The sequence below is a fragment of the Amycolatopsis sp. NPDC057786 genome, from assembly GCF_042797905.1.
Classification (GTDB): domain Bacteria; phylum Actinomycetota; class Actinomycetes; order Mycobacteriales; family Pseudonocardiaceae; genus Amycolatopsis.
On record NZ_JBHVKW010000005.1, the window covers coordinates 53,869 to 109,143 of the forward strand.

Here is a 55,275-nt window from a genome sequence, read left to right on the forward strand (position 1 = left end):
CGGATCGCCGGGCACGATCTCGGTGCCGCGGTCGCGTTCCAGTACGCGGCGCAGTTCCCCGGCGATCTCACCAAACTCGCGTACCTCGATCTGCCGCTGCCCGGCCCCGCGCTCGACGCGACGGCCTACCGGAACCTGAGCTGGCACATCGCCTTCCACTCGCAGAAGACGGTTCCCGAAGCCGTCGTGGGTGACGACGTCCGCGAATACCTGTCCCTGTTCTATCCTCAGGTCGCCTACTCCGGCACGGCTTTCGGCGGACCAGGGGCGCCGTCTCCGTTCGACGACGCCGAGATCGACGAGTACGCCCGCACCTACACGAGGCCGGAGGTCCTGCACGGCGGTTTCGAGCTCTACCGCACGCTCGGGCAGGACGCGACCGCGAACGCTGGCGCGAGGCCCATCACGACACCCACTCTGCTGATGACCGCGGAAGGACTGCTCGAACCGCAGAAGGCCACCCTCGCGCCTCGCGTCGCCGACCTGGCTCGCGCCGTCGAGGTGCCGAGGGCGGGACATTGGCTCGCCGAGGAGAACCCGGAGTTCGTGAGCGCCGAGCTGGTCGGCTTCCTGAAGTAGTTGCCCAAGATCGAGAACCTTTGCGATGCTTCCCGCATGTCCACGCTGGAAGTGCTCAACCACCCGTTCCGCGAACAGTTCGAGGTCTTCCTCGACGAGCACCGTCGTGTGCTCGACGAGTCGCTGGAAGGGCTGACCGAGGAGGAGGCCCGCCGGTCGCTCGTCCCCTCCCGGACGACCCTGCTCGGCCTGGTGAAGCACGCGACCTTCGTGGAAAAGGTGTGGTTCGTCGAAGCCGTCACCTGCCGCCCGCGGACCGAGATCGGCCTCCCCGAGACACCCGACGAGTCGTTCATCCTCGATGAGGAGGACACGATCGACTCCGTGCGGCAGGCGTACCGCGAAGCCTGCGAGGTGTCGCGCAAGGCGGCGGCCGCCCTCGATCTGGACGACCTGCTGCACGGGAACCGTCGCGGCCCGCTTCCGCTGCGCTGGGTGTACCTGCACATGCTGCGTGAACTCGCTCAGCACGGCGGCCACGCGGACATCCTGCGCGAGCAGATCCTCGGTTCCCGGTAGACGACGATGGCCGGGGAGCGGGCGCTCCCCGGCCATCGCGCGCCGTGTGTCAGGAGCGGGTCAGCGTGACCCCGTACTTGTTCGCCGCGTCCACGACGGGCTGGTAGTAGGAGTACGAACCGGTGGCGTTGGAGCCCTGGTTCCAGCCGCAGTCGTGGCCGTCGGCGGGGCCGCCGGAGGTCATGCCCTGCGCGGTGTTGCCCGCGATGTACGCGCCGCCGCTGTCGCCGCCCTCGGTGCAGACGGTCGACTTCGCCAGCCCGGTGGTGGCGACGCTTTCGCCGCTGTAGCGGACGGTCTGGTTGTACGCGGTGATCTTGCCGCAGGTCCAGCCGGTGGTGTTGCCCGCCTTGCACAGCGTGGTGCCGACCGGCGCCTTCGAGCTGCCGGTGATCCGGACCGTGGTGCCCATGCGGGTGTCCACGTAGCCGCGGCCGGTGTCCTCGGCGTCGATGTCCATCAGGCCCATGTCGGCCGACGGGAACTGGGTGGCGACGCCGCGGCCGATGTGGACGCCGTTGCGGTTCAGGACGTCCGGGTTGCCCTCGACGCAGTGTCCGGCGGTGAGCATCACGTTGTTGCCGCTGCTGGTGGTGCCGGGGAAGCCGAGCGAGCAGTTGGTGCCGGGGACGAGGTCCATGATCTGACCGGCGATGACGTCGGCCTGCGTGGTGTTCCCGTTGGCGACACCGGTCTGGACCGACACACCGGGCAGCGCCGTGAGGCGGCGGACGAGGGCGCTGTCGGCGCCCGGCTGCACGGTGACCACGACCTGGTCGGCCGCGAGTTCCGGACCCCAGGCCTGCACCTGGCCGATGTCCTTGCCGATCACCGTGCCGACCTTGGCGGACAGGGCGTTCAGCGCGTTCTCGCCGCGGGCGCCGGTGCGCGGGGTCAGCCCGGCCGAGCGGAGTTCCTTGGCGGAGCCGGCGTCGGCGTTCACCACGAGGGCGCCGGCGTCGTCGAAGTACGCGCCGTCCGTGTGGAGGCCGCGGGTTCTGACGCTGTCCAGCGACGCGATCAGGTTCTTTTCGTGGTCCAGCTTCTTGGCGGCCTGAAGCGGGCTGACCTTGAGCTGGGCGGCGAGGGTTTCGAGCATCGTCTGGTCGTAGGCGGTGACCGGCGCGGCGGTCGCCGGCACGGCGAGCGCGCCTATTCCGGCACAGACACTCAGCAGGGTGAGCATGACGGGTCCGCGAATTCGCATGCGAATTTCCTTCGATAAGGAGGGAACGACGAACCGCCGGAATATGTTCGGAAAGCGCAGGGGACCGGGCGGTTCATCTCGACGTCACGCACAGTACGAGCGCCCGTACGGCATGCCGTAGCGCCGAAAGTAGGATCCGTGATCACGGACCTACTTTCGTATGCGGAGACCGTGAATTGCCCGCGTATTCAATTGCGCGGAAGTGCCATTGGCGCAAAAGTGTCAGTGCGCGCCGCTACGGTCGAGGTAGCTCTCCAGCGCGGCGGCACCGGAGAGCAGGGCGCGGCCCCTCGCCGAGAGGCGCGAGTGCCAGTCGCGCAGCGTCGACTCGAGCGGTACGACGCCGCCTGCCGAGCGGACCTGCTCGAGCACCGGCGCGATCCGTTCCAGGAGATAGCCGCCGCGCCTGAGCTGATGGGTCAGTTTCGCGTCGCGCACGTCGGCCGCGCTGTAGACGCGGTAGCCGGTCTTCGGGTCGCGTTCGGGCCGCAGAAGCCCCGCGCGTTCCCAATCGCGTAGCGTGGCGGGCCGGACGCCGAGTTTCCGGGACAGCGGGCCGACGAACATCTCGCCCCGCTCCTGCGCCACGGGCTCGAGATCGCGGAGCGCGGCCGCGACGGCCTGCAGGGTGCGGCGATCGTCGAGCAGCTGGGCGTGGCTTTCGTCGATGAGCCGGAGGGCCTCCTCGACCGCGTCCTGGTTGACCGCCCGCATGATCGACGTCGCCGTCGCGTGGCCGTGCCCTGGCACGAGGGCGAGGAACGCGCGCAGGGCTCGCGCGTGCAGTGGCGTGTAGGTGCGATAGCCCTGCGGACCGCGTTCGGCGGCGGGGAGGATGCCGTCCGCCTCGTAATTGCGGACGGCTTGTGTGGACAGGCCGTGCTCGCGTGCCAGGTCGACGGGCCTGAGCCGCTCACGGGGTTGAAGGTTCCGGCCCACCGCCCCACGATATTCGTTCCGTTAACCGCGAGAGGAATCCGCCCGTCGTTCGTGACGGGCCCGAGCCAGCCGGTACGCCGTTTCCAGCAGTTCGCGGACGGCCGGTTCGGTCTTCGACGCCGGGTTCACCACCGCAAGCCAACCCGCGGTCCCGTACACGGGGTGGGCGATCAGGGTGTCGGTGACGGCCGCGTCGGCCGGGGTCGTCTCCTTGGGGGTGTGGCCGAGCCGTCGGGTGAACTCCTCCTTGCCCGCGTGGACGTTCACGCGGAACGTGTCGTGGCGGTCCAGCCGCGAGCTCTCGTCGCCGGGGTAGTTCTTGGTCACGATCGTCGCGAAGGGCTGGACGTTCGTCGGCACGACACCGTCGGGGGAGTAGTAGAAGAAAGCGTCGCCCCAACTGAGTTCGGGCCATTCGTCGCCAGGGCCGGGGGTGAGGGTGAGGACGCCGTCGAGGCCCGAGACGAGGCCGATGATCTCTTCGATGTTCATGTGCTCAAGCGTGGCATTAAAGTGCTCATGGAGGGTTCGGGCGGGTTTTCGACGGAGTGCGGGTGTCAAGTCTCAAATCGATGCGTACGGCGGAGGTCGCGCGCCTGGCGGGGTACTCCGTCCAGCAGGTGCGCAACCTCGAACGCGACGGCGTGCTCCCGGCCGCGTCGCGGACGGCCTCGGGCTACCGGAGCTACGGCGAGATCCACCTGCGGTCCGCGCTGGCCTACCGCGCGTTCGCCGCCGGGGTGGGGCCGGTCGAGGCCAAGAAGATCGTCCGCGCCGTGCACCGGGATCCATTCCCCGACGTGCTCGCGCTCCTCGACGCCGCCCACGCCGGGCTCGACGCCGAACGCGCGGATCTCCGCGAGGCAAGGGAAGCGGTCCGGGTGATCTCCCGCGAACCGATCGAAGACGTGCGCGGATCGGACTCGATGAGCGTCTCCGAGCTGGCGTCGGCGCTCGGCGTGCGCCCGTCGACCCTGCGGCACTGGGACACGGAACGGCTCGTCGTCCCCGGCCGCGATGGGCGGGGGACGCGGCGGTACACACCTTCCCAGGTGCGGGACGCGCGGATCGTGCAGCAGCTGCGGCTGGCCGGTTACCGCGTCGCGCCGCTTCGGGCCTTGATGCCGGAACTGCGGCGCTCCCGGCGGCTGGAAGACGTCGCGTCCGCGCTCGCCGCCAGGGACGCCGGGATCGCGGCGCGCTCGCGGGCGCTTTTCGACGGCACCGCCGAACTTTCCCGGGTGCTGACCGGCTCCGGCACCGTCCGCTGACGGCCGCGTCCGCTTCGGTGTACAGTCGTTCACTCAAACCGGGGTGAACGGCGGGACACGGGTGCGACCAGACAACGACTCCTCTGTTCGGGGCCGAGGGCAGGGGCCGTTCGGCTCCTGGCTGCTCGGCCCGCTCGACCAGGACCCGGCCGTGTTGCGCCGTCGCGTCCAAGGGCTGCTCACCGGCACGCTGATCGCGACCAACGTCATCGGCGCGCTGGTCGTGGTCGGGCTGGCGGCGCTGCTCATGCCCGCTCCCGGGATGTCCGGCGACCTGGTCCGCGTGACCGCGATCGCGGTCCCCGTCTACGTGGTCTCCGCCGTCGTCGTGGGCGCGCTGTGGGGCACCCGCGGCGCGTTGCGGACGCTGCGCTGGGCCGCCGACGGCCGTCCGCCGAGCGACGAGGAGCGCGCGGCCAGCCTCCGCGTCCCACTGCGCCTGACGTTGGTCCAGGCCGTGCTGTGGGGCGTCGCGACCGTGGTGTTCGGTGTGCTGGCCGCGCTGGTGCAGCCGCGGGTCGTGCTCACCGAGCTGCTCGTGGTCGCGTTCGCTGGGGTGGTCGTCTGCGCGATCGCTTACCTGGCAGGGGAGTTCATCCTGCGGCCGTACGCGGCTCTCGCTCTCGCGGGCACTTCGCCGGACCGGCCGCTCAGCGGCGGGGTCAATCTGCGGATGCTGCTGTTCTGGTGTCTCGGCACCGGGGTGCCGGTGGCCGGGCTGGTGGTCACGGCGGTGCTGGCGTGGGTGCGCGGCGACGTGTCGACCACGAAACTCGCCGTCTCGGTCATCGCGCTCGGCCTCGTCGTACTGGTCTTCGGTCTGCTGGTGACGGTGTTCACCGCGCGTGCCGTGGTGAACCCGATCCGGTCGGTGCAGCAGGCGCTGGGCCGGGTCCGGGCCGGTGACTTCGCCGTGGAGATCCCGGTCTACGACGGCACCGAACTCGGTCTGCTGCAAGCGGGTTTCAACGGGATGGCCGTCGGTCTCGCCGAACGCGAACGTTTGCGCGACCTGTTCGGCAGGCACGTCGGCGAGGACGTCGCGAGCGAGGCGATGCGCACGTCGGCCGAACTCGGCGGCACGGTCCGTACGGTGTCGGTGTTGTTCGTCGACCTGATCGGTTCGACCGCGCTGGCCGCGAGCCGTCCGCCCGAGGAGGTCGTCGGCCTGCTCAACCGGTTCTTCGCGGTGGTGGTCGACGAGGTCGACCGCAATCACGGGCTGGTCAACAAGTTCGTCGGTGACGCCGCGCTGGCGATCTTCGGCGCCCCTGTCCGGCTGGAGGACCACGCGACCCTCGCGTTGTCCGCGGCCCGGGCGATTTCGCGCAGGCTCGCGGCGGAGGTACCCGAATGCCCGGCGGGAATCGGTGTGGCGACGGGTGAGGTGGTCGCCGGGAACGTCGGCGACCCGCGGCGGTTCGAGTACACGGTGATCGGTGACCCGGTCAACGAAGCCGCCAGGCTGACCGAACTGGCGAAGAACGTCGAAGCCCGATTGCTCGCCTCGTGGACGGCGATCGAGTCGGCGGCCGAGGAGGAGGCCGTGCAGTGGAAGGCGACGGAGGACGTCACCCTGCGGGGCCGCAGCCGGCCCACGACACTCGCGACACCCAAGTCCTGATCCGTCAGGCGAATTCGAGCCGCAGGCTTTCGAGGCCGCGCAACGTCACCTGCTTCACCCAGACCGGATCCGCGGTCCGGTGGAAGGCGCGGCCGGCGCCGAGCAGCGCCTCGAACACGGTGCGGCCCTCCAGTCGTGCCAGCGGGGCGCCGAGACAGAAGTGGATCCCTTGTCCCAGCGCGAGATGCCTCGGCGAGGGACGGTCGACGTCGAAGCGGTCCGGGTCCTCGTACGCGCGCGGGTCGCGGTTGGCCGCTCCCAGCAGCACGACCGTCTGGGCGCCTTCGCCGACGGACCGGCCGCCGACGGTCGCGTCCCGCAGTGCCAGCCGCATGGTCAGCTGGACGGGAGAGTCGTACCGGAGCATCTCCTCGACCGCGTTCGGGATCTTCGAGCGGTCTTCGGTCAGTTTCCGGTGCTGGTCCGGATGGTTCAGCAACGCGAGGACCCCGTTGCCGATCAGGTTGGTCGTCGTCTCGTGCCCGGCGACCAGCAGGAGCATCGCGGTGATCACCAACTCGCCTTCACTGAGCCGGTCGCCCTCGTCGGACACCGACACCAGATCCGAGAACAGGTCGCCGGTCGGCCGCTTCCGCCGTTCCTTCGCCAGATCGCGGAAGTAGGCGACGAATTCGCGCCGGGCGGCGACGGCCGCGGCGACGGTTTCCTTCGCGATCAGGAAGGCCGGGTCGAGTGCGCGCCCCATGGCGTGCGACCAGCCTTCGAAGCGGTCGCGGTCGGCAAGCGGTACTCCGAGCAACTCGCTGATGACGACGACCGGCAGCGGTTTCGCGATCTCGGTCATCAGGTCGAATTCGCCCATTTCGAGCGTTTTCGACACGAGTTCCTTCGCCAGTTCTTCGATTCTCGGGGCGAGTTGCTCGACCATCCTCGGCGTGAACGCCTTCGAGACCAGCCGCCGCAGCCGCGTGTGATCGGGTGGATCGAGGGCGAGGAACGAGCGGATCACCCGGCCCTGCTCGTCGACCGGCTCGTTCTCGTGCGGATCCGGCAGCACCTCCGGCTCGGTGTGGCCGAACGCGGGGTTCTTCAGCAGCGCCGACGCCTCTTCGAACCCGCTGACCACAAAGAACCGGTCGGCGGCCTCGAACACCGGACCGCGGTCGAAGACCTGACGGTAGAACGGGTACGGATCGGCTCTGGTCTCCGGCGTGAGCAGGTTCTCAAGCATGACCTCGATCCTATGGGGCTGCGGGAAGGTATCGGCATGACTGTCGACGCGATGATCGAAGACCTCCGGACCCTCGTCGAGATCGAGTCGCCTTCGGGGGACATCGAGGCTTTGACGGCGTCGGCCAAAGCGGTCGCCGCCCTCGTCGAGGCTCGACTCGGTGGCACGGCGAGCCTGGTGGAGAGCGCGGCGGGACCGCACGTCCGGTGGTCCGGCGGCGGCGAACCGCGCGTGCTGATCCTCGGGCACCACGACACCGTGTTCCCGGTCGGCACACTGGCCCGCCGACCGTTCGCGGTGACCGACGGCCGGGTGACCGGGCCCGGGGTGTTCGACATGCTCGGTGGGCTGGTGCAGGCGATCCACGGCCTGGCCGCGCTCGGCGACACGACCGGGGTCGAGATCCTGGTGACGGCCGACGAAGAGACGGGCTCACACGAATCCCGCGCGCTCATCGAGGAACGAGCCCGCGCGTGCGGCGCGGTGCTCGTGTTCGAAGGAGCGGCCGACGGCGGCGGCCTCAAGATCGGACGCAAGGGCTGCGGCACGTTCGAGGTCGTCGTCACCGGCCGGGCGTCGCACGCCGGCCTCGAACCCGCGGCCGGGGTCAACGCGCTGACCGAAGCCGCGCATCAGGTGCTGGCGATCGCCGCGCTCGACCGGCCCGAGGCCGGGACCAGCGTCACCCCGACGGTCGCCTCGGCGGGAACGGCGAGCAACGTCGTGCCCGCGTCCGCGACCGTCGTGGTCGACGTGCGGGTCGAGTCCGCAGAGGAGAAGGAACGCGTCGAAGCCGGTTTCGCCGCGCTCACCCCGCGCCTACGAGGGGCGGAACTCCTGGTGCGGGGCGGGATCCACCGGCCGCCGATGCCCGAGTGGGCCGCCGCGGACCTGTTCGCCGTCGCGCGACGGCTGCTGCCAGGAGTCGCCGGGGTGGCCGTCGGCGGCGGGAGCGACGGCAACCTCACGGCCGCGATCGGCGTCCCGACCCTCGACGGGCTCGGCGCCGTCGGCGGCGGCGCGCACGCCGATCACGAGTACCTGCTGGTCGAGTCGATGGCGGAACGGGCGGAGCTGGCCGCTGGGCTGGTGAAGGCGATCCGGGGCCACTGACTGCCAGTTCTTGCCCGATTTCGGGCAAGAACTGGCGTTTCGATAGCCTGATGTGCATGATGGGCTCCGTGGAGGACGCGGACATCGTCGAGCAGGTGGCCTTGTCGACGGGTCTGTCGACGGCCATCGCCGCCCGCGTCGTCGAGGACGTCCTGGCGTTCTACCGGCAGCCGGTCGAGCAGTACGTCCGGGAGCGGCATGCCCGGTTGCAGGCCGAGGGCAGGAAGAACCCGGAGATCTTCCCTCGTATCGCCGGTGAGCTGAGCCGCCGTCTCGTCGCGCCTCCCGATCTGTCCGAGCGGCAACTGCGCCGCATCGTCTACGGCTGACGGACCACGCCCGTCCGTTTTCTTTTGTGAGGTTGACTCGTCATGTGCGGAATCGTCGGCTACATCGGCGGCCAGAACGCCGCCCCCATCCTGATCGAGGGGCTGACGCGGCTGGAGTACCGCGGCTACGACTCCGCCGGGATCTCCGTCCTGGGCGGTAAAGGCGCCCAGGTGCACCGGATCGTGGGGCGGGTGCGGAATCTGACGGCCGCCCTGCCCAAGCGGCTCGCGGGCAAGGTCGGTATCGGGCACACGAGGTGGGCGACGCACGGCCCGGCGACCGAGGCGAACGCCCATCCGCACGTCTCCGAGGACGGCCGGATCTCCGTGGTGCACAACGGGATCATCGACAACGCCGACGCCCTGCGCGAGCAGCTCACCCAGGCGGGGGTGACCCTTTCGTCCGAGACCGACACCGAGGTGCTCGCCCACCTGGTCGCGCGGTCGAGCGCCAAGACACTGGAAGACGCGGTCGTCGAGGCAGTCTCCCGCGTCACCGGCACCTACGCCATCGCCGTCACCGACACCGGGCACCCTGACCGGGTCGTGGTCGCGCGGAACGGTTCGCCGCTGATCATCGGCGTCGGCGACCGGGAGATGTTCGTGGCCAGCGACCTGTCCGCGCTGGTTCGGCACACCTCGCAGGTGGTGCATCTCGACGACGGCGAGTTCGCCAGCGTCTCGGCCACCGGCTACCGCACCTTCACCGTCGACGAGAGCGACACCGGCAAGGCCGCGACGGCGATCGACATCCAGGCCGACGACCTCGACCTCGGCGGCCACAAGCACTACATGTACAAGGAGATCCAGGAGCAGCCGGAATGCCTGGAGCGGATGATCCGGGGGCGGCTGGACGACCGGTTCGGAGTGTCCCGTTTGGACGGTCTGAACCTGACTCCCCGTGACCTGCGCGGCTTCGCGAGGGTGAAGATCCTCGGCTGCGGTTCGGCGTACTACGCGGGCCAGATCGGCGCCACCATGATCGAGGACCTGGCTCGGGTCCCGGCCGACGCGGAGGCCGCGTCGGAGTTCCGCTACCGCAACCCCATCATCGAAGCGGACACCCTCTACATCGCGGTCAGCCAGTCCGGCGAGACGGCGGACACCGCGTTCGCCGTCGAAGAGGTCAAACGCAAGGGCGGCCGGGTGGTCGGCCTCGTGAACGTCGTCGGATCGACGATCGCGCGGGCCTGCGACGGTGGCCTGTACCTGCACGCCGGCCCGGAGATCGCCGTCGCTTCGACCAAGGCGCTCACCAACATGGCCGTCGGGTTCGCGATGATCGCGCTGGCGCTGGGCCGCGTCCGCGATCTGTCCAACGCGGACGGACAGCGCATCGTCGCGGCACTGCGCGCGTTGCCGAAGCAGGTCGCGGCCATCGTCGAGGCCGAGGACCGGATCGCCGAGCACGCCAAGATCTGCGCGGACGCGCGGAGCCTGTTCTTCATCGGCCGGGTCCGCGGTTTCCCGGTGGCGCGGGAGGGCGCGCAGAAGTTCAAGGAGATCTCGTACCGGCACGCGGAGGCCTATCAGACCTCGGAACTCAAGCACGGCCCGCTCGCGCTGATCGACGAGGAACTGCCGACCGTCGCGATCGTGCCGTCCGACGATCTCGCCGACCGCAACCTGGCCGCGATGCAGCAGATCAAGGCGCGCAAAGGGCAGGTGCTGGCGATCACCCACGACGACGTGGACTTCGGCGATCTCGACGTGCCGCGGTTCGTGGTCCCGCGTTCGGAGCCGGAACTCGACCCGATCCTGCTGACCATTCCGTTGCAGCTGCTGGCCTACCACGCGGCGCTGATCCTCGGTCACGACATCGACAAACCGCGTAACCTCGCGAAGTCCGTCACCGTGGAATGATCTCCTGAGCCGTCGAAGGGGTCCGTCATGAGGCAGTACCTGCTCGCCGTCCAGTTCGACGAGAGCGAACGGGACGCGCCCGAGGAAGAGGTCCGGGCGATGCTCGCCAGGACCGGCAAGGTCACCGACGAGATGAAGGCCGCCGGGTCCTGGGTCTTCGTGGGCGGGCTGGAGCACTCGGACGTCTCCACGGTCGTCCGTCCCGAAGGCGGCAAGGTCACGATCACCGACGGGCCGTTCGCCGAGACGAAGGAACAGCTCGGCGGCTTCTGGGTGATCCAGGTCGACGACCTCGACCAGGCGCTGGCCTGGGCGGAGAAATGCGCGCTCGCCTGCGGACAGCCGATCGAAGTGCGGCCGTTCGGCGACCCGTCGGTTTGACGCCGATGGATCTCGACGGCATCTACCGGGCGGAGTACGGCCGGTGCGTGGCCACCTTGACCCGCCTCCTCGGCGACATCACGCTCGCCGAGGAGGCGGTTCAGGACGCCTTCGCGACGGCGGTGGAGAAGTGGGCGGAAACGCCGCCCAATCCGGGCGCGTGGATCGTGACCACCGCCCGCAACCGCGCGATCGACCGCCTTCGCCGGGAATCCACCCGCGAGGCCCGGCACGCCCAGGCGCTGCTCCTGCACTTCCAGGACGAGCCGCAGGAGGCTGGGCCCGTGCGCGACGACCAGCTCCGCATGATCTTCACCTGCTGCCATCCGGCGCTTTCGCCGCTCGCGCGGACCGCGCTCACCTTGCGCCTGATCGGCGGGCTGGAGGTGGGGGAGATCGCGCGGGCGTACCTCGTCCCGGAATCGACGGTGGCCCAGCGGATCGTCCGCGCGAAGAAGAAGATCCGCGACGCGGGTATTCCGTATCGGGTGCCGGGCAGCGGTGAACTGCCGGATCGGCTGGACTCCGTGCTCACCGTGCTCTACCTGGTCTTCAACGAGGGGTACACGTCCACGTCGGGCGACCTGTTGCGGACGGACCTGTGCGTGGAGGCGGTGCGCCTGACGAGGGCGCTCGCCGATCTGATGCCCGACGAACCGGAGGTGATCGGGCTGCTGGCGCTGCTTCTGCTCACCGAGGCCCGGCGCCCCGCGCGAGTGGGGCCTTCCGGTGAGCTGGTGGTGCTCGCGGAGCAGGACCGGTCGCTGTGGAACCGGGAACTGATCGCCGAGGGGCACGAACTGGTGCGGCGATGCCTGCGCCTCGCCCGTCCGGGCCCGTACCAGGTGCAGGCCGCGATCAACGCCGTGCACACGGACGGCGAGTCGACCGACTGGACCCAGGTGCTGGCGCTCTACGACCAGCTGTGGCGGTTCACCCCGACGCCGGTCGTCGCGCTCAACCGCGCGGTCGCCGTCGCCGAGGTGCACGGCCCGGCGGCGGCACTGGCCGGGATCGAGGGACTGGACCTGCCCGGGTATCACCATCTGCCCGCCACGCGGGCGAACCTGCTGTCGCGTCTCGGCCGGACCTCGGACGCCGTCGCGGCCTACGACGAGGCGATCGCCTTGGCCACCAACGACACGGAACGGGCCTTCCTACGGGCCAAACGGGTAGTCCTGTCGTAGTTTCGGGCAACCGCCGACGAAAACGCCGCGCCCGTTGTGTCCTCAATGGACAGAGCGTCGCGTTCCGGGTGAGGGGTTCCGTTGTCGGACCGGGGAGAAACCAACTATTGTCGCGATGACCGCTCATCCGCCAGGGCAGGAGGTGACCGTTGTACGCCGAAGAGCGGCAACGCGCCATCCTCAAGCAGGCCCGGAAGAACGGCCGGGTCGACGTGGCGACGCTGGCGGCGGCTTTCGAGATCACCAGCGAGACTGTCCGGCGTGACCTGACGGCGCTGGAGCGCAGCGGTGTGGTGCGGCGGGTGCACGGCGGCGCGATCCCCGTCGAGCGGCTGGGCATAGAGCCGGGGCTTGACGCCCGCGACGCGGTGATGAGCGCGGAAAAGGACCGCATCGCCGCCGCGGCGCTGGAGCAGATCCCCGACGGGGGCGCGATCCTGCTGGACTCGGGCACCACGGTGGCCCGGCTGGCGAACCTCGTCCCCGCCGATCGCGGGCTGACCGTGGTGACGCCTTCACTGCCGAACGCGTTCACGCTCGCCAACCGGCCCGGCGTCACGCTGATGCTGGTCGGCGGACGACTGCGTGGCCACACCATGGCGTCGGTCGACGGCTGGGCGCTCGACGCTCTCAAAGACACTTACGTGGACGTCGCTTTCCTCGGCACCAACGGTCTTTCCGTCGAGCGGGGGCTCACCACCCCGGACACCGCCGAGGCGATGGTGAAGCGCGCGGCCATCGCGTCCGCCCGGCGGACGGTGCTGCTGGCCGATCACACGAAGATCGGTGACGACCATTTCGCCCGGTTCGGGGGCCTTTGCGACGTCGACACCCTGATCACCGACAGCGGGGCCGAACCCCGGGAGATCGACGACATCGGCCGGGCAGGCGTCAAGGTGATCATCGTTTGAAGCGTAGGGGCGAGCGGCTCGCCGGATATCTGATGACAGCGCCGTTCTACGTCCTCTTCGGCGTGTTCGGTCTTTTCCCGTTGCTCTACACCGCCTGGGTGGCGCTGCACCACTGGCATCTGGTCAACGGTGACACCGGGTTCGCCGGGCTCGGCAACTTCGCCGTCCTGCTCCAGGATCCGTATTTCTACAACGCGCTCTTCAACACGGTCAGCATCTTCGTCCTTTCGACCGTCCCGCAACTGCTGGCCGCGCTCGGGCTCGCCGCGCTGCTCGACCGTCCCCTGCGGGCGCGGACCCTGTGGCGGGCGAGTGTGCTGTTGCCCAACGTCGTCTCGGTGGTCGCGGTGGCGCTGGTGTTCAGCCAGCTGTTCGCCGAGGACTACGGCGTCGTCAACTGGGCGCTGGGCCTGGTGGGGCTCGATCCGGTGGACTGGCGTTCGGACCGGTTCGCCTCGCACGTCGCGGTGAGCACGATGGTGATGTGGCGCTGGACCGGCTACAACGCGCTGCTCTATCTCGCGGCCATGCAATCCGTGCCGCAGGAACGCTATGACGCCGCGATGCTCGACGGGGCCTCGCGCTGGCGGACCTTCTGGTCCATCACCGTGCCCGCGATCCGCCCGACCATCGCCTTCACCGTCGTCATCTCGACGATCGGCGGGTTGCAGCTGTTCGCCGAGCCACAGTTGTTCGACGACACCGGGATCAACGGGACGGGTGGCGCCGACCGGCAGTTCCAGACCCTCGCCATGTACCTGTACGAAAAGGGATTCGGCGAGTTCGACGCCGGATACGCGGCGGCCATCGCGTGGTTGCTGTTCCTGTGCTCGGCCGTGTTCGCGCTGGTCAACTTCTCGCTCGTGCGCCGGATGCGGGGCGGTGAGTGACCGTGGCGGCCAGGGAACGGACCGGCTTCGTCGTCTACGGACTGCTGCTCGCCGTTGCCGTCGCGTCGATCTTCCCGTTGTACTGGTCGTTCGTGGTGTCCTCGAAGGACAATTCCGCGCTCGGCGAGACCACGCCGCCGCTGCTGCCCGGCGGCAACCTGATCGAGAACGTGGGCAGGGTCTTCGAGACCGTCGACTTCTGGCTGGCGATGCAGAACTCGCTGATCGTCGCCGGCACGGTGACCGTGTCGAACGTGCTGCTCTCCAGCATGGCCGGATTCGCTTTCGCGCGGCTGCGCTTCCCGGGCCGAGACTCGCTCTTCCTGGTCGTCATCGGTACCGCCATGGTGCCTGCCCAGCTCGGCGTCATCCCGCTCTACCTCGTGGTCGGGGAACTCGGCTGGTACGGACGACTGGAGGCGGTGATCGTGCCGGGGTTGATCGGCGCGTTCAGCGTGTTCTGGATGCGGCAGGCGTGCGAAGAGGCGATCCCCGGTGAACTGCTCGACGCCGGACGTGTCGACGGCTGTTCGACGGCCCGGCTGTTCTGGCACGTCGCCATGCCCGCCATCCGCCCCCAGGCCGCCGTGCTCGCGATGCTGACGTTCATGACCGCGTGGAACGACTTCTTCTGGCCGCTGATCGTGCTCGACCCCAACGCGCATCCGACCGTCCAGGTGGCGCTGTCGCGGCTGGCGAGCGGCTACTTCACCGACTACTCGCTGATGCTCACCGCGGCCACGATCGGTGTGCTTCCCGTGATCGTGCTGTTCATCCTGCTGGCCAGGAAGGTGGTCGACGGCGTGATGCGGGGCGCGCCACGGGCCTGACGCTCGCGGCGGCGTTGTCATTGGGTGGCGAGGGGTTCCGTGGCTACTGGCGGGCCGGTGTGTGGTGTGGTCGCGGGTGGGCTGTGGTCTAGGGCGGGCTGTTGCCGTATTTCGGCGACGAACGGTTCCTGTGTAGCCGCATGGTGCGACTGTGGTCGCGTTTGGGCTTCCGGGTTCTGGGTTTGTGGCAGGTGATTGCCGTATTTCGGCGACGACAGCTTGCTGTGTGGCTTCTGGTCCAGATCTCACAGCTGGGTCAGCCCAGTTCGGGTCATTGCCGTATTTCGGCAACGCGCCCCGGGCGCCGTGGTCGGTTTTCGGCGACGGTCTCAGAACGGTGGTTGGTCGGTGCGGGGTTCGTGTAGTGGTGGTGGGGTGCTGTCGTAGCTCTGTGCGGTGGGTGTGGTGATGGTGAGGGTGCCATCGGCGGCTAGCCGGTAGGTCCAGCCGGGTTCGTCTTTCAAACGGTGGTCGCGGCGGCAGAGATCCACCAGTTCGGTGTCGGTGGTGTGGCCGCCGTGCTGCCAGGGCACCGCATGGTCGAGGTCGCAGGCCTGGGCGACGCGGTGGCAGCCGGGTCTTCGGCATTCCCGGTCCCGCACCCGCACGAACTCGCCCAGCCCGGCGGTGGGCCGATACCGGCCCCGCCCCAAATCCAGGACTTGCCCGGAGAGTGGGTCGGTGATGATCCGCCGCAACACCGTGTCCGGTCCCGACGCGATCTCCCGGGCCAGCGACCCTGGGATATGCCCGTGACCGGCCAGCTCGGCCGGGTCCTCGTTCACGCCCAGGTAGGTGTTCAAATCCATGTAGAGGAACACCTCACACCGTTCAGTCGTGCCGCCTTGGCCGCCCAGCAGGAGGTCGAGGGCGACATCGGCGCGCAGCTGATCCAACGTGCGGGTCTCACCGCCGGTTTTGAGGGCGCGTGCTTCGCGGTCGATCCGGGTGTAGGCGGCGGCGACCTTCTCCACCGGACCGTCCTCGACCTCGATCGAGGCGACCCCGGCCTCGCCGTGCCGGAGCGACAACCGGCGCCCCGCCCGGTGCCGCTCCGCACGCCGGGCGGCGCCGTCCCGGTCGGCCATGATCGCCGCGTGGCTCGCCGCCTTCCGGATCTGGTCGGCGTTTCGGCCCGGCAGGCGGTCCTCCAGGACCGCGTCCACCGCGCGGGCGTCCTCGTCGGACAACCACGCCGTGGCGGTCGCGACTTTCATCGCCCCATAGCCGCCCACCTCCCCCCGGTCCAGCAGTCCCAGCGTCCGGGGCAGCCGGGTCGTCAACGCCGCCGCCGTCGACACCAGACCAGCAGCGTGACCGCCTACAACGGACAAAGCGAACGCGACCTCCTGCACCACACTCGCCGCGCCGCCACGATGCCGGTTCAGCTGCGCCAACGCGCGGAACCGGACAGCTTCCAATCGTGCGATTCCTTCCGACGCCGCCACGGCAGCGTCGACAGCATCCTTGTCCTCCAACGAATCCAGCGCGGCATTGACCTCCTTCAACACGTCAGAAGCAATGATTTCCTTGAGTAGCGCCACAGTGGCGTTGCGTGTATCCACACCCAGAAGCTACAACCGACCACCGACAATTTCCGAACCCACGAGAATTCCCTTACGACACAACGAATCCAGGCGTGGCCGCTTTCCGGCAGCGCCCGAAGTGCGTTTGTCCGGATGGGAAGATTGGTGACCTGGCTCCACGCAGAACATGCGTTGCCGTTTTCCGGCAACGGCCCAAGCCGTCAAAAACCGTTGCGTGCCACCACGTCCGCGTAGAACCGCGCGCTGTCCTTGAGTACTCGTTCCTGGGTTGCGAAGTCGACGTGCACGAGACCGAACCGCTGCGTGTACCCCATCGCCCACTCGAAGTTGTCCAGCAGCGACCAGGCCATGTAGCCGCGGACGTCGGCGCCGCGTTCGATCGCGTCGTGGACGGCGGCGAGGTGTTCGGCGAAGTAGCGGACGCGTTTCTCGTCGTGCACCCGCCCGCCGACGACCTCGTCCTCGAACGCGGCACCGTTTTCGGCGATCACGAGCGGCAGGCCGGGGCAGTGTTCGTGCAGCCACAGCAAAAGTTCGGTGAACGACGATGGCCGCTGCTCCCAGCCGAGCGAGGTCAGGTCACCACGGGGCGGTTGGACGTCCATCCCGCGCAGGCCGGGCAGCGGGCAGTTGCTGTCGGCTTCGGGGTCTTCGAGCGGGACCGCGCGGGCGGGCGCGTAGTAGTTGACGCCGAGGATGTCCAGCGGCTGCGCGATGATCTCCAGATCGCCGTCGGCGATCGCCGGTTCCAGTGTGCCGAGATGAGCGAGATCCGCCAGCAGCTCGGGCGGATAGCCGCGGCCCAACAGAGGATCGAGGAAGAACCTGTTGTGCAGGAAGTCGAACTTCCGCGCGGCCTCGCGGTGCGCGGCGTCGTCCACATCGGTCAGCACCGGGGCGAAGTTGAGCACGATGGACACTTCCTGCCCAGTGCTGTTCGCACGCAACGCCTGCGTGGCCTTGCCGTGCGCGAGCAGGAGGTTGTGCCCGGCGACCAGTGCCGCGCCCTCGTCGCGGATGCCCGGCGCGTGATCGCCGTTCCCATAGCCGATGAAGGCGGCGCAGAACGGTTCGTTGATCGTGGTCCACTGCCGCACCCGATCGCCCAGTATATTGTGGACGGTCAGCGCGTAGTCGGCGAAAAGGTTCGCTAGGTCACGGTTCGGCCAGCCGCCTTCCGCCTGCAGTGCTTCCGGAAGATCCCAGTGGTAGAGCGTCACCATCGGGGTGATGCCGTGTTCCAGCACCGTGTCGACAAGGCGATCGTAGAAGGCGAGTCCGCGCGGTTCGACCGTGCGGCCGTCCGGCATGACCCGCGACCACGCGACGGAGAATCGGTAGTAGGGCACGCCGAGGTCGCTCAGCAGGTCGATGTCCTCGCGGTAACGCCGGTAGTGGTCGCAAGCCGGGTCACCGGTGGCCAGACCGAGCCGCTCGGTGAAGGTGTCCCAAATGGACGGTCCGCGGCCGTCCGCGGTCGTCGACCCCTCGATCTGGTACGCCGCGGTGGCCGTGCCCCAGCGGAACCCGGCCGGAAAGCTGCGTGTCACGCCGTCCCCGCTCAGTTGGCGGCCGCGGCGCGGCCTTCGGTCGCGGCCTGGCTCCACGCCTGGTCGAGCGATTGCTTCCCCTCTTCGACGCGGCCGAGCGCGTGCCCGTACACCGGTCGCACCTCGCCGTCGCGCAGCCCGCGGTAGTTCGGCCGCAAGGCCTCGGCGGAGGCCGCGAAGATCTTCCCGATCGGCGCGCCGCTGAAGTACTGGCTGGTGTGGGAAAGCACGGCGGTGTCCTGGTACGCGCCCAGCGCGCTCGGCAGCAGCCCGCTTTCGAGGAAGATCCGCTTCTGCTGTTCGGGCGCGGTGAGCCAGACGGCGAGGTCGTACGCTTCCTTGCGGTGCGCGCCCTGCTTCGGGACGGTCAGGAACGAGCCGCCCCAGTTGCCCGCCTTGCCAGGAACCGAGGTGACGTCCCATTTGCCCGCGAGCTCCGGCCCGCCCGCTTCTTCGATCTGCGTGAGCATCCAAGCGGGACAGGTGATGGCGGCGAACCGGCTCTGCTTGATCGCCACCGTCCACGGCTGGGTGAAGGTGGTGACGGCGGCCGTCTCCTTCTTCAGCGCCATCCCGCCCGCCAGCTCGAAGGCTTTGCGCACGTTGGGGTTCGTGTCGGCGATGAACCGCTCGTCCTTGGAGAAGTAGTTCTCCTGCGCCTGGTTGAGCATCGCCGTGTAGACGGTGCCCGCCGAATCGGCGAATTTGACGTCGTCCGGCGCCTTGGCGCTGAACCGTTCGCCGGTTTCGGCGAACTTCTCCCAGGTCGGCCACAGGGCGGCCACCTGGTCGCGGTCGGACGGCAGGCCCGCGTTCGCGAACAGGTCGCGCCGATAGCAGAGCGCGAGGCTGCCCATGTCGGTACCGAGGCCCATCACGAACTTCCCGTTCTCGGCGGTGCCCTGGTCCCATTTCCAGGCGGGCCACCGCTCGCGAAGACCCTGCGCGCCGAACTCGGAGAGATCGGTGAACTTGTCCGTGGACTGGCGGAACTTGGGGAGATACTGCTCCTCGATCGCCACCACGTCCGCGCTGCCGCGTCCGGCGCCGAGCCCGGTGGCGAGCTGACGGTGATGCGTCTCGAAGTCGGCGACCCGGCCCTCGACGGTGATCCCCGGATGGGCCTTTTCGTAGTCGTCGAAGAGCTTTTCGTACCCGAACTCGCCGAAAGTGGCGACGGTGAGCTTGATCGGGCCGCCGGCTTCCGGCGCGCTCGAACAGCCGCTGAGCAGCAACACGAGCGCCGTCAAACCGGCCAGTACGCGGGTCATGGTTCTCCTCGGTCGTGCGGTCACGCGAGTCGTCTCGGCAGCTGGTCGCCGACGGTGAGCCGGGAGTCGGCGTGCAGTTTGGTCAGGACCCTGGACACCAGCGACTGCACTGTCCGCCGCGGCAGGCTCAGCTCGGCGGCGATCTCCGGGTTCGACAGCTTCGCCGCCACCAGCCGCGCGACCCGCAGTTCCAGCGGCGACAGTGCCCCGCTGTGCCGGGGACTTCGCTCGGCGCGGCTCAGCACGCCGTGGCGGCGCAGCCTGCTTTCCGCCCGGCGGATGCTCCAGGTGGCGCCGACCTCGCCGAGCACTTCGCACGCTTCGGTGAGCGAACGGGCCGCCGCTTCGAGGTAACCGGCGCGGCCGAGCAGTTCGGCGGCGTCCTCCAGCGCGGCCGCGAGTTCGATCGGCCGGTGGACCTCGCGGTAGTGATCGGCCGCGGCCAGCATGCCTTCGGGATCGCCGTCGATCAGCGACCGGCACCGGAGAGCGGCCGCGGTGGCCCTGGCGGGAACGGTCTCCTGGCTCGCCTCCTCGGCGCAGACGGCGAGCGCTTCCTGCGCGACGGCGTCGTTCCCGGCGGCGAGCGCGACCCGGACGACGTCGGGAAGCCATTGGTGGCGCAGCATCATCCGGGCGTAGTCGGGGCGCAGCACCGGCGCGAACAGCCGCAGCGCGTCGTCGAGTCCGCCGCGCTGCTCGGCGGCCATCGCCTGCGCGGCCAGGTAGAAGTCGCAGCTCTCGCGCTCGGACGAGTTCGACGGCGAGTGCGCCTCGGCCGCTTCCAGGTGGGCGCGGACGGCGACGCGTTCGTCGCGATGGCCCGCGATGAGGGCGGCGACCCCGTGCAGCAGCAGGGCGGCGGCACCCGGCTCGCGGACACCGTAGAAGGTGATCGCCGGGCCGTCCTCGGTGACCGAGTCCAGTTCGGCCAGCGCCTCGTCCCAGCGGCCGGTCCAGTAGTAGTGCACGGCCGCCGAGACCTGCGGACCGGTCGGCAGGCCGTGCCGCGCGGCCGTTTCGTACCCGGCGTGCAGCGTGGCGTCGGCTTCGGTGAGCCGGTCGAGGTTCTGCAGGGTGAACAGGCGGTTGTCGAGGAGGTCGAACCGCAGGGTCGCCAGGTCGGCCTCGTCGCCGGTGGTCTCCAGCGCGGCGTCGATCGCGGTCAGCGCCAGGTCGTGCTCGCGGCGGATCGAGTGCACGAGCCACAAGGTCTGCTGCGCGTGCGCGGCCGGGTAGCGCTCACTCGCCTCGGCGTACAGGGCCCGCGCGATCCGTTCGGTCTCGTCGAGGTCGGCGAGGGTGCCGCGCCGGAAGTTGGCGAGCAGCGTCCGGGTGCTGGTGCGCCACAGCTCCGGCATCGACGGGTCGTCGGCGGTGTCGCCGAGCGCCTCGATCGCGCCCGGCGTGTCGCCCCGCCGGTACCGCAGCGCGGCGAGGAAATGCCGCATCTGCGCCAGATCCGCCTTGTCGGTGACGATCTTCACCGCCTGCTCGGCCTCCGCCTCCGGAGCCAGTTCGAGCCGGAACAGCACGCGCACCAGCGCCGCGATCAGCGTCTCCCGCTGCTCGGGGGTGGGCACCGTGCTGTCGAGCGCGCCGCGGAGCAGGTCGGCCGCGATATGCGGGGCGCGGTTGGACACCGCGACGTGGTTGGCGGTGAGCCAGCCCGCCAGCCACGGGTCGAACGGCACCGGCCCGGTCGCCAGCTGCTCGGCGACCCGTTTGATCGGCGCGCCCGCCCGCGCGAGCGCTTCGGCGGCGCGCCGGTGCAACGCGGCGCGGACCGGTTCGGCGATGGCGCCGTACAGGGCCTGCCGCTGGAACGGATGGTGGAAGGCGAGTTTGTCGCCGGCGTACTCGATGACGCCCGCGGTGGTTGCGGGCTCCAGCTCCCGCAGGACCTCCAGCGGCCCTTTGTCCGCCAGCGCGGCGAGGTCCTCGACGGCGAACTCCGCGCCCAGCAGCGAGGCGGTCCGCAGGATCTCGGTCGTTCCGGGGTCGAGGCATTCCAGCGTCCTGGCCACCGCCGCCAGCAGCGACCGCGGCGCGTTCTCGGTGCCGTCCAGCGTCACCTCGGCGACGCCGTCCTTGATCCGCAGCGAGCCGGTGCGGACCAGGTCGTGTGCGATTTCCCTGGCGTAGAGCGGGTTCCCGGCCGCGCGCTGGACCAGCGGGCGCAGGCTCGTGCCGAGTTTCGCTTCGAGGACCACCTCGAACACGGCTGCGACGTCGTCGTCGGTCAGCACTTCGACCGGCATGATCTCGCCGTCCCTCGCCTCGACCCCGCGACGGAGCTGGGCGAGGTCGCGGCGGCCGTGCCCGGTGCGCGTGGCGGCGACCAGCAGGAGCGGCAGCTGGCGGGTGGCGGCGGCCAGCCGCTGCCACAGCAGCACACTCGCCTCGTCCGCCCAGTGGAGGTCGTCGATCACCAGCACCAGCGGGCCCGCGGCGCAGGTCTCGTCGACCAGTGCCAGCAGTTTGTCCACAGTGGACAGGATCGGGTCGGCGGGGCCCCAGTTCCCGTGCGCGGGTTCGGCGTGCAGCTCGCCCGCCAGCTTGGCCTTGGCCGGATCGGCCGCGCCGTGGTGCACCCCGAGGCATTCCATGATCACCTGCAGCGGGAACCGTTGCCGCAGCTCGTCGGCCGCGGTCCAGGCGAGCTGGCAGCCCCGCGCCGCGGCGCCCGCCAGCCCGGCGATCAGCAGTTCCGATTTGCCGATACCCGGTTCGCCTTCGAGCCAGACCGGGCGGCCGCGGCCGGCGAGCACGTCGGTGACGAAGCCGTCCAGCCGCTCGACCTGCCTGGCGCGGCCGGGTAGCCGGCCCTGGCCGCCGCGTTCGATCGCCTTGGCCACCGGCGGCGGCACGACGCGGACCGGAACCGGTTTCGGCCGGGTGACGGGTTTTTCGCTGCCGTCCAGGATGCGCTGGTGCAGATCGCGCAGCGGGGCACCGGGTTCGACACCGAGTTCGGCCCGCAGGATTCGCCTGGCCTCGCGATACGCGCTGAGCGCTTCGATCGGCCGCCCGCTGGCGTGCAGGGCACGCATGAGCGTCTCGTGCAACGACTCGCGCAACGGGTGCCGCTGCACGAGCGCGGTCAGTTCGGCCACCACTTCGCGGTGGTCGCCGATGCCGAGCAGCGCAGTCGCGCGCAGTTCGGTGGCGGTGAGCTGGAGTTCGGTGAGCCGGACGCGTTCCGCTTCGGCGAACGGGCCCGGCACGCCGGAATAGGCCTCGCCGCGCCAGAGATCGAGCGCGGTGGTGAGCCGCGCGGCGGCGCCCCGCTGATCGGGGTGGGCGAGCAGTCGCCGGGCGGCCGCCGCGTCCTGTTCGAACCGGTTGACGTCGAGCGCTTCCCGGTCCAGCCGCAGTACGTAGCTCGACCCGGACGAACTCAGGACCTCGTGCGCGTCACCGCCCGCCTTGCGGATCGCGCCGCGTAGACCGGAGACGTAGGTGTGGACGCTGCCGGTGGCGCTGGCGGGCGCCGACTCGCCCCAGACGTTCGAAATCAGTTCGCCGAGGGAGATCGCCTGGCCGCGGCGCGCCGCCAGCGTGGCGAAGACCGCGCGCTGCCGGGCGGGCCCGAGCTTCAGCTCGACGTCGTCGAGCCAGGCACGAGGCGGCCCGAGCAGCTCGACGCGCAGCCCGTTCGTCACGCCGGCTCCATTTCTCGTCATGCGCCGAAAGTGGCCGGATCACTACTGTGTCCCCGCAGTTTAGGACGTCCTCGGTGCGGTTCGGTTGCGCACCCGTGCGAGTGTGTGCAGCGGCGCGCACCAAGGCCGCGCGGACCAGGAGGGCGTGGCCCCCGTTTCGGGCAAAAGGAGCGCGGCGAGCTCGCCCGCCAGGCTCCGGTGCTGCTCCTCGGTCAGATTTCGTTGGTGGGAAAGCAAATGGAGTAGTTCGACCGCCGGTCCGGCGGGAAGTGAGCGGACGTTGTCGAGCAGCCATTGCGGGATCCAGCGGGCCGTCAGCTCGTCGCCGACCTGGAGCAGCTGCTCGGCGACGCGGTCGGCGGGCGCGCCGGAGCCCGCCATGGTCGCGGCGATCTCCTGGTGCAGCACGGCGCGGATGGCGGGTGGGGTGTTGGCGGCGAACACCTCCCGTTCCAGCGGGACACGGAACCGCAGCCGTTCTCCCTCGGTCTCCAGCACCCGTGCGGCGAGCGCCTCCTCGACCGCTCCGATGAGCGCCCGCGGTTCGCGGCCGGTGACGCCGGTCAGGTCGGCGACCGTGAACGACGAGCCGAGTAACGCCGCCGAGTTCAACGTTCGCTTGCACGGCACGGAAAGCGCGGCGAGATGATCTTCGACCACGGCGGCGATCCGGCTGTGCGGCGTGGTGGCGGGCTCGCGTCCGTCGGCGAACTCGGCGAACAGCTCGCACAGGTAACCGACGTTTCCGGCGCTGTACCCGGCGGCGAACCCGAGGAAATCCTCGCCCGGATCCCTGGCCAAGGTCTCCTCGGCGAGCGCGGCGACGGCCGGGCCGTCGAACGGCGGCAGCGAGACGACGTCGCCGTCGAGCTGTGTGCGGAGGACTTCGAGGGTGCGGCGCAGGGGGAGCGGGCGGGCCGAGCCGATCAGCAGCAGCGGCAGGTGTGCGGTGAACCGGTGCAGCCGCTGCCAGGCGAGCAGGCTTTCCTCGTCGGCCCAGTGCAGGTCTTCGAAGACGAGCACCCGTGGCCCGTCTTCGCACAGTTCGGTGACCGTTTTGCCGAGATCGTCGAGCGCCTCGCCGCCGAGGCAGTCGGCGATGAGGCTCAGCGGGACCGCGCTGGTCAGCTCGTCGGCTTCGACCCAGCGCGTGCGGCTCCTCGCCGCGGCGAGGGCCTCGGCCAGGAAGGCGCTCTTGCCGCTGCCCGCCTCGCCGTCCAGCCAGAGCGTCCCGCCGCGGCCTTCGTCCAGCAACGCGGCCAGCTGACGGTGCACCCGGCGGAGTTCGAACTCCCGGCCGACGAAAGCGGACGGTCGTTCGGGCAGGACGTGGGCCCGCCGATGCCGTTCCGGCCGGTCCTGGTGGTGCAGTGCCGGATCGTCGTCCAGGACCCGCTGCCGCAGGGCGAGCAGCTCCGGCCCGGGTTCGAGCCCGGACTGCTCGATGATCGTCTCGCGGGCGCGGTCGAACGCGGCGAGCGCCTCGGCCTTCCTGCCGGACCGGAACAACGCGGTGATCAGCATCCGGTGCAGGCCTTCCCGCAACGGATGGCGCTCGACCAGCACGGCGAGCTCGCCCACGAGTTCGTGGTACCCGCCGAGGTGCAGCGCGACCTCGGCCTGGCGTTCGAGCGCGCTCATCCGCAGCTCGTTCAGCCGGGCGCGCTGGGTCTCGGCGAACGGCCCGGGGATCCCGTCGAGCGCGGAACCCCGCCATTGCCCGAGCGCGGAACGAAGCGACGCCAGCTCCCGTTCGTGCGAGCCGGCGAGCCGGTGCGCGCGGGCCCGCTCCAGCTCGGCTTCGAAGACATGGACGTCGACCTGCTGCTTCGGCAGGTCGAGGCGGTAGCCGGCGCGGCTGGCGACGAGCGGTTCACCCGCGGGCTCCAGCGCGCGGCGCAGCGCGGAGACGTAGGTGTACACGATGCCGGTGGCGCTGTCCGGGGGCCGCTCGCCCCAGACGGCGTCGATGATCTCCTTGCGGGAGACGAACTGGCCGGCGCGCAGGGCAAGGGTGGCGAACACCGCTTGACGTTGGGCGGGACCCAGCGCGATCTCGCCTTCGCCGTGGCGGGCGGGGGAACCGCCCAGCAGCCGCACCGTCAGCGAGGAAACCTCGTCCATGACCTGCCGCCTGTGCGTCCGACTGCCGAAAAGAGTGTCCTGCCCGGCGGAAAGCCTAGTGGCGGCGATGTGGGTTTCGCAATCAATCGGGCACTCACCGTGTGGGTTTCGGCCCTTGGGCCCGGATCATGCCGGTTCGTGGACAGTCGGATGTCCGTTCATGTGGTTTTCGGGCCGCGTTCAGGCGAGGTGTGACCGGGCAAAGCCGGGCGTTCCCAGGGGCAGAATGCCCTCCGGCGCTGGTCGAGGCATACGCGGCTGTGCATGCTGTGACAGTGAGCCAGGATCAGGAACACTTCGCCGGCGATGTCCTGCTCAGCCTCGCCCGGAACGGCAGGCTGGTCCTCGACGCCGATGAGGCCGAAGCCCGCATCACCGAGCTTCGGCGGACGCTGGCCTTCGGCTACGCCCTCCTCGCCGACCCGGACTACGCAGGACCCGAGGGCAGGCTCCGCGAGATCCTGGATGAGCTGCCCAAGTACGTCGAGGCGTTTCAGCAGGCCACGAAGTCCTTCACGCCTCGTTGAGAACTCGTGGAGACTTCGTGAAGAGCTCCTTCGCAGACTGTGTCCCATCCGACTGGGGCCGCGGACAAGCGGAGGGACGAAGTGGACACGGAAACCCGACAGATCACCGTGGCGGTGCACGCGCCCGACCCGATCACCACCGCGGGCCTGGCCAGCCAGCTGGGCGCGCGGCAGGGGATCGACATCCGGGACTGGGAGCGGCGCGCCGAGACCGACGTACTGGTGTTCGCCGCCGAATGCCTGACGCCGGAGATCGTGCTCTGGCTGCGGCGGCTCGCCGCCGAGGACGGCAAGCCGGTGGTGCTGGTGGTGAGCCAGATCAGCGAGGCGGAGCTCGTGCCCGCCATCGAATGCCGGGTGGTGGCGGTCCTGCCGCGGTCGGCCACGACGGGCGAACGGCTGGCGCACGCCGTCCGCGCGGCGGCCACCGGCGGCGGGGTGCTCCCGCCGAGCCTGCTCGGCGAACTGCTCAAGCATGTCGAGCGGCTGCAACGCGAGGTGCTCGACCCGATGGGCGTCAACACCGCCGGGCTCACCACCCGGGAGATCGACGTCCTGCGGCTGATGGCCGAGGGCAAGGACACCGTCGAGATCGCCGGCGAGCTCAGCTACTCGGAGCGCAGCGTGAAGCACATCATCCAGGGCATCACCGGACGGCTGAAGCTGCGCAACCGGCCGCACGCCGTCGCGTACGCGGTGCGGGCCGGGGTGATCTAACCGTGCCGGGCCAGACGTTCGGTGACGACGGCCAGTTCGAGCGGCTGGCCGCGTTCGCGGGCAAGCCAGAGGCATTCCCCGGCGGGCTCCTCGCCGAGGCAGGCCCGGACCAGATGGCGATGCAGTAACACCCGGCCCGTCGGCATCGCGGTGGCGAGGTCCTCCAGCGCGCCGAGTGCCTGCTTCGCCGATGCGCGGTCGTTCCTTCGCAACGCGAGCTCGGCGAGTTCGGCCCAGGCGATGTCCGTGCCGACGGCGAGTCCGCGGGTGGCCGCGTGCAGGCGCCGGACGGCGCGGTCGGTTTCGCCCGACGCGACGTCGACTCGGGCTTCCGCGATATCGAGCAGATGGGCCAGCGTCGGCGCCGTGGCGCGGGCGGCGGTCAGCAGTTCCCGTGCCTCGGTGGCCCGCCCCTGTGACAGCAGGACCGACACGGTCGACAGCTGCGTCGCGGCCGAGCCGATGTCGTAGCCGCGCGGCGAACGGCCGGTGACGGCGCGGCGGGCGAAGTCGATCGCGCGGGCGGGTTGGCCGCGCATGGCCGCGAGCATCGAACGTTCGCCGTCACGCAGACCGGTCTCGGGGAATTCTTCGTCGGCGAGCAGCTTTTCCGCGCGTGCTCGTTCTCCCAGCACCAGCAACGCGGAGACGTACACGGTGATCTGGTCGTTCCGGTACCGCGGCACCGTCCTCAACGGCCACCGCTCGCGTTCGGTCAGGTTCGCGCCGAACCGCGCGCAACGGCCGTCCCAAAGCTCGGCCAGGCCGCCGAAGAGTTCGCCCAGCATGGCGGAAACCGGCGATTCCGTGCGCCAGGAATCGTTTTCCGCCAAGAGATCGGCCGCTTCGGTCCACCGGTCCCGCCGGCACAGCGCGATGGCGCTCGAGACCATCGAGCCGGTTTCCTGTACGGCGTCCACGCCTGCCATCGTGAGCCCGCAGGGCGTCCAGCGCGGGGTACCCGGCGAGGTCTGGCCCCTATGGACGCCGGGTCGGCCCGAACGCCGCGACGGTCAGGCCGCGAGTGGTCCGAAGACCAGGGTGCCCGGCGCCCCGGCGTCGTCACCCGCCCAGAACTCCAGCCACAGCGCGGCGAACTCGTCCCGGGACAGCATGCCGTCGCCGTCGGCGTCCAGCAGCGGGAACGTGGCGTCGGTGTCGGTGGGGCGCCCGTTCCACACTTCGATCAACTGGTGGTACTCCGCCGCGGAGATGAGGCCGTCCCGGTTCTCGTCGATCGCTTCGAACATCGCGTCGGCGGTCGCGGTCACGGCCTCCGGCGTGTCCGGCAGCTTGTCGACCACCAGCAGGACCTCGTCCAGGGTCACCTTGTCGTCGCGGTTCAGATCCGAGGCCGCCAGCAACGTCGTCCACCAGCTGAGCATGATGCCGGTCAGTCGCCGCTCGTCACCCGGCCCGCGCCGCCGCGCCCAGCGTTCGGCCAACGCCTGGAAGTCCTGCTCCTGAAGGAAACCGTCGCCGTCGGCATCCATCGCGGCGAAGACGCCCGAGATCTTGCGCCGCTGCAAGTCGCTAGCCATGCGTCGGAACGATAGAACCGGACGTGGTGGGGCACATCGGCCATTCAGGGGCCCGGTGAGCCACGATCGGGGGACGGCCGTTCACTCGTTACCGGTGGTCATTCCCGGTCAGCGCTTCGAGGACCTTGCCCAGCGCGGACTGCGCGACCGCCGAGGTGTACGGACCGACGGCCACCAAGGAGGCTATGAGTGCCGAGGCTTCACCCGGCGTCAGAGAGATCGGCGGCAGCACGGGTCGTGCGTCGATGCCGTAGCCACCGCGCGGCCCGCGGTGAATGGTGATGGGAACGCCCGCTTCGCACAGGCGGGCGATGTCGCGTTCCACGGTCCGCAGGCTCACCCCGGTGGACTTCGCGAGGCTCGCGCCCGTCACCCGGCGCGGTGCCCGCACCCGCAGGAGTTCGATGATCGCGTGCTGTCGCTCGATCAGGGGCGCGGCTTGGTGCAGTTGGACCATTCCCGCGACTCCCGCGGAACCGACCGGCCGCTGGGGCATTTTCCCGCTCTCCTCGACTTCGAATAACCGACCCGGCCTTGACGTCTATTGGATCTTAGGCTCGATTTCCCTTCCAGTGATCGGATTTCGATGCCTTCATCTTTCGCGTTCCCCGGCGACTTCCGGCGCCTGTGGATCGGCCAGACGATCAGCGCGTTCGGCGACAAGGTTTCGCGGATCGCGTTGCCGACCGCCGCCCTGCTCGGACTCGGCGGGACCGCATGGGACGTCGGACTGCTGGCCGCGCTGAGATTTCTGCCGTTCGTCCTGATCGGCACCCTGGCGGGCGTCTGGATCGACCGGCTCCCGCTCCGTGAGACGATGATCGGGGCCGACGCCGGCAGGCTGGTGGCGATGGGGTCGATCCCGGTCGCGTACCTGTTCGACGTTCTCACTCTCACCCACTTGTTCGTGGTCGCCGGCGTGGTCGGCGTACTGACGGTCTTCTTCGAGATCGCCGCCCAGTCCTATCTGCCGGTACTCGCCGGACCTGAGGGCATCGTGGCGGGGAACGAACGGCTGCAGACCTCCCGCGCGGTCGCCGAGGTCGGCGGTGCGGGCGCCGCGGGCGGGCTGATGCAGATCCTCGGCACCGCGTTGGCGATCCTGGCCGACGCCCTGTCCTTTCTCGCCTCGTTGCTGACACTGACGCTGATGCGCCACCGCGAGCCGCCCCCGGCGAGGACCGGGGAGCGGCGATCGGCGTTGCGAGAGGCCAGGGAGGGCCTGGCGGTGCTGATGTCCGACGCCCGGCTGCGCGATCTAATGTTCGCGAGCACGACGGTGAACCTCGGCGTGGCGACGGGGAACGCCCTGGTACTGGTCTTCGCCTACGGGGACGGAAAGCTGAGCCCTGGGGCCGTCGGGCTCGCGTTCGCGATCGGCACGGTCGGCCTGATCTTCGGCGCGGTGTCGTCCGGCGCGATCGCCCGCAGGATCTCCCTCGGCCGGACGCTGGCCACCTCGATCCTGCTGACCGGATCGGGCTTCCTCCTGTTGCCGATCGGTGGAAACGAAGCCGCGTTGACCACGCTGATCGTGAGCCAGTTCCTCATCGGTTTCGCAGACTCGGTCTTCAACGTCCACGTGCTCAGCCTGGTTCAGCGCATCACGCCACCGGAACTGATGGGCAGGGTCAACGGGACCGCGCTCTCCGTGGTCTTCGGTACCGGAACCCTGGGTGGTCTCGGCGCCGGCTTCGTCGGCACGGTCTTCGGCACGCTGCCCGGACTGGTGCTGTCGGCCGGGATCATCTGCTGTGGCGCGGTATTCGTCCTCGTCAATCCTTTGCGGAGGATTCGGGACGGCGAGCGCGTCGCACTCGGACCCGACACTGTACCGCCCTGCGGCGAAATGGGATGAAAGTATGTATAACGACCTACAGGGCCGGACGCCAAGGCGAACCCGGAGGTGGCGGATGACAGCCGAAGTCGAACGGGCGGCGCACGCCTACTGCCCCGTCTGCAATCCGGATCCCGGACTCGGTGAGCGGGTCACCGCCCTCTGCGGGGCGGTCCACTCCTACTGGGGTCGTCGCGAACGGCCGGTGAACCACTGCCCGGCGTGTGAAGCCCTCGTCGCGAAGACGGTGTACCCGTGCGGCCACACGGGTGGCGAGAGATGAGAGTTTCCCTGGCCCGCTGCCGGGTAACCGGAGGCAGCGGACAACGAAGGGAGGCCATGATGAACGACAAGGCCGAGAACAAGGTCGAAGAACTCAAGGGCAAGGCCAAGGAAGCCGTCGGGGACGCCACGGACAACGAGCAGTGGCAGGCCGAAGGCAAGACCGAGCAGGGCAAGGCCAACGTCAAGCAGGCAGGCGAGAAGATCAAGGACGCTGTGAAGGGCGCCCGAGACTGACTTGCGGCCGGCTCGCGCGTGAAGGCCCCCCTTCGCGCGCGAGCCCTTGCGGGTACGGTCCGGCTCATGGACTTCCGGGATTTCGACGGCGTCAAGGTGCGGCGCCCTTCCGTCGAACGCGACGGCCTCGACAGCGAACCCGCCGTGTTCCAGGGCGAGTTCGACTTCGACTCGGTCCATCTCGACGGCGGCGACCAGGGCGGGGTCCGTGGCGGCGGCGAGATCGTGCATTCCCTCGTCTCCGACGTCAGTTTGGCGAACGCCCGCCTCGACAGGTTGGCGCTCTCCGACGTGATCCTCGAAGGGGCCGACCTGTCGAACGCGGCGATCCGCGAACTGACCGCGCGCCGGGTCGAAATCCTTCGCTGCCGCGCGATCGGGCTGGGAGTGGCGATCACCTCCGCGACCGATCTGTATGTCGAGAACGGGCGCTTCGACTACGCGTCGGTGACGGTCGAGCGGGTGAAGGGTTCGACGGTGTTCTCCGGCTGTTCGTTCCGGGAGACGGTGTTCTCCGGTGACCTGTCGCGGCTGACCTTTGTGGACTGTGAGTTCACGGACGCCGAATTCGCCGCGACCGGCGCGCTGGACTGCGATCTCCGCGGTTCGCGACTTTCCGGCGTCCGCGGTCTGCTGACCCTGCGCGGGGCGAAGATCACCGGCGAACAAGCTGTTTCGGTCGCGGGAATCCTCGCTGCGGAGAGCGGATTGTCGGTTCAGCCCTCCGGGTAGAAGACGAAGAGCGTGCACCCGGTCGCCGACGCGGGCACGTGCCACGAACCGGCCGGAGCGTGCAGGAACGTCCCCGCCGGATAGTCGCGCGCGCCGTCGTTGAAGGTGCCGGAGACGACGAACACCTCTTCGGGGCCCGGTTCGTGGACGTCGCGGTGCGGCCACGAGGTGCCGGGATCCATTTCCAGGACATTGGCGTGCGCGCCGCCAGGTCCTGTCCACAGTGGACGCAGCCGGATGCCGGGGAACAGCTCGCGAACCGGGGATTCCTTGACGGGGACGGAGGTGTAGCCCTTTTGGGCGAGGATCTCGGAGTGCATGGCTTCATCGTGCCGCGACCGCTCTGCCGCCGGACAGTGTCAGGGAAGACACCATGGGGTATTTTCCTGCCATGCATCGCGTGATGGCACTGGTGCGGCCGGTGCAGTCGACCTTCGAACTCGGGATCGCCGCCGAGGTCTTCGGCACGGAGCGCGCCGGGGTGCCGCGCTACTACGAATTCGACGTCTGCACGGAGAAACCCGGTCCGGTGCCGACCACGGCCGGGTACGCGATGTCCGTGACCAGGGGCCTGTCCGCACTGGCGGGCGCCGACACCGTGCTCATCCCCGGCTGGTCTCCGGTGGAGGCACCCTTGACAGCTCCTGTGCGCAGGGCGCTCCTCCGCGCGCACGCCAGGGGAGCGCGGCTCGTCACGATCTGTTCCGGCGTTTTCGCGCTGGCCCGCACCGGGCTGCTGGACGGCAGGGCGGCGACCACGCACTGGGCACGCGCTTCCCAGCTGCGGGAAGAGTTCCCGCGGATACGCGTGGAACCGGATGTGCTCTACGTTGACCACGGCGACGTCGCCACGAGTGCCGGGGCGGGCGCGGGGATCGATCTGTGCCTGCACCTGGTCCGGCGTGACCACGGGGCCGCGCACGCCGCCCTCGTCGCCCGGCACATGGTGATGCCGCCGCACCGCGACGGCGGGCAGGCGCAGTTCGTCCCGGCCCCGCCGCCCGGCGACGAGTTGGACGGTCTCCTCGCCTGGGCGGGCGAACGCCTCGGGACACCGTTGTCGGTGGGCGATCTGGCCGCGCACCTCAACGTCTCGCCCCGCACGCTCGCCCGGCGCTTCGCCGACCAGCTGGGTACCACGCCGGGGGCATGGCTGCTGACGCGGCGCGTGACCGAGGCGCGCACCCTGCTGGAGGAGACCGCCTTGCCGGTGGAGGTGATCGCGACCCGAGTCGGGCTGACGTCGGCCGTGAACCTCCGCCGTCGTTTCCGCGATCAGGTCGGCACGACGCCGGGCGCGTACCGGCGCGCCTTCCGGGGCTCGGTTTCGCCTTGAGCGGAACGGCGCACGCGCGCCCCGGCGGAATGTCACGATGATCGTATGGCGGACATCCTCCCTTTCCAGCAGAAGCGCCCCGAACCGGAGCCGCTGTGGCGTGACGTGCTGGGCAAGAGCCTGCGCGCCGCGAGGGAGGACCAGGGCGGCCGCCTCGTCGACGTCGCGGAACGCGCCGGGATCTCGCCGCAGTACCTCTCCGAGATCGAACGCGGTCGCAAGGAACCGTCCAGCGAGATGATCGCCGCGGTCACCGGTGCGCTCGGGCTCGACCTGGCGGATCTGCTCTTCGGTATCGCGGGCACGATCAGCCGGGGCGGCAGCACGGGTCTCGCGGTCGGTCGCCGTCCGCGAGGGCCCGTGCTCATGGCCGCCTAGGCACGCTCGTCGAGAACGCGGTCCGCGAGCCCGTACGCGACCGCGCCCGCCGCGTCGAACACGCGGTCCCGATCGGTGTCGTGCCGGAGATCGGAGACGGCGCGGCCGGTGTGCGCGGAAAGGATCTCCTCCAGCTGCGTCCGGACCCGCACCACCTCGTCGGCCTGCAGGATGAGGTCCGGGATGGTGCCACGGCCCTGCGCGGCGGGCTGATGCAGCACCACCCGGGTGTGGGGCAGCACGAACCGGTGCCCCGCCTCGCCGGCGGCCAGCAGGATCGCGCCCGCCGCGACGGCCTGGCCGACGCAGGTCGTGGCCACCGGCGCCTTGATGAACCGCATGGTGTCGTACAGCGCGAGCATCGCCGACGGGTCGCCGCCCTCGGTGTTGATGTAGAGGTTGATCTCCTGCTCGGGGTTGTCCGCCTCCAGGTACAGCAGCTGCGTGATCAGCGCGTTCGCGACGCCGGAATCGATCGCGGTCCCGAGGTAGATGATCCGCTCCGACAGCAGATGCGAGTAGACGTCCATGATCCGCTCGCCGGCCGGACTGCGGGAGATGACGTTGGGGATGGTGTAGGTGCTCATGCGCCCGCACCCCTTTCCGTGCCGAGGCCGAGCCTGTGCGTGCGGACGGGGACCACCTGGTCGAGGCTCTCGACGATGTGATCGATGAAGCCGTATTCGCGCGCCTGCTCGGTGGTGAACCAGCGATCGTGGAGCGAGTCGGCGAAGATCCGGTCGATGGGCTGCCCGGTGTCGTCGGCGATGAGGCCCAGCACCGTGTCCCGCGTGTAGCGCAGGTCGTCCGCCTGCACCTCCACCTCGACGGCCGAACCGCCGATACCCGCCGAACCCTGGTGCATCAGGATCCGGGCGTGCGGCAGGGCGAAGCGTTTGCCAGGGGTGCCCGCGGAAAGCAGGAACTGCCCGGCACTGCACGCCAGCCCCAGCGCGAGGGTGGCGACGTCGCACGGCACGATCCGCATCACGTCGCGGATGGCCAGCATCGAGGGGACCGATCCGCCCGGTGAGTGGATCCACAACGCGATGTCCTTGCGGGGATCCTCGCTCGCCAAGGACAGCAGCTGGGTGGTGAGGACCGTGCCGTTGTCGTCGTCGAGCGCGCCGTCGAGGACCAGCACACGCTGGCTGAAGAACCGTTCCCGGAGCCGTTGGTCGAAGAGTGGCTGTTTCTCGTAGTCGGTCATGCCCCGACCATGCCGCCGGGGCCCGGCCGCCCGCCGGTTTCTCTGCTGTGAGCGGATCAGCCCACAGCAGGGCGCCGGGTCGGGACGAACCAGACGACGCCCGCCAGGACGACGGCGAAGACGAGGACGAGGAGATCGACGGTGAGACCCGGCTGAACCGGAAGGCCGAGGTGCTCCCGATCGCCGCCGATGAAGGTCAGCAGGCACAGCGAGAACAGCGTCAGCAGTGCGGAGACGCTGAGCATGATCTGCCCCGCCCGGACCTTGGCGAGCAGGCTCGCGCCGCCCGCGACCGCGGCCACCCCGGCGAGGACCAGGCTGATGTCTCCCAACGAGATCAACGGATCCGAGAACTCGAAGAAGTAGTACGCCTGATGCACCAGCATCGCGTTCGCGAGAAGTGCGAAACCGAGCACCATGCCCGCCACTCCGGCCAGGACCGCGAACACGGAGGGCGGGGTCAGCCCTGGCCGCTGGGGCGCCGGGGTTTCGACGCCGCTCGCCGCCTGGGCCAGTAGCGGGAAAGCGTGCTCCGGCAGCATGCGCGCCTGCGGTGCCTTCGCCAGCAGCCCGCGGAGGACGTCCGCGAGCGGCCCTGACGTCCGGGCGAAGGGCGGCTGCTCGTTGACGACGGCGTACAGCGTGGCCGCGACGTTCGCCCGCTGGAAGTAGTTCCCGCCTTCGCTCGCGCTGAGGAGGGTCACGCCGAGCGACCAGAGATCGGAGTGGGGAGTGCCTTCGTGCCCCGCGATCGTTTCGGGGGCGAGGAACGCGGGAGTGCCTGACGGATCGAGGGCCTTGGCGATCCCGAAGCCGGTCAGTTTCACCGCTCCGTCGGGAGCCACCAGGATGTTCGCCGGCCGCACGTCCCCGTGCACGACTCCGGCCGTATGCGCGGCGGCGAGCGCGCCGAGCACCTTCCCGCCGAGTTCGGCCACGAACCGTGGCGGCAGCGGACCCGAAGACGCCAGCTCCTCCAACGTCCGGGCCTCCACCAGGTCCATCACGAGGAACGCCGTCCCGTCCGCCACCACGACATCGTGGACGGGTACCACCGACGGGTGATCCACCGTGACACGGGCTTCGCGCTGGAGCCGCTCCACCAGGGCGGGATCGTGGGCGGGAAGCGGCAGCTCCTTGATCGCGACCTGGCGGCCGTCCGGCCCGTCCTCGCCACGCCACAGCACGGCCGTCCCGTCGCCACCCACCTTCTCGAGCAGGGTGTAGCGCTCGGCGATCGTGCGGGAAACTGCCGTCACAGTGGTTCTCCTCGAATCCTGAAGGGTCTTCGAGGGACGCTAACCAGCGCTCATGACAAAACGATGAAATGGCCGTTCATCCATAAAGGACGTACGCGGCTGGATATATTCACAGTCATGCTGACCTTGGCGGCCCTGGTCGACGACCCGGCGCTCGAGCTGCGGGTGGTCGTCCCCGGCCGAGACGGCGCGCTGGCCGAGCAGGTGCTGTGGGTGCACAACACCGAGCTTCCCGACCCCGGGCCGTACGTGCGTGAACACGAGGTCGTGCTGACCAACGGCCTGTGGCTGGATCGCGTCGAGCCGGCGGAGTTCGTCGCGCGGGTGGTCGGCGCGGGGGCGGCGGGGATCATCTTCGGCCTGCGTGTGGAGCAACGCGACACTCCTCCGGAGCTGGCCGACGCCTGCCGGGAGGCCGGGCTGCCCCTGCTGGAGATCTCGGTGGCGGTGCCGTTCACGGCGGTCACCCGTGCCGCGGCGGCGATCCAGGCCACGGACCGGCAGAACGCTTTGATGTCACTGGTACGCCGAGGCGACGAGCTGACCTCGGCGCTGTCGCGAGGCGCGGGCGCGTCCGGGGTGCTCGCGGTCCTCCGTCGTGAGCACGAGCTTCCGCTGGCGGTCGTGGACCGGATGGGCCGGGAACTCGCGTCCGCCGGTGCCGGATTGGATGCCGGGCAGTCGCGCGCCGCGGCGGAGGCGCTGGCCGGGCACCCGCCGCCGCTGGAGGCGGATCTGGGCGCGGGAACGCGGGCGGCGTTGTTCCCGGTGGGCGCGATCGGCGACGCGGACGCCGCGCTGCTGTGCCTGCGGCCCGCGGCCGACCTGACCCGCGAGGAGCGGGACGCGCTGGAGCAAACCGCCCGCTACCTCAGCTTGGAGGTGGCCCGGCACCAGGCTGTGCAGGCGATCGAGATGCGCTTCGCCGTCGAACTGCTGGACATGGTGCTGTCGGGCGCGCAGCGCGCCGCGGAGGTACCCGGCAGGCTGCGTGCCTTCGGTGTCGACCCGGACGGGCCGCTGGCCGTGATCGCGCTGGCCTTCGCGGGGGACGACGCGGCGACCCCGCCGGGGATGGCGGAGGCCGTGACGGACTTCCTGCTGGCCGACGGGCTGCCCGCGGTCGTGGCGGCGGGCAGCCAGGACGTCGTCGCGGTGCTGCCGTTCCGTTCGGGACGGCAGTCGCCCGCCGCCTTCGCGCCACGGCTGGCCGCGGCGGTGTCGCACCGGCTCGGCGGCGGGCGCGTGGTCGTCGGGCTCGCCGATCCCGTGCCCGGCGCGGCCGAACTGCGGGTGCCGCTGTCGCGCTGCCGCGAAGCCTGCCGTGTGCTCCGGGGCAGGCGCAGCGGCCCGGTCGCGGCGAGTTTCGCCGAGCTGGGCAGCTATCGGCTGCTGCTGGAGTCGCACGACGAGCAGTGGCGGCACACCTTCGCCGACGCCCTGCTCGGCCCGCTGCGCGAGCACGACCGCGCCCGCGACGGCGACCTGGAGAAGACCCTGCGGGCGTTCCTCGATCACGACGGCCAGTGGGCGGCCACCGCCGCGGCGCTGTACGTGCACGTCAACACCTTGCGCAATCGGCTGGCCAAGGTCACCGAGCTGACCGGCCGCGACGTCGGCCGGACCGCGGACCGGGTCGACCTGTTCCTGGCGCTGGAGGCGGCTCAGTCCGGATAGACCAGGCCGTGTCCTGTAAGGATTCCTTAGCGTGCTGATCTGTGGAAGGGGAGCGGGGGACCTTTGGTGTCGCGGGAGGGGTGTGTGGATATAGGGACGTTGAGTGGCCCTATATCCACACACCGCTCACTCGCTGTCAGGGCCATTGCTGACTGTGTGGATTTTGGTGCGTTGGATGACCCGAAATCCACACGGTCACCGGGAGGGGGAGAGCAAGGGACCTTTGCTCTCGCCCCCCGTCAGTCCCCCGGCCCGTCCACGGGCATCGCCTTCATCGGCTGGATCGCCCGTGCCGTCAAGGACCTCCTGGGCGCGAAGACCGCGAGCAGACTTACAGGACACGGCCTAGTCCGGGTAGACCGCCGGGTCGATTTCGAGGCGCCGCAAGGGTTCCGTGGGCAACGCGGGGTCGGCCAGCGCCGCGGCCGCCACGTCACGGCACCGAGCGAACCGGACGTCGCCGAGGCCGAGCCCGAACTCGATGAGCTCGCGGACCACCGCAAGACGTCCCGGCCTGCCCGATAGGAACGGGTGCAGGCACAGGTTGAACAGGCACCGGTAGCGGCGCATCGCGTCCAGCTCCGCGCGCCACATCTCCAGCACCCGCGCCGGGGACGTGATCACCGAGCCGACCTGCGGCGCGGGAAGGAACGCGTACTGTTCCCAGTCGTCGAGCGACCAGTGCACCGGCAGCTCGGCGATCCGGCCCGCCGCGGTTTCGATCAGGTACGGCCGGTCGTCGGCCATCAGCGACGAGTCGTAGCTCAACCCGTGTTCGGCCACCAGCGCCGGAGTGTCCCAAGTGGATTCCCAGCCCGCCGCGCGATGGCCGCTGATCTCGATGCCCTGTGCCGCGAAGACCGCCATGCCCCGCTCGAAATCGGCGCGCTGCTCGGCCGCGGTCATCGCGGTCGGCGGCCGGTGGCTGTAGGAGTGATGGGCCACCTCGTGCCCGCGCTCCACGATCGTGGCGGCGAGGCCGGGCCGCTGTTCGGCGACCCAGCCCGGCACGAAGAACGTCGCGGGAACGGCCAGTTCGTCTAGCAGGTCGAGGATGCGCGGCACCCCGACCCTGGGTCCGTACGCCTGATGGGACATGGTCGAGAGGTGGTCGGCGTAGCCCCGTCCTCGCGCGAGGATCGGGGATTCCGCGTCCACGTCGAAGGTCAGGGTCGCCACCGCGGCCGCGCCGCCGTGCCAGCTGGGTTCCGTCACGCTTGCCGACTCTCCCGCCAGCGGCGCGCGTTCGCCACCGTGACCGTCGGGGAGACCATCGCCCGATCGAACTCGGCCAGGGGTTCCGCCGCGGCGACGCGGGCGGGCAGATCCGGGTTGGCCAGTGCGCCGTGCCCGACTGAGAGCAGGTCCGCGTGCCCGCCGGCGAGGACCTCGTGCGCCTGCGTGAGGTCGTGCATCCCGCCGTTGGCGATCACCGGCAGCCCGGTGACCTGCCGGGCGAGCGCGGTGATGGTGCCGCCGTCGGCCAGCTTCGCCGTCTCGATCCAGTTCCGGCCTTCGCTGGCGATGTGGAGGTACTGCGCGCCCGCCTCGGCGACCGCGGCGAAGATCACCTCGGCGTCGTCCCGGCCGCCGGGCCAGCGATAGGTGAAGTCGTTGACCTTGGTCTGCGACAGCCGTACGCCGGTCACCAGTTCCGGCACCGCCTCGGCGACGGCGGTCACGACACGGGCGGTCAGCCGGATCCGGTTCGCGACCGGTCCGCCGTAGGAGTCGGTGCGGTGGTTGGTGTAGTCGGTGAGGAACTGGTCGAGGAGGTACCCGTTGGCCGCGTGCACCTCGACGCCGTCGAACCCGGCCTGACGGGCCCGCACGGCCGCGGCGGCGAAGCCCTCGACGACGTCGTCGATCTCGGCGGTGGTCAGCTCGCGGGGGACCGGCCACGGCCCGGAGCCGCCGTACGCGCGCATCATCTCCCCGCGCGGCTGGACGGCCGACGGAGCGACTGTGTTCGGGTTGCCCTGGGAGATCGCCCCGGCGTGCATGAGCTGGGCGATCATCCGGCCGCCCGCCGCGCGGACTCCGGCGGTGACCACGCGCCAGCCCGCGACGTGCTCGTCCCGCGCGAGGCCCGGCTGGTTGAGGTAACCCTGGCTGGTCGCGGTGTCGGGATAGGTGCCTTCGCTGAACACGAGCCCGAAGCCGCCGCGGGCGAATTCGGCGTAGTAGTCGGCCATCTCGCCGGTCGGGGTGCCGTCCGGGCTCGCCGAGACGCGGGACATGGGGGCGACGGCGTAGCGGTTGCGCAGGGCGAGGCCGCCGAGCGTGACCGGGGCCAGCGCGGGGTGTTCGACAGTGGTGGTCATGAGGGGTTTCCTCCATTGTGGACGGTTTCGATGGCTAGCGGGGAGAGTCCGGCGTCGCTGATCCGGACGAGGTCCTGCGGGCAGGCGGAGACCACGACGACGCAGTCCATCTCGGCGCGCAAAGTGACGGCGTCGCCGGGCCGCGAGTTCGCGGTCAGCCAGTTCAGCCGCCCGTCCTCGCCGACCGGGACGCGCATGAAGACGTTGATCGGCTGCGGTGTCGGGCCGGTGAAGGTCAGGCCTTCGTCTGCCAGCGCCTCACGCAGGTTCGCGGCGCAGGACCGGTGGCCCGGAGCGCCCAGCGCGGCGTACCGGGCCGGGTCGCAGGCCGGGATCAGCATGTCGTGCTCGCCCGGTGAGGTGTCTTCGATCAGCGTCAGGATCGGGCGGCGCCGGTCGGTCACGAAGGACTCGCCGACCGTGGGGAACAGCCTGTCGACACCGGCGCGAGTGTGCGCCGCGCTGTGGTGCTCGGTCAGTTCGGTCGCGCCTTCCGCGAACGCGAACACGTCGCCGACCTGGCCGCCTTCGACGTCGATCACCCGGACGAGGTCGCCGGCGGTCACGCGGACGGCCCTGGCGGTCCCCGGTGGGACTTGCGTTGTGCTCATGCCTTCAGCAAACAGGTGCCACCCGCCACCTCGCCATGGAGAAATCTCTACCCTTCCGCCTTCATGATGGAGAAACCTCCAGGTGAAGAAAGACGGAACACGCGTGATTGGAGCCGTAACTCGCGTTATTGAAGGCGTAACACCGTCTTACGGCGGGAAACACGCGAGTTACGGCTCCAATCACGCGAGTTACGGGTAGCGATAGTTTCGACTTTGACCATTTTCGCAGCGCCGGGTTAGTGTTCGGCGATGGAAGACGTGGACGCGGCCGGGCTCGACTTCTGGTCGTTCGTGGCGCTGGCGAACCGGCGGCTCGCGCACGAGTACGGCTTCCGGCACCAGCTGGCGACCGAGGTGCTGCTGACCCTCAATCGTGCCTCCGACCTGGTGACTTACGATCTCGAAGCCGCGGTGCACCGGCCGCGCGGCCGGTCGTGGTCGGCGTTCCGGCTGCTGTTCGTGGTCTGGCTCGCCGGGCCGCTCGAACCGACCAGCGCGGCCCGGCTGACCGGGATGAGCCGGGCGGCGGTGTCGAATCTGGTCAAAACGCTGGTCGCGGAGGGGATGCTCCACCGGGTCCCGGACGAGCGCGACGGCCGTTCGGTGCAGCTGTCGCTGACCGAAGCGGGACACGAGGAGATGGTCTCGGTGTTCCGTGAGCACAACGAGCGCGAATTCGGCTGGACGAACGCGCTGACCGAGACCGAGCAGCGCATCCTCGTCATGCTGCTGGGCAAGCTGATCACCAGCCGTGCCGAGTTCGGCACCCGGAGCCGCAAGTAGGCCGAAGGACGCTTTCCCCGCATGTCACGTGGGGAAAGCGCCCTTCACCGCGTCGGATGCGGGGAAAGTCCCCTTCAGCACCTTCCCGTCGCCAGGAGGACCGGACTACGCTGCCCGATGGGTAGTAAAAGCATGAACTAAATCGGCGAGGAGGAGACCATGGTGGACGGCGGACGGATTCCCGCGCTCTTCGCCGGGCTGTGCGACGACGCCGCGGTGTTCCCGCCAGGGCTGGCCCCGCTGCCGGACGCGGTCGCGGCGCACGACGAGCACCTCTCCGCCTGGTACGCCGGCCTCGTCGGACCGCTCGTCATCGCCGCCACCGCGCTCGGCGACCTCGCCGAAGTGCTCGGGGACCGGACGACCCCGCTGCCGGTCTCGGTGACCCTGCCCGGCGGGCCCTCGCAGCTCGACGGCGTACTCGATGCCGTGGATAAGCTCCCGGTGAACCTGGACGCGCTCGAAATCGCCGTCCCGGAGGGGATGGGCCCGGACGAGGTGCTCACCGCGCTTTCCCGTGCCACCGCACCGGTCTTCGTCGAGATCCCGCGCGACGACCGACGTGTCCTGCTGCTGACCGCCCTTTCCGGTACCGGCCACCACGCGAAGTTCCGCACCGGCGGAGTCCGGGCCGACCTGTACCCCGGCGAAGCGGAACTCGCCGCCTCGGTGCGGGCGGCCGTCGAGGCCGGCGTTCCGTTCAAGGCCACCGCCGGGCTGCACCATGCCCTCCGCAACACCGACCCGGACACCGGCTTCGAACAGCACGGCTTCCTCAACCTGATGCTCGCGACCGACGCCGTCCTCACCGACGGCGACGCCGAAGCCGTTCTCGCCGAACGAGACGGCGCCGTCATCGCCGCACGGCTCCGGGAGCTGGACGCGGATCGCGTCGCCGCCCTCCGCGCGGCTTTCACGTCGTTCGGCACCTGCAGCATCACCGACCCCCTGACCGAACTGGCCGGACTCGGCCTGCTCGAGGCGCCCCGAGGAGAGGCATGACCACGATCGACATCCCCGAAGGCTCGCTGTTCGGGATCGACAACCTGCCGTACGGCGTGTTCTCCGTCGACGGCGATGCCCCGCGCGTCGGCGTGCGCGTCGGCGACTCCGTCGTCGACCTGGCCGCGGCGCTCAAAGACGACGTGTTCGCCGCGCCGACACTGAACCCGTTCATGGCGCAGGGATACGACCGCTGGGTGGCGGTCCGGGAGCGGATCCGCGACGTGGTCGCCGGCGAGGTCCCCGACGGCGCGGTCCACGCGATCGAACGGGTGACCCTGCACCTGCCGATCGAGGTCGCGGACTACGTCGACTTCTACGCCTCCGAACACCACGCCTCGAACGTCGGCAGGCTCTTCCGCCCCGACGCGGAACCGTTGCTGCCCAACTGGAAGCATCTCCCCGTCGGCTACCACGGACGGTCCGGCACCGTCCTGGTCTCCGGAACGGACATCGTGCGCCCGAGCGGCCAGCGCAAGCCCCCGGCCGAAGCGGCGCCGGTGTTCGGGCCGAGCACGCGGCTGGACATCGAGGCCGAGATGGGTTTCATCGTCGGCACCGGAACGCCGCTGAACACCCCGGTCCCCCCGGATTCCTTCCCCCGCCACGTTTTCGGCGCGGTTCTCCTCAACGACTGGTCCGCCCGCGACATCCAGGCGTGGGAATACGTCCCGCTCGGCCCGCACCTCGGCAAGAGCTTCGCGACGTCGATCTCCCCGTGGGTGGTGCCGATCCTGGCGCTGGAAGCCGCGCGGATCCCGCTGCCCGGCCAGACGGATCCGGAGCCGCTGCCGTACCTGCGGGAAAGCGACCCGTGGGGGCTCGACATCGACCTCGTCATCGAATGGAACGGTGAAGAGGTCAGCCGCCCGCCGTTCCGCGAGATGTACTGGTCGCCCGCCCAGATGCTCGCGCATCTGACGGTCAACGGCGCCTCCTCGCGCACGGGCGACCTGTACGGCTCCGGCACGATCTCCGGGCCGGAGAAGCACCAGCGCGGCGCGTTCCTCGAATTGTCCTGGGGCGGCAAGGAGCCGCTCACGGTCAAGGGAGAGGAGCGCACCTTCCTGCTGGACGGGGACGAGGTCGTGATCACCGGCACCGCGCCCGGCGCGAACGGCTCGCGGATCGGGTTCGGCGAGGTGCGGGGGCGCGTGCTTCCGGCGAACTGACTCAGCCGGCGGGAATCCCGTTGGGCGGCGGCCCGTCGTTCGCGGCGGAGTCGTCCGCCTTGATGGGCGCGTCGCCGAGGTCGGACACCAGGACCGGTGTCAGATCCTTGCCGACGCCTCCCTGGAGCTCGACCACCGACATCCCGGAGATGCCCAGGTGGCTGTCGCCGGAGAAACGGAACGGCGCCAGTCCCGGTCCCTGGAACGTCTTCCCGGACTGCTGGAGCACCTCGACGATCCGTTCCCGCGTCAGATCCTTTCCGGCCGCCTGCAACGCCTGGACGAACGTGTACGCCTGCGCCATCCCGTAAATACGGTAGTTCGTCAGGTCGCCGCCCTTGCCGTGCGCCTTCCAGACGTTCTGCCACAGCTTCGTCCACGCGTTGTCCGGCGCGTCGACACCTGGCAGGTACTCGGTCGTGACCACGCCGTCGATGAGCGACGCGCCATTGGTGACCTTGCCTTCGGAGAACCGCGCGAGCAGTGAACCGACGAGCGCGGGATCGGAACCGACGTTGCTGTAGACCCACTTCGGCTTGAACCCGATCTTCAGCGACGCCAGCTGGGAAAGCGCGGTGTACGACGGAACGGTGAAGCCCAGCACCAGATCCACGCCGGCGGCCTTGAGTTTCGCGATCTGCGGCGCGATGTCGGTGTTGCCGGGGGAGTACTTCGCGACCTCCACGATCTGCTGGCCGAGGTACCGGCGGGCACCCTTCTCGCCGTCGCGGCCGAAGTCGTCGTCCTGGAGGAACAGGCCGACCTTGGCGTTCGGCAGGTTCTTCCGCACCCAGTCGCCGATGATCTTGCCTTCGATCTCGTAGTCCGGCTGCCAGCCGAAGGTGAACGGCGCCTTCTTCGGATCGTCGCCCCAGCGCAGCGAACCCGACGACACGAACAGGTCCGGCACCTTGGAGTTGTTCAGGAAGTCGACGACGGCGCTGTGCGTCGGCGTGCCGAGGCCGCCGACCATCGCGAAGATCTCTTCCTTGAGCACCAGTTCGTCGGTGACCGCGCTCGTGGTGGTCGGGTTGTAACCGTCGTCCTTCACCACGAACTCGATCTTGCGGCCGTTGACGCCGCCGTTCGCGTTCACGTAGTCGTAGTACGCCTGATGACCGCTCGGGATCTCGCTGTAGCCCGGCGCGGCGACGCCGGTCAGCGGGAAATGCGCGCCGATCTTGATGGTCGTGTCGGTGACGCCGACCGTCGAGCCCTTCTGCTCGCCCTCGGGTCTGCCGCCCGCGCCGCAGGCGGCGGTGACCGTGACGGCAAGGAAGACGGCCACGGCCTTGGTCCAGCGTTTCATGAAGTTCTCCTCCGGTGGATGAGTTTCCGCAGCCCGCCGGCGAGACCGGCGGGTGCGAGCAGCACGATCAGGACGGTGACCAGGCCGTAGATCAACGGCGCCAGATGCGCGGCCTGGACGTCGGACAGGCCCAGATCCGTTCCCGCGCCGGTCACCAGCGGCGGAAGGAAGGTCAGCAGCGCGGCGCCGGCGAGCGCTCCGGTCAGGCTCCCGAGCCCGCCGAGCACCACCGCGGACACCAGCAGCAGCGACAACGTCAGCGCGAACCCGCTCGGCGCCGCCAGCCGCGCGGACAACGCCATCAGCGCTCCGGCCAGCCCCGCGCATCCCGAGCTGACGACGAACGCCCGCACCCGCGTGCGGCCGAGGTCGATCCCGGCCAGTTCGGCGGCCACGTCCTCGTCGCGCACCGCCCGCCAGTCGCGTCCGACGCGGCCGCGGGACAGGTTCGCCAGCAGCACGAACACCACGATCACCGCGAGCCAGGAAAGGTAGGCGAGATAACGGATCGACGTGAGTTCGTGGCCGGTGACGAAGTACGCGGCGTCCGCCAGCCAGCCGGGGATTTCCGGCATGCGCACGGGCAAGCCCTGCTCGCCGCCGAGCGCTTCACCGAAGAACAACGGGATCCCGGGAACGGCGACGGCGAGCGCGAGTGTCGCCCCGGCGAGATACGGCCCGTGCAGCCTGGCCGCGGCGACACCCACGAGTGCCCCGACGGCCAGCGTGATCACCATCGCCAGCACCAGGATCACCGGCAGCGGAAGGAATTCCGACTTCAGCAGGAGCGCCGTCGAGTACGCGCCGACGGCCATCAAGGCGCCGTGCCCGAGCGACAGCTGCCCGTTGAGTCCGGTCAGGACGGTCAGGCCGCCCGCCGCGATCGCGAAGTACGCCATCGTGGTGAGCTGAGAGGTGAAGAACGGCCCGGAGTTCTCCAGGACCAGTACGACGACGAGGAGCGCGGCGAGCGCGCCCAGCAGAGAGCGGCGTGGCACGTCAGACCCTCCGTTCACGGACGCTCGCGAACAGGCCGCCGGGCTTCAGGAGCAGCACCACCATGAGCAGCGCCAGCGCGGCGAGCGGGACGAGTTCCGAGCCGACGTAGCCGCTCACCAGGCTCAACGACAGGCCGAGGACCACGCCGCCGACGACCGCGCCGACCGGGCTGTCCAGCCCGCCGAGCACCGCGGCGACGAAGCCGTACACCACCACACCGTCCATATAGGACGGATGGACGAGACCGCCGCCGGCGATCAGCAGACCGGACAGCGAACCGGCGAGCGCTGCCAGCGCCCAGCCGAGCGTGAGCATCCGTCCGACCCGCACGCCGAGCAGGCGGGCCACCTCCCGGTCGAAGGCCGCGGCCCGCATCCGCAGGCCGAGATCGGTACCGCGGAACAACAGCACGAGCCCGATCAGCACGACGCCCACGGCGGCGATGGTGAACACGCCGAACCCGGTCAGCGCGATCGTCGTGTCGCCGACCCGGAACCCGGTGAGCCCGAACGGCGCCGGGAACGACCGGTACCGCGAGCCGAACACCAGCGCCGCCAGCGCGTGCAGCACGATGAACAGCCCGAGCGTGAGGATGACGGCGTTGATCTCGGCCTTGCCGTCGACGAACCGGACGACGAACCGTTCCACCAGTGCGCCGAGCACGAGCCCCGACGCGAGGGCCACGGCGAAACCGGCCCAGTACGACCAGCCCGCGTCGATCAGGACCAGCGCCAGGTAGGTGGTGATCATCGCCATCGGCGCCTGCGCGAAGTTCACGATCCGCGTCGCCCGCCAGATGAGCACGAGCGCCAGCGCGAACGCGGCGTAGACCACGCCCAGCGTCAGGCCGGTGAGCGCGGTGGTCAGCAGTTGCTGCACAGGGCTCCCTTTCAGAATCCGAGGTAGGCGTGCCGGAGGGCGTCGTCCGCGACGAGCGCGGCCGCGTCCCGCCGGACGACCACCTGCCCGAGGTTGAGCACGACGCCGTGGTCGGCGATGGACAGCGCGCTGCGCGCGTTCTGCTCGACCAGCACGACGGCCAGTCCTTCGTCGTGCACGAGACCGCGCAGCAGACCGAAGATCCGTGCCACGATCCGGGGCGCGAGACCCAAGGACGGTTCGTCCAGCAGCAGCACCTTCGGCCGGGAGAGCAGCGCGCGGCCGATGACCAGCATCTGCCGTTCCCCGCCGGAAAGGACGTGCGCGAGACCGTTCTTGCGGTCGGCCAGCGCCGGGAAGAGGTCGTAGATCCGGCGCAGATCGGCCGCCGTCGCGCGCCCGCGGGCCCCGAGCGCGCCGAGCCGCAGGTTCTCCTCGACGGTCAGTTCGGCCAGCACGCCGCGGCCCTCGGGGACGTGCGCGAGCCCGAGCGCCGGAAGGTCCTCTGTGGACACTCGGCTCAGATCCCTGCCCGCGAGCGACACGCTGCCGCCCGACGGCGGCACCAGGCCGGATATGGTCCGCAACAAGGTGGTCTTGCCCGCGCCGTTCGCGCCGAGCACCGCGGTGATCTCGCCCTCCGCGGCCGAAAGGCTCACGGAATCGAGCGCGCGCACCGGGCCGTAGCTCGCCGAGAGGTTCTCAATGGTCAGCACCGGCGACCTCCTCGCCGAGGTAGGCCGCCTGGACCGCCGGATCCGCGCGGATCTCGTCCGGGGTGCCGCGGGCGATGACCCTGCCGAAGTCCAGCACCACGATCTCGTCGCAGACGCCCATCACCAGATCCATATGGTGCTCGACGAGCATCACGGACATGCGTTCGGTCAGGCCGCGGACCAGCGCGCCGACCTCGTCGATCTCGGCCGACGACAGGCCGCCCGCCGGTTCGTCGAGCAGCAGCAGGTCGGGTTCGCTCACCAGCGCCCGTGCCAGCGCGACGCGTTTCCGCACCGGGTAAGGAAGGCTCGCGGGATAGCGATGGGCGACGTCGGCGATGTCGAACGCCTCGAGCTGCGCCATCGCTCGCTCGGTCAGCGCCTTCTCGTCCTTCGTCAGGCCCAGCAAAGAGGACCAGAAGCCGGCTTTCGCGTGCCTGCCCGCCCCCGCGAGGACGTTCTCCAGCACGGTCATCCGGTCGAACAGACCGAGTTCCTGCAGGCTCCGGGCGATCCCGAGGCCGGCGAGGTGATGCGGGCGCAGCCGCCGCAGCTCCTGCCCGCGCCACGTCAGCGTGCCGGTGTCCGGGCGGACGAAACCGCACGCGACGTTGAAGAGCGTGGTCTTGCCCGCCCCGTTCGGGCCGATCACGCCGAGCACCCGGCCCGGGGCGACGGTCAGGGAGACGTCCGACAAGGCGACGAGACCACCGAAGGTCACCGACACGCCGGACATCTCGAAGGTCGACAGGGTCACGCAAGAACTCCCAACGAAGAGAGGAGGTCCCGGCGCGGGTGCGCCGGGACCGAGGACACTCAGGCGTGCGGACATGTGTCCCGGTAGTCGCTGATCGTGCGGTCGTCCGGGGCGGGGCAGAGGAACTGCTCGTAGCGGGTGTCGTTGTCCACGAACCGCTTCAGCCACGAGAGCGTGTACTTGGCCATGGTCGTGTTCGCCGTGTTCGGGAAGAAGTGGCTCGCGTTGTCCAGCTCCATGTACGCCTTCTCCGACGAAGCGGGAATGCTGGTGTAGAACGGGATCGAGTGCGACGACACCGGTGCGACGGAGTCGGACTCGCCGCCGATGATGAACGTCGGAACCCTCAGCGAGGACCACGACTTCTGCGTGTTCCATGCCGCGAGCGGCACCGCGGCCTGCAGCGAAGGCCGGTCCTGCGCCGCTTCGAGCGAACCGCCGCCGCCCATCGAGTGGCCCGCCACCGCGAGCCGGGTGCTGTCGACGCGGGAACGGACCGTGCTGCGCTGGGTCAGGTAGTCGAGCGCGGCCAGGAGCTGGTCGCCGCGGCTGTCGGGCTGGTCGTAGATCGAGTTGGTGTCGATCGTGAACACCACGAAGCCCTGCGACGCCAGCCGCGGGCCCATCCACGCGATACTCGACTGGGTCGCGGTGAAGCCCGGCGAGATGGCGACCGCGCCGAACGTGCCCTGCGCGGTGCTGGTCGGGTAGTAGATGGTGCCGCCGCCGAAGCCGGTGACGGCCAGGCTCGACACGGAGGTCTGGGATACCGCGAACGAGCCGCGGGACGCTTCGATGCTGCTTTCCGTCGGGTCGGGTCCTCGTTCGTAGGGGTTCTCGGCGGCGTAGGCCGCGGGGGCGACAAAGAGTGCCGCGACGGTGGCCAGTCCACAAAGGATCCGGGTCGTACTACGCATGGTGCCGTCTCCGTTCGCCGTTGAACACGGTCCGTGGTGATGGACTGTGGCAAACGGCCGGAGCCCGCTGCATCGGTGAAATCGCCAGTCTTGGTCCGCGAGCGTTCCCGCCGGGCCGGTCGCCCGTACGATCGGCGATCGTGAACCCCTCAGCCGAGGACATAGTCCGCACCGCGGCGCGGTGGATCGATCGCGGCGTCCGCGTCGACACCTCCGCCTTCGCCCAGGATCTGGGCATCTCGCGCAGCACCCTGTTCCGCCGTGTCGGCAACCGGGAAGACCTGCTCGGTGACGCCCTCTACTACCTGTCCGAGCGCACCCTGACGGCCGCCGTGCGCACCTGGGAGCGCGAAGAGGGCGACGTGGTGCGCAACGCGGCCGGTGAACTGCGCTGTCTTTCGATCATGCGCGAATACCGGTCCGTACTGGCGGCGAGTACCGGGTTCCGGCGCTTCCTCGACGACGAGCCGGTGCTGGCGATCAGGCTGCTGACCGACCCCGACGGACGCGTCCAGCCGAGGGTGATCGCGGCACATGTCGAACTGCTTCGTCGCGACGTCGAGGACGGCGGCTTCGTGCCCGCGGTCAGCCTGGACAGCCTCTGCTACGCGATCGTGAGGCTAGGGGAGGCCTTCCTGTACTCGGACGTCCTCGCCTCTCGGACCCCTGATCTCGAAGCGGCGTCGACGCTGCTCGGAGCGCTCGTGGAAGCAAAGGTGCCGAGCAGGACCTTGTGAAACACTTGCGCCTGGTGTTTCATCGAGAGGGATCTCGAGGAGGCGCCGATGCCTGTGTACCCGCTGCGGGGGAGGGACGACCTCTTCGGCGGGCTGCGGTCGGTCGCCGGGCGCGCCGTGCTGGTCCGAGGTGCGGAAGGCCTTGGCAAGTCGGCCCTGCTCACCGCGCTGCGCGCCACCCTCGACGTCCGCCTCGTCGGTGTGCGGGGCCTCCGAGCCGAAAGCGAGCTGCCCTACGGCGCCCTTCAGCGGATGTTCGGCGCGCCGGTCTCCAGCGGCGAGGAGGCGCGAGAACGGCTCGGTGCTGTTTCGGCGCCGACGATCTGCTGGGTCGACGACGCACATTGGGTCGATCCGGAATCCTTGGCCGCGCTGGGTTTCGCCGCCAGACGGCTGGCGGGCGTGCCGGTCGGGATGGTGCTCACCTCGCGGTCCGGATCCGACGAATTCGACTCCGTCGAGCTGCCGCCGTTGACCGATTCCGCCGCCGATCAGGTGCTGCGTGACCGCGGCGTGCCCGCCGGGGTGCGCCCGCAGCTGGTTGAACTGGGTGAGGGGAACCCGGCCGACCTGGTCGCGCTGGCGGCTTCGCTGACGCCCGCTCAGGCTGCCGGGCGGGAACCGGTTTCGCCGATCCTTCGGGAGCGGCTGCCCCGGTACGCGGCCGAGCTCGACGCGATGCGGGTCGACGAGCGTCTCCGTTTTCTCGCCACCTGCATGGACTCCTCGGCGAGGAAGGCGACCTGGTACGCGGCGGCGTCCCCGGCCGACCGCCGGGCGGCGCACGCGCGGCTGGCCGCCGCCGAGGAGGGACCCGACGCGCTCTGGCATCGCGCGATGGCGACGGCCACGCCGTCCGAGCCACTCGCGGACGCGCTCGCCGCGGCACCGGCGGTGGATCACGCGACCGCCGCCAGGCAGCTCGAACGCGCCGCCGCCCTGACCGCCGACCCGGCAACCCGGGCGGCCCGGCTGCTGGCCGCGGCGGACGCGGCCTGGCAGGCGGGAAGACCGGGGTGGGCACGGCTTCTTCTGTCCAGAGTGGACACTGAACCGGGCGCCGTGGCGTTGCTGCACGGGGAGATCGAGCTGCGTGACGGCGATCCCGCCGTCGCAACCCACGAACTGGGCGCGGCGGCGGAACTCCTGCCCGATGCGGCGGGCGCGCTCCTGCTGGCGGGCGAGGCGCGCAGGCTCGGCGGTGACCTGAGCGGCTACCGCGCCCTCGCCCGGACGGTCCCGGCGGGCGACGGGCTGGTCTCCGCGCATTTCCACGGCCTGACCTCGGTTTACGCCGGACGTCACGAGGACGCCGTCGCTCCGTTGACCGACGCGGTCGCCAAGGGGATGGCCTGCTCGGACGTCGCCGGGGCCGTCTGGGCCGCCGAAGCGGCCTTCGCCCGCGGGCATGCCGAACGGGCGCACGAATACGCGGCCGCGGCCGTGAGCCGCGCGCGGCTCGGCAAACGCCACGCGGAACTGCCGTGGGCGCTGATCTACCTGTCGCTCTCGGCCATCGCGCTCGACCGCATCCCCTGTGCGCGGGCGGCGTCCCGCGACGGGCTGTGCGCACCGCACAACCTGCGGATGGAACATCTGACGCTGCTGGGGCTGGCGGCCGCACTCCTCGGTGACCGCGTCCCAGAGCTGGACGAGGCGGCCGAAGGTATCGCCGAACGCGGTCTCGGCAGGCCCGCCGCGGTCGCCGCGTGGGCGAACGCCTGTCTGGACCTGACCGAAGACCGGCCCGACGACGCCTTGAGCAGGCTCGAAGATCTAGCTTCGGGTGTCTCCGGCGACCAGCCGGTGATCCGGGTGCTGGCCACCCCGCAACTCGTCGAGGCGGCCGTGTGTTCCGGGCGGCCCGAACGCGCGCTGGCCGCGCTGGAGGTGTTCGACCGCTGGACCCTCGCGGGCGCGGAACCCTGCTGGCTCGCGCTGAGCCACCGCTGTCACGCGCTGACCGCGTCGGATCCCGGTGTGGCGGAACGGCGTTTCGTGCTGGCCATCGAGGCGCATCGGCGGGCGGGCGGCGCGATGGAACTCGCCAGGACCCGGTTCGCCTACGCCACCCTGTTGCGACGGCATCGCCGGACCCGTGACGCCCGCGACCAGTTCCGCGATGCCTTGCGGGGCTTCGAAAACGTCGGTGCGAAACGGTTCGCGGAAAGGGCCCGCGCAGGCCTGCGCGCCACCGGCGAGACCGTCGACGTGCCGCACCGATCGCTGGCCGGGCTCACACCGCAGCAGGACGCCATCACCCGCCTCGTGGCGGCGGGGGAGACGAACAAGGAGATCGCGCGGCGGCTGGTCATCAGTCACCGGACGGTGGACCACCACCTGCGGAACATCTTCACGGCACTGGGTGTGCGGTCCCGCGTGGAGCTCGCGCGCCGCGTCGCCGCCGGCGAATGACGTAACTCGCGTGATCGAAGGCGTAACTCGCGAGTTACGCCTCCAATCACGCGAGTTACGTCTCTGATCACGCGAGTTACGGGCAGGCGAGGACCGGGGCCTGCGGGCGCCCGCCGCCGTGCAGGTCGCTCAACGGGACCCTGGCCAGGCCGAGGATCGCCTGCGCGGTCGCGCGCGGGGCGGTCGACGGGTTCGGGCCCGTGGCGTCGTAGGCGATCGCGCCGCGGTCCGCCTCGGCGCCGGCGCAGCCGGTCTGCAGTGACCGCAGGAATTCCCGCGCCTTGACGGCGGCGGGGCGGTGCCCGGCCAGCGCCTGCGCGGCGAGTCCGGTGCTGTTCGCGTTCGGCGCGTCGGTGCCGAAACCGAAGCCGCCGTTCGGGTGCTGCTTGGTGACCAGCCAGGCGGTGCCCTCCCCGGCGTTCACCGGATCACCGGTGGCGCGCAAGGCCTGCACGACCGTCGCGGTCGCGTCGACGTCGCTCGTGCACGTCGCTTCGCCGAAGTTCAGCGGGAAACCGCCGTCGGGGCACTGGGTGCCCGCGAGGAACGTCACGGCCGGCGCCGGGACGTCGCCGGTGCGGTCCAGCGCCAGCAGGGCGAGCGACTGCGAAAGAGCGTTGGAGTAGTCGCCGTATTCGGACCGGTCGGAGAACCGGCCGGACGGCGTCAGCAGCGAGAGCAGGCCTGCCTTCAGGTCGACGCCGCCGAACGACGCCGGATTCTTGCCGCGAACCTGCGCCGCGAGCAACAGCTTGGCGTGCGCGCCCGCGTACGCCTCGGTGCCGCTGCCGACGTAGCCGCTGGTGATCTCCGGTTTCGCCAGCCAGGCGATCGCCTTGCCCGCGTTCGTATCCGACACCCCGGCCGCGGCGAACGCGAAGATCGCGTCGATCGTCAAACCCTGGTCCGGGAACTTTTGGCCACCGAAGTCGGCCTCGAACCTTTCCCCGTCGGTCATCTGCCTCGCGAGCCAGCCCGCGGCGGCGTCCGCCTTGTTGTGAGTGGCCGCGGCCGCCGCCGGAGCGGCGACCAGCGCGATGCCGCACACCATGGCGACAGCGAAAACCCAACGTCTCATGAGAACCCTTTCCCCCTACGACCGCGATGAACGAACCGAAGAGTCTCACCCCGGCCGAGCGCCCGGGTACCGCCGGGCGCGAAGGGCCGATGTGATCCTGGCAACCGACCTGGTCAGCGGTGCCTGCCGAAAGTGATCGGGTGTTAACCTCGACCGGCTCGACAACTGAACACCGCCGCCCGTGACGGGGAAGCCGGTCGAAATCCGGCGCTGTCGCGCAACCGTGGGCCCTTGACCAGGGCGAGCCGGGATACCGAACGGGCGGATGTACGAACCACTGTCGCGATAAACAGGGGTGACCGCGGCGTCCGCGCCTGTCCTCCGTCATGCCGCTAGGAGGAGTCATGCGCCGCCGGTCCCTCGCCGCAGTGGCGTTCGCCGTCAGTGTCGGCGTGGTCGCCGCACTGCTCACCGGGACGGCCACCGCCGCGAACGATCCTGACGCCGCGAAGGCGAATTCCCGCTGGCTCGCGACGAAGCTGAAGCCGGACGGCACGCTCGAGAACCCCAGCGGTGGCGCACTGCCGGACCACGGCCTGATGCTCGACGTGCTGTTCGCGCTGTACGCGTCGGGCGACGGCGCCAAGGCCGCGCCGATCATGAAATTCCTCGACGACGAAGGCCACGCCACCGACTACTTCACCTGGGATGGGCTGGTTCCCGGCGCCGGTTACGACAAGGTCATCGTCGGCGGCGCGCTGGCGAAGACGTTGGTCGCCGCCCAGGTTTCCGGCCGGAACCCGCGCAACGTCGACGGCTACGACCTGATCGCCGAGACCCATGCCGCGATCATGCGCGACGGCCCCGACAAGGGCCGGATCAGCGACTACTCCAAAGATCCGAACCTCGCCGGCGCGGTGAACAACGACGCGAACTCGTTCGGCCAGGCGCTCGGCGTCATCGGCCTCGCCGCCGCGGGCGAGAACGACCGGATCGCCATCGACAGGTTGCTGACCCAGCAGTGTTCCGAGGGCTACTTCCGCCTCTTCTTCCCGTACATCCCGACAAAAGAGACCGGTGACCACGTCACCCCGGACGGCCGCAAGGTTTCGACCTGCGACGAAGGCAAGCCGCTCGATCTTTCCCCGACCGACGGCGATGCCACGGCTCTCGGGCTCTCGGCGCTGCTGGCCGCACGAAAGGCGGGCGCCACCGGTCTCGACGCCCCGATCGCCAAGACCGTCTCGTGGCTCAAGGCGAACCAGACCTCCGGTGGCGGATGGGGTGGCGGCGTCGGCACCGAGGCACCGAACACCAACAGCACCGGCATGATCGTCCAGGCGCTCGCCGACGCGGGCGGCGCGGAGGCGGCGGTGGACAAGGGCGTGCGGTACCTCAAATCCGCGCAGGCGAACGCCGCCGACTCCGGCACCAAGCTCGCGGGCGACCTCGGCGCGATCGCCTACGACCTGGCTTCCTACGAGGCCGCGCGCACGTCCGGTATCAGCGGGGTCGACACCTGGATCCGTGCGAGCGCCCAGGCCTCGCTCGGGTTGTCCCAGATCGGCTTTTACGCGCTCGCGAAGGGCAAAATCCAGCCGCCGGCCGGCGGCACCCCGGCTCCCGCGACGACCACCATCACGAAGTCGATGACGCCGCCCAGACCCAAGAAGGCAGGCACGACCAGGGCGTCCACCGTCGTCGAGCCGCCGGCCACGATCGCCACCCCGGCCACGGCGTCACCGGCCGCCCGCCTCGGCGCCTACCTGGCGAACCGGCTCGTCGGCGGTGACCACATCGAGGTGGCCGAGGACGGCAAGACCTACGTCGACTACGACGCCACCGCCGACGTGGTCCTGGCCCTGCGAGCGCTGGACCAGCAGCCGGACGCGATCGCCCGCGCGTCACAGTTCCTGCTGAAGCCGGAAGCCGTACAGGCCTATGCCCACGGCGCGCCGTACGAGCAGGGCCAAGCGTCGTATGCCGGACCGCTCGCGAAACTCGTGCTCGTCGCCGAATTCGCGAAGTCGGATCTCGCCGGGCAGCTGCGCACCGATCTGGTGAAACTGCGCGGCGCCGACGGCGAGTTCACCGACACCGGATCGTTCGCCGACGCCGACGAGACCGTCGAGCGGCACGCTTGGGCGGTGCTCGCCACCGCCGCCGACCCCGGTCCCGCGGTCGAACTGCTCCTTTCGCGCCAGTGCGCCGACGGAACCTTCCCGAAGCACCTCGACACCGTGGAATGCGGCTCCGGTGACCTCGCCGCGACCGCCGCCGCGGTCACCGCGCTGGCAGCCCGTCCGCACACCGACGCCGCGCCGCCGTCCAGGCGCCCGGACGGCTGGAGCGAGCGGCGCGTGTCGGCGTTCGTCTCCGCGGTGGGCGCGCTCGGCGTCCGGCCGACCGGCGAAGGCATGGTCACCGGAGAGGGCGGAGAGCCGGACGTCGCGCTGAGCGCCGCCGTCGCCGCCGCGCGGCAGACCGCCGGCCTCGACGCGAGCGGAACCGCGCGGTCATTGGGTGAACTGGTCCAGCCCGACGGCGGTTTGGCCAAGGGAGCCGCCGGGGAGACCGATTTCCCGACCACTCTGGCCGCCGCGCAAGGAGTCGCGGGCCGATCGTGGCTGACCGCGGTGCATTCGCCGCTCTCACCCGCGATCCGGCTGCCGCTGACCGAGGCGAATCCGTCCGGCGCACCGGTACTGGCCGCGGAGCAGTCCGGCTCCCCGCCGTCATGGCTGATCTGGGGGCTCGCCGGGCTGGCCGTCCTGCTGCTGCTCACCGTGATCGCACTGGTTTTCGTCCTTCGCCGTTTCACCAAGAAAAAGGGGGCAACACCATGAAGAGACTGCTGGCCGTGACGTCCGTCCTCATCGGACTGATCGGGCTGTCCGCCGCACCCGCGAAC

General features: G+C 70.1%; 53 protein-coding genes, 1 pseudogene and 1 riboswitch (2 of these 55 cut by a window edge). Of the genes and pseudogenes, 28 read left to right on the plus strand and 26 right to left on the minus strand.

Features of this window, described 5'->3' with window-relative positions; all coding sequences use genetic code 11:
* A protein-coding gene (locus ACFVM3_RS05490) for an alpha/beta fold hydrolase (protein WP_378435828.1) crosses the window boundary here: on the plus strand, nt 1-579 show its 3' portion. Its footprint begins 393 nt before the window's first position; only the last 579 of its 972 coding nucleotides appear in the window; its start codon lies off the left edge, out of view; its stop codon occupies nt 577-579.
* A gap of 36 nt (nt 580-615) precedes the next feature.
* On the plus strand, nt 616-1,098 hold the full coding sequence (locus ACFVM3_RS05495) for a DinB family protein (protein ID WP_378435830.1): 483 nt from the start codon (nt 616-618) through the stop codon (nt 1,096-1,098).
* A 49-nt stretch (nt 1,099-1,147) separates the two neighbouring features.
* Here the strand turns inward: ACFVM3_RS05495 and ACFVM3_RS05500 are convergent, their stop codons facing one another.
* The 3 genes and pseudogenes from ACFVM3_RS05500 to ACFVM3_RS05510 all read right to left on the minus strand — a co-directional run bounded on the left by ACFVM3_RS05500 (nt 1,148) and on the right by ACFVM3_RS05510 (nt 3,736).
* Nucleotides 1,148-2,305: a S1 family peptidase gene (locus ACFVM3_RS05500; protein WP_378435832.1), complete on the minus strand. Its 1,158-nt coding sequence runs from the start codon at nt 2,303-2,305 to the stop codon at nt 1,148-1,150.
* Between the two features lie 188 nt (nt 2,306-2,493).
* Nucleotides 2,494-3,244 (minus strand): annotated as a pseudogene (locus tag ACFVM3_RS05505) (TioE family transcriptional regulator).
* Between the two features lie 21 nt (nt 3,245-3,265).
* Complete coding sequence (locus ACFVM3_RS05510) at nt 3,266-3,736, minus strand: DUF6194 family protein (RefSeq protein ID WP_378435834.1); 471 nt, start codon at nt 3,734-3,736, stop codon at nt 3,266-3,268.
* A gap of 80 nt (nt 3,737-3,816) precedes the next feature.
* Between ACFVM3_RS05510 and ACFVM3_RS05515 the strand changes: the two genes are divergently transcribed.
* Together ACFVM3_RS05515 and ACFVM3_RS05520 are read left to right on the plus strand one after the other, a co-directional pair.
* Nucleotides 3,817-4,515 (plus strand): MerR family transcriptional regulator, encoded by a 699-nt coding sequence (locus ACFVM3_RS05515; protein ID WP_378435835.1) that lies wholly within the window; start codon nt 3,817-3,819, stop codon nt 4,513-4,515.
* Between the two features lie 61 nt (nt 4,516-4,576).
* Nucleotides 4,577-6,139: an adenylate/guanylate cyclase domain-containing protein gene (locus tag ACFVM3_RS05520; RefSeq protein ID WP_378435837.1), complete on the plus strand. Its 1,563-nt coding sequence runs from the start codon at nt 4,577-4,579 to the stop codon at nt 6,137-6,139.
* 4 nt (nt 6,140-6,143) lie between these two features.
* On the opposite strand, the gene ACFVM3_RS05525 is transcribed toward ACFVM3_RS05520, so the two are convergent.
* Nucleotides 6,144-7,331, minus strand: coding sequence for a cytochrome P450 (locus tag ACFVM3_RS05525; RefSeq protein ID WP_378435839.1), 1,188 nt, complete (start codon nt 7,329-7,331; stop codon nt 6,144-6,146).
* A 36-nt stretch (nt 7,332-7,367) separates the two neighbouring features.
* Between ACFVM3_RS05525 and ACFVM3_RS05530 the strand changes: the two genes are divergently transcribed.
* The 8 genes from ACFVM3_RS05530 to ACFVM3_RS05565 all read left to right on the plus strand — a co-directional run bounded on the left by ACFVM3_RS05530 (nt 7,368) and on the right by ACFVM3_RS05565 (nt 14,835).
* Nucleotides 7,368-8,444, plus strand: coding sequence for a M20 family metallopeptidase (locus ACFVM3_RS05530; RefSeq protein ID WP_378435841.1), 1,077 nt, complete (start codon nt 7,368-7,370; stop codon nt 8,442-8,444).
* A gap of 56 nt (nt 8,445-8,500) precedes the next feature.
* Nucleotides 8,501-8,773 carry a hypothetical protein gene (locus ACFVM3_RS05535; protein ID WP_034324749.1) on the plus strand — a complete coding sequence of 91 codons (273 nt, stop codon included), beginning with the start codon at nt 8,501-8,503 and terminating at the stop codon, nt 8,771-8,773.
* A 42-nt stretch (nt 8,774-8,815) separates the two neighbouring features.
* The gene (gene glmS, locus ACFVM3_RS05540) at nt 8,816-10,636 is read left to right on the plus strand and encodes a glutamine--fructose-6-phosphate transaminase (isomerizing) (protein WP_378435843.1); all 1,821 of its coding nucleotides are present in this window, start codon (nt 8,816-8,818) and stop codon (nt 10,634-10,636) included.
* A gap of 27 nt (nt 10,637-10,663) precedes the next feature.
* Nucleotides 10,664-11,017, plus strand: a complete 354-nt coding sequence (locus tag ACFVM3_RS05545; RefSeq protein WP_378435844.1) for a YciI family protein — start codon at nt 10,664-10,666, stop codon at nt 11,015-11,017.
* Between the two features lie 5 nt (nt 11,018-11,022).
* Entirely contained in the window at nt 11,023-12,204 is a 1,182-nt protein-coding gene (locus ACFVM3_RS05550) for an RNA polymerase sigma factor (RefSeq protein WP_378435846.1), read from the plus strand.
* A 149-nt stretch (nt 12,205-12,353) separates the two neighbouring features.
* Nucleotides 12,354-13,115 carry a DeoR/GlpR family DNA-binding transcription regulator gene (locus ACFVM3_RS05555; RefSeq protein ID WP_378435848.1) on the plus strand — a complete coding sequence of 254 codons (762 nt, stop codon included), beginning with the start codon at nt 12,354-12,356 and terminating at the stop codon, nt 13,113-13,115.
* Complete coding sequence (locus tag ACFVM3_RS05560; protein WP_378435850.1) at nt 13,112-14,005, plus strand: carbohydrate ABC transporter permease; 894 nt, start codon at nt 13,112-13,114, stop codon at nt 14,003-14,005. The genes ACFVM3_RS05555 and ACFVM3_RS05560 overlap by 4 nt, the downstream gene beginning before the upstream one ends.
* Before the next feature lie 2 nt (nt 14,006-14,007).
* On the plus strand, nt 14,008-14,835 hold the full coding sequence (locus ACFVM3_RS05565; protein WP_378435852.1) for a carbohydrate ABC transporter permease: 828 nt from the start codon (nt 14,008-14,010) through the stop codon (nt 14,833-14,835).
* Between the two features lie 329 nt (nt 14,836-15,164).
* Here ACFVM3_RS05565 and ACFVM3_RS05570 read toward each other — a convergent pair whose 3' ends face one another.
* The 5 genes from ACFVM3_RS05570 to ACFVM3_RS05590 all read right to left on the minus strand — a co-directional run bounded on the left by ACFVM3_RS05570 (nt 15,165) and on the right by ACFVM3_RS05590 (nt 24,992).
* Nucleotides 15,165-16,343: a DUF222 domain-containing protein gene (locus ACFVM3_RS05570; RefSeq protein WP_378435854.1), complete on the minus strand. Its 1,179-nt coding sequence runs from the start codon at nt 16,341-16,343 to the stop codon at nt 15,165-15,167.
* 239 nt (nt 16,344-16,582) lie between these two features.
* Nucleotides 16,583-17,932, minus strand: coding sequence for a GH1 family beta-glucosidase (locus tag ACFVM3_RS05575; RefSeq protein WP_378435856.1), 1,350 nt, complete (start codon nt 17,930-17,932; stop codon nt 16,583-16,585).
* An 11-nt stretch (nt 17,933-17,943) separates the two neighbouring features.
* Nucleotides 17,944-19,203 (minus strand): ABC transporter substrate-binding protein, encoded by a 1,260-nt coding sequence (locus ACFVM3_RS05580; RefSeq protein WP_378435858.1) that lies wholly within the window; start codon nt 19,201-19,203, stop codon nt 17,944-17,946.
* Between the two features lie 20 nt (nt 19,204-19,223).
* Nucleotides 19,224-22,868: a BTAD domain-containing putative transcriptional regulator gene (locus ACFVM3_RS05585; RefSeq protein WP_378436065.1), complete on the minus strand. Its 3,645-nt coding sequence runs from the start codon at nt 22,866-22,868 to the stop codon at nt 19,224-19,226.
* Nucleotides 22,869-22,928: 60 nt separating this feature from the next.
* Nucleotides 22,929-24,992: a BTAD domain-containing putative transcriptional regulator gene (locus ACFVM3_RS05590; protein WP_378435860.1), complete on the minus strand. Its 2,064-nt coding sequence runs from the start codon at nt 24,990-24,992 to the stop codon at nt 22,929-22,931.
* A gap of 275 nt (nt 24,993-25,267) precedes the next feature.
* Here ACFVM3_RS05590 and ACFVM3_RS05595 point away from each other — a divergent pair, with 275 nt between their 5' ends.
* Together ACFVM3_RS05595 and ACFVM3_RS05600 are read left to right on the plus strand one after the other, a co-directional pair.
* Nucleotides 25,268-25,519 (plus strand): hypothetical protein, encoded by a 252-nt coding sequence (locus ACFVM3_RS05595; protein WP_219150793.1) that lies wholly within the window; start codon nt 25,268-25,270, stop codon nt 25,517-25,519.
* An 81-nt stretch (nt 25,520-25,600) separates the two neighbouring features.
* Nucleotides 25,601-26,236, plus strand: a complete 636-nt coding sequence (locus ACFVM3_RS05600) for a response regulator transcription factor (RefSeq protein WP_378435862.1) — start codon at nt 25,601-25,603, stop codon at nt 26,234-26,236.
* On the opposite strand, the gene ACFVM3_RS05605 is transcribed toward ACFVM3_RS05600, so the two are convergent.
* The 3 genes from ACFVM3_RS05605 to ACFVM3_RS05615 all read right to left on the minus strand — a co-directional run bounded on the left by ACFVM3_RS05605 (nt 26,233) and on the right by ACFVM3_RS05615 (nt 28,273).
* Nucleotides 26,233-27,156, minus strand: coding sequence for a hypothetical protein (locus ACFVM3_RS05605; protein ID WP_378435863.1), 924 nt, complete (start codon nt 27,154-27,156; stop codon nt 26,233-26,235). The two genes, ACFVM3_RS05600 and ACFVM3_RS05605, sit on opposite strands and share 4 nt — an antisense overlap.
* Nucleotides 27,157-27,249: 93 nt before the next feature.
* A complete protein-coding gene (locus ACFVM3_RS05610) occupies nt 27,250-27,777 on the minus strand; it encodes an EF-hand domain-containing protein (protein ID WP_378435865.1) in 528 nt (175 codons plus the stop codon).
* Between the two features lie 88 nt (nt 27,778-27,865).
* Nucleotides 27,866-28,273 carry a helix-turn-helix transcriptional regulator gene (locus ACFVM3_RS05615; protein WP_378435866.1) on the minus strand — a complete coding sequence of 136 codons (408 nt, stop codon included), beginning with the start codon at nt 28,271-28,273 and terminating at the stop codon, nt 27,866-27,868.
* Nucleotides 28,274-28,363: 90 nt separating this feature from the next.
* Between ACFVM3_RS05615 and ACFVM3_RS05620 the strand changes: the two genes are divergently transcribed.
* The 4 genes from ACFVM3_RS05620 (at nt 28,364) to ACFVM3_RS05635 (ending at nt 30,865) form a co-directional block, all read left to right on the plus strand.
* Nucleotides 28,364-29,635 carry an MFS transporter gene (locus ACFVM3_RS05620; protein WP_378435868.1) on the plus strand — a complete coding sequence of 424 codons (1,272 nt, stop codon included), beginning with the start codon at nt 28,364-28,366 and terminating at the stop codon, nt 29,633-29,635.
* Between the two features lie 55 nt (nt 29,636-29,690).
* On the plus strand, nt 29,691-29,897 hold the full coding sequence (locus tag ACFVM3_RS05625) for a hypothetical protein (protein ID WP_378435870.1): 207 nt from the start codon (nt 29,691-29,693) through the stop codon (nt 29,895-29,897).
* A 59-nt stretch (nt 29,898-29,956) separates the two neighbouring features.
* Complete coding sequence (locus ACFVM3_RS05630; RefSeq protein ID WP_378436067.1) at nt 29,957-30,133, plus strand: CsbD family protein; 177 nt, start codon at nt 29,957-29,959, stop codon at nt 30,131-30,133.
* 66 nt (nt 30,134-30,199) lie between these two features.
* Entirely contained in the window at nt 30,200-30,865 is a 666-nt protein-coding gene (locus tag ACFVM3_RS05635) for a pentapeptide repeat-containing protein (protein WP_378435872.1), read from the plus strand.
* On the opposite strand, the gene ACFVM3_RS05640 is transcribed toward ACFVM3_RS05635, so the two are convergent.
* Entirely contained in the window at nt 30,850-31,185 is a 336-nt protein-coding gene (locus ACFVM3_RS05640) for a cupin domain-containing protein (protein ID WP_378435874.1), read from the minus strand. The genes ACFVM3_RS05635 and ACFVM3_RS05640 overlap by 16 nt on opposite strands.
* Before the next feature lie 71 nt (nt 31,186-31,256).
* Between ACFVM3_RS05640 and ACFVM3_RS05645 the strand changes: the two genes are divergently transcribed.
* Both ACFVM3_RS05645 and ACFVM3_RS05650 read left to right on the plus strand, forming a co-directional pair.
* Entirely contained in the window at nt 31,257-32,201 is a 945-nt protein-coding gene (locus ACFVM3_RS05645) for a GlxA family transcriptional regulator (RefSeq protein WP_378435875.1), read from the plus strand.
* A 45-nt stretch (nt 32,202-32,246) separates the two neighbouring features.
* Nucleotides 32,247-32,579, plus strand: coding sequence for a helix-turn-helix domain-containing protein (locus ACFVM3_RS05650; RefSeq protein ID WP_378435877.1), 333 nt, complete (start codon nt 32,247-32,249; stop codon nt 32,577-32,579).
* Here ACFVM3_RS05650 and ACFVM3_RS05655 read toward each other — a convergent pair.
* Genes ACFVM3_RS05655 through ACFVM3_RS05665 form a run of 3 tightly spaced genes read right to left on the minus strand, consistent with a single transcriptional unit; the run spans nt 32,576 to nt 35,048 of the window.
* Nucleotides 32,576-33,166, minus strand: coding sequence for a ClpP family protease (locus ACFVM3_RS05655; protein ID WP_016335566.1), 591 nt, complete (start codon nt 33,164-33,166; stop codon nt 32,576-32,578). The two genes, ACFVM3_RS05650 and ACFVM3_RS05655, sit on opposite strands and share 4 nt — an antisense overlap.
* Nucleotides 33,163-33,789 carry a ClpP family protease gene (locus ACFVM3_RS05660; protein ID WP_378435879.1) on the minus strand — a complete coding sequence of 209 codons (627 nt, stop codon included), beginning with the start codon at nt 33,787-33,789 and terminating at the stop codon, nt 33,163-33,165. Before ACFVM3_RS05660 ends, ACFVM3_RS05655 begins: the two co-directional genes overlap by 4 nt.
* Nucleotides 33,790-33,845: 56 nt before the next feature.
* The gene (locus ACFVM3_RS05665) at nt 33,846-35,048 is read right to left on the minus strand and encodes a serine/threonine-protein kinase (protein WP_378435881.1); all 1,203 of its coding nucleotides are present in this window, start codon (nt 35,046-35,048) and stop codon (nt 33,846-33,848) included.
* Nucleotides 35,049-35,165: 117 nt separating this feature from the next.
* Between ACFVM3_RS05665 and ACFVM3_RS05670 the strand changes: the two genes are divergently transcribed.
* On the plus strand, nt 35,166-36,725 hold the full coding sequence (locus ACFVM3_RS05670) for a PucR family transcriptional regulator (protein WP_378435883.1): 1,560 nt from the start codon (nt 35,166-35,168) through the stop codon (nt 36,723-36,725).
* A gap of 345 nt (nt 36,726-37,070) precedes the next feature.
* On the opposite strand, the gene ACFVM3_RS05675 is transcribed toward ACFVM3_RS05670, so the two are convergent.
* Genes ACFVM3_RS05675 through ACFVM3_RS05685 form a run of 3 tightly spaced genes read right to left on the minus strand, consistent with a single transcriptional unit; the run spans nt 37,071 to nt 39,660 of the window.
* Nucleotides 37,071-37,940 (minus strand): polysaccharide deacetylase, encoded by an 870-nt coding sequence (locus ACFVM3_RS05675; protein WP_378435885.1) that lies wholly within the window; start codon nt 37,938-37,940, stop codon nt 37,071-37,073.
* Nucleotides 37,937-39,049, minus strand: coding sequence for a tRNA-dihydrouridine synthase (locus ACFVM3_RS05680; RefSeq protein ID WP_378435887.1), 1,113 nt, complete (start codon nt 39,047-39,049; stop codon nt 37,937-37,939). The genes ACFVM3_RS05675 and ACFVM3_RS05680 overlap by 4 nt, the downstream gene beginning before the upstream one ends.
* Entirely contained in the window at nt 39,046-39,660 is a 615-nt protein-coding gene (locus ACFVM3_RS05685) for a DUF1989 domain-containing protein (RefSeq protein ID WP_378435889.1), read from the minus strand. Before ACFVM3_RS05685 ends, ACFVM3_RS05680 begins: the two co-directional genes overlap by 4 nt.
* Nucleotides 39,661-39,909: 249 nt before the next feature.
* On the opposite strand from ACFVM3_RS05685, the gene ACFVM3_RS05690 reads away from it, so the two are divergent.
* The 3 genes from ACFVM3_RS05690 (at nt 39,910) to fahA (ending at nt 42,617) form a co-directional block, all read left to right on the plus strand.
* Nucleotides 39,910-40,443, plus strand: coding sequence for a MarR family transcriptional regulator (locus ACFVM3_RS05690; RefSeq protein WP_340688211.1), 534 nt, complete (start codon nt 39,910-39,912; stop codon nt 40,441-40,443).
* 159 nt (nt 40,444-40,602) lie between these two features.
* Nucleotides 40,603-41,445, plus strand: coding sequence for a hypothetical protein (locus ACFVM3_RS05695; protein ID WP_378435891.1), 843 nt, complete (start codon nt 40,603-40,605; stop codon nt 41,443-41,445).
* Nucleotides 41,442-42,617 carry a fumarylacetoacetase gene (gene fahA, locus ACFVM3_RS05700; protein ID WP_378435893.1) on the plus strand — a complete coding sequence of 392 codons (1,176 nt, stop codon included), beginning with the start codon at nt 41,442-41,444 and terminating at the stop codon, nt 42,615-42,617. Before ACFVM3_RS05695 ends, fahA begins: the two co-directional genes overlap by 4 nt.
* A gap of 1 nt (nt 42,618) precedes the next feature.
* Here the strand turns inward: fahA and ACFVM3_RS05705 are convergent, their stop codons facing one another.
* Genes ACFVM3_RS05705 through ACFVM3_RS05730 form a run of 6 tightly spaced genes read right to left on the minus strand, consistent with a single transcriptional unit; the run spans nt 42,619 to nt 48,194 of the window.
* Entirely contained in the window at nt 42,619-43,926 is a 1,308-nt protein-coding gene (locus ACFVM3_RS05705) for an ABC transporter substrate-binding protein (RefSeq protein WP_378435895.1), read from the minus strand.
* Complete coding sequence (locus tag ACFVM3_RS05710; protein ID WP_378435897.1) at nt 43,923-44,924, minus strand: branched-chain amino acid ABC transporter permease; 1,002 nt, start codon at nt 44,922-44,924, stop codon at nt 43,923-43,925. The genes ACFVM3_RS05705 and ACFVM3_RS05710 overlap by 4 nt, the downstream gene beginning before the upstream one ends.
* 1 nt (nt 44,925) lies before the next feature.
* The gene (locus ACFVM3_RS05715; protein ID WP_378435901.1) at nt 44,926-45,804 is read right to left on the minus strand and encodes a branched-chain amino acid ABC transporter permease; all 879 of its coding nucleotides are present in this window, start codon (nt 45,802-45,804) and stop codon (nt 44,926-44,928) included.
* Nucleotides 45,805-45,815: 11 nt separating this feature from the next.
* Nucleotides 45,816-46,520, minus strand: coding sequence for an ABC transporter ATP-binding protein (locus ACFVM3_RS05720; RefSeq protein WP_378435903.1), 705 nt, complete (start codon nt 46,518-46,520; stop codon nt 45,816-45,818).
* On the minus strand, nt 46,507-47,277 hold the full coding sequence (locus ACFVM3_RS05725) for an ABC transporter ATP-binding protein (protein ID WP_378435905.1): 771 nt from the start codon (nt 47,275-47,277) through the stop codon (nt 46,507-46,509). The genes ACFVM3_RS05720 and ACFVM3_RS05725 overlap by 14 nt, the downstream gene beginning before the upstream one ends.
* A gap of 59 nt (nt 47,278-47,336) precedes the next feature.
* Complete coding sequence (locus ACFVM3_RS05730; protein ID WP_378435907.1) at nt 47,337-48,194, minus strand: alpha/beta hydrolase family protein; 858 nt, start codon at nt 48,192-48,194, stop codon at nt 47,337-47,339.
* A gap of 140 nt (nt 48,195-48,334) precedes the next feature.
* On the opposite strand from ACFVM3_RS05730, the gene ACFVM3_RS05735 reads away from it, so the two are divergent.
* Nucleotides 48,335-48,931, plus strand: a complete 597-nt coding sequence (locus tag ACFVM3_RS05735) for a QsdR family transcriptional regulator (protein WP_378435909.1) — start codon at nt 48,335-48,337, stop codon at nt 48,929-48,931.
* A 48-nt stretch (nt 48,932-48,979) separates the two neighbouring features.
* A complete protein-coding gene (locus ACFVM3_RS05740; RefSeq protein ID WP_378435911.1) occupies nt 48,980-51,346 on the plus strand; it encodes a LuxR C-terminal-related transcriptional regulator in 2,367 nt (788 codons plus the stop codon).
* Nucleotides 51,347-51,422: 76 nt separating this feature from the next.
* Here ACFVM3_RS05740 and ACFVM3_RS05745 read toward each other — a convergent pair whose 3' ends face one another.
* Nucleotides 51,423-52,424 carry a prenyltransferase/squalene oxidase repeat-containing protein gene (locus tag ACFVM3_RS05745; RefSeq protein ID WP_378435913.1) on the minus strand — a complete coding sequence of 334 codons (1,002 nt, stop codon included), beginning with the start codon at nt 52,422-52,424 and terminating at the stop codon, nt 51,423-51,425.
* A gap of 187 nt (nt 52,425-52,611) precedes the next feature.
* Nucleotides 52,612-52,679: riboswitch (cobalamin riboswitch) on the plus strand.
* Nucleotides 52,680-52,768: 89 nt separating this feature from the next.
* On the opposite strand from ACFVM3_RS05745, the gene ACFVM3_RS05750 reads away from it, so the two are divergent.
* Together ACFVM3_RS05750 and ACFVM3_RS05755 are read left to right on the plus strand one after the other, a co-directional pair.
* Complete coding sequence (locus ACFVM3_RS05750) at nt 52,769-55,210, plus strand: hypothetical protein (protein WP_378435915.1); 2,442 nt, start codon at nt 52,769-52,771, stop codon at nt 55,208-55,210.
* Nucleotides 55,207-55,275 carry the 5' portion of a flagellar hook-length control protein FliK gene (locus ACFVM3_RS05755; RefSeq protein WP_378435917.1) on the plus strand. 510 nt of this gene lie beyond the right edge of the window, so the window shows 69 of its 579 coding nt (coding positions 1-69); the start codon lies at nt 55,207-55,209; its stop codon lies off the right edge, out of view. The genes ACFVM3_RS05750 and ACFVM3_RS05755 overlap by 4 nt, the downstream gene beginning before the upstream one ends.

Excerpts from the sequence above, each read along its gene's own strand:
- ACFVM3_RS05650 (WP_378435877.1), top strand. The coding sequence starts at position 32,247 with ATGGCGGACATCCTCCCTTTCCAGCAGAAGCGCCCCGAACCGGAGCCG.
- ACFVM3_RS05525 (WP_378435839.1), bottom strand. The coding sequence starts at position 7,331 with ATGCTTGAGAACCTGCTCACGCCGGAGACCAGAGCCGATCCGTACCCG.
- ACFVM3_RS05590 (WP_378435860.1), bottom strand. The coding sequence starts at position 24,992 with ATGGACGAGGTTTCCTCGCTGACGGTGCGGCTGCTGGGCGGTTCCCCC.
- ACFVM3_RS05610 (WP_378435865.1), bottom strand. The coding sequence starts at position 27,777 with ATGGCTAGCGACTTGCAGCGGCGCAAGATCTCGGGCGTCTTCGCCGCG.
- ACFVM3_RS05625 (WP_378435870.1), top strand. The coding sequence starts at position 29,691 with ATGACAGCCGAAGTCGAACGGGCGGCGCACGCCTACTGCCCCGTCTGC.
- ACFVM3_RS05615 (WP_378435866.1), bottom strand. The coding sequence starts at position 28,273 with ATGCCCCAGCGGCCGGTCGGTTCCGCGGGAGTCGCGGGAATGGTCCAA.
- ACFVM3_RS05620 (WP_378435868.1), top strand. The coding sequence starts at position 28,364 with ATGCCTTCATCTTTCGCGTTCCCCGGCGACTTCCGGCGCCTGTGGATC.
- ACFVM3_RS05510 (WP_378435834.1), bottom strand. The coding sequence starts at position 3,736 with ATGAACATCGAAGAGATCATCGGCCTCGTCTCGGGCCTCGACGGCGTC.
- ACFVM3_RS05690 (WP_340688211.1), top strand. The coding sequence starts at position 39,910 with ATGGAAGACGTGGACGCGGCCGGGCTCGACTTCTGGTCGTTCGTGGCG.
- ACFVM3_RS05730 (WP_378435907.1), bottom strand. The coding sequence starts at position 48,194 with ATGCGTAGTACGACCCGGATCCTTTGTGGACTGGCCACCGTCGCGGCA.
- glmS (WP_378435843.1), top strand. The coding sequence starts at position 8,816 with ATGTGCGGAATCGTCGGCTACATCGGCGGCCAGAACGCCGCCCCCATC.
- ACFVM3_RS05695 (WP_378435891.1), top strand. The coding sequence starts at position 40,603 with ATGGTGGACGGCGGACGGATTCCCGCGCTCTTCGCCGGGCTGTGCGAC.
- ACFVM3_RS05750 (WP_378435915.1), top strand. The coding sequence starts at position 52,769 with ATGCGCCGCCGGTCCCTCGCCGCAGTGGCGTTCGCCGTCAGTGTCGGC.
- ACFVM3_RS05640 (WP_378435874.1), bottom strand. The coding sequence starts at position 31,185 with ATGCACTCCGAGATCCTCGCCCAAAAGGGCTACACCTCCGTCCCCGTC.
- ACFVM3_RS05670 (WP_378435883.1), top strand. The coding sequence starts at position 35,166 with ATGCTGACCTTGGCGGCCCTGGTCGACGACCCGGCGCTCGAGCTGCGG.
- ACFVM3_RS05705 (WP_378435895.1), bottom strand. The coding sequence starts at position 43,926 with ATGAAACGCTGGACCAAGGCCGTGGCCGTCTTCCTTGCCGTCACGGTC.
- ACFVM3_RS05660 (WP_378435879.1), bottom strand. The coding sequence starts at position 33,789 with ATGACCGACTACGAGAAACAGCCACTCTTCGACCAACGGCTCCGGGAA.
- ACFVM3_RS05635 (WP_378435872.1), top strand. The coding sequence starts at position 30,200 with ATGGACTTCCGGGATTTCGACGGCGTCAAGGTGCGGCGCCCTTCCGTC.
- ACFVM3_RS05680 (WP_378435887.1), bottom strand. The coding sequence starts at position 39,049 with ATGACCACCACTGTCGAACACCCCGCGCTGGCCCCGGTCACGCTCGGC.
- ACFVM3_RS05500 (WP_378435832.1), bottom strand. The coding sequence starts at position 2,305 with ATGCGAATTCGCGGACCCGTCATGCTCACCCTGCTGAGTGTCTGTGCC.
- fahA (WP_378435893.1), top strand. The coding sequence starts at position 41,442 with ATGACCACGATCGACATCCCCGAAGGCTCGCTGTTCGGGATCGACAAC.
- ACFVM3_RS05655 (WP_016335566.1), bottom strand. The coding sequence starts at position 33,166 with ATGAGCACCTACACCATCCCCAACGTCATCTCCCGCAGTCCGGCCGGC.
- ACFVM3_RS05645 (WP_378435875.1), top strand. The coding sequence starts at position 31,257 with ATGCATCGCGTGATGGCACTGGTGCGGCCGGTGCAGTCGACCTTCGAA.
- ACFVM3_RS05535 (WP_034324749.1), top strand. The coding sequence starts at position 8,501 with ATGATGGGCTCCGTGGAGGACGCGGACATCGTCGAGCAGGTGGCCTTG.
- ACFVM3_RS05685 (WP_378435889.1), bottom strand. The coding sequence starts at position 39,660 with ATGAGCACAACGCAAGTCCCACCGGGGACCGCCAGGGCCGTCCGCGTG.
- ACFVM3_RS05515 (WP_378435835.1), top strand. The coding sequence starts at position 3,817 with ATGCGTACGGCGGAGGTCGCGCGCCTGGCGGGGTACTCCGTCCAGCAG.
- ACFVM3_RS05740 (WP_378435911.1), top strand. The coding sequence starts at position 48,980 with ATGCCTGTGTACCCGCTGCGGGGGAGGGACGACCTCTTCGGCGGGCTG.
- ACFVM3_RS05545 (WP_378435844.1), top strand. The coding sequence starts at position 10,664 with ATGAGGCAGTACCTGCTCGCCGTCCAGTTCGACGAGAGCGAACGGGAC.
- ACFVM3_RS05630 (WP_378436067.1), top strand. The coding sequence starts at position 29,957 with ATGAACGACAAGGCCGAGAACAAGGTCGAAGAACTCAAGGGCAAGGCC.
- ACFVM3_RS05745 (WP_378435913.1), bottom strand. The coding sequence starts at position 52,424 with ATGAGACGTTGGGTTTTCGCTGTCGCCATGGTGTGCGGCATCGCGCTG.
- ACFVM3_RS05530 (WP_378435841.1), top strand. The coding sequence starts at position 7,368 with ATGACTGTCGACGCGATGATCGAAGACCTCCGGACCCTCGTCGAGATC.
- ACFVM3_RS05550 (WP_378435846.1), top strand. The coding sequence starts at position 11,023 with ATGGATCTCGACGGCATCTACCGGGCGGAGTACGGCCGGTGCGTGGCC.
- ACFVM3_RS05580 (WP_378435858.1), bottom strand. The coding sequence starts at position 19,203 with ATGACCCGCGTACTGGCCGGTTTGACGGCGCTCGTGTTGCTGCTCAGC.
- ACFVM3_RS05495 (WP_378435830.1), top strand. The coding sequence starts at position 616 with ATGTCCACGCTGGAAGTGCTCAACCACCCGTTCCGCGAACAGTTCGAG.